At 49.5% G+C, this 57,671-nt stretch carries 49 protein-coding genes (2 of these 49 running past the window's edge); 28 read left to right on the forward strand and 21 right to left on the reverse strand.

Annotated features, from left to right (window positions below):
• The 4 genes from M0L20_RS01720 to M0L20_RS01735 form a co-directional block, all read left to right on the forward strand.
• Positions 1 to 69: the end of a DUF6582 domain-containing protein gene (locus M0L20_RS01720; protein WP_248475345.1), read on the forward strand. It extends 189 nt beyond the left edge of the window; only the last 69 of its 258 coding nucleotides appear in the window; its start codon lies off the left edge, out of view; its stop codon occupies positions 67 to 69.
• A 137-nt stretch (positions 70 to 206) separates the two neighbouring features.
• Positions 207 to 1,148 (forward strand): cation diffusion facilitator family transporter, encoded by a 942-nt coding sequence (locus M0L20_RS01725; RefSeq protein ID WP_248475346.1) that lies wholly within the window; start codon positions 207 to 209, stop codon positions 1,146 to 1,148.
• An 843-nt stretch (positions 1,149 to 1,991) separates the two neighbouring features.
• Positions 1,992 to 2,405 (forward strand): response regulator, encoded by a 414-nt coding sequence (locus tag M0L20_RS01730; protein WP_232559104.1) that lies wholly within the window; start codon positions 1,992 to 1,994, stop codon positions 2,403 to 2,405.
• Between the two features lie 164 nt (positions 2,406 to 2,569).
• Positions 2,570 to 2,770 (forward strand): hypothetical protein, encoded by a 201-nt coding sequence (locus M0L20_RS01735; protein WP_232559105.1) that lies wholly within the window; start codon positions 2,570 to 2,572, stop codon positions 2,768 to 2,770.
• A gap of 952 nt (positions 2,771 to 3,722) precedes the next feature.
• Here M0L20_RS01735 and M0L20_RS01740 read toward each other — a convergent pair.
• A complete protein-coding gene (locus M0L20_RS01740; RefSeq protein ID WP_248475347.1) occupies positions 3,723 to 4,181 on the reverse strand; it encodes a GNAT family N-acetyltransferase in 459 nt (152 codons plus the stop codon).
• Between the two features lie 520 nt (positions 4,182 to 4,701).
• Here M0L20_RS01740 and M0L20_RS01745 point away from each other — a divergent pair.
• The 3 genes from M0L20_RS01745 to M0L20_RS01755 all read left to right on the forward strand — a co-directional run bounded on the left by M0L20_RS01745 (position 4,702) and on the right by M0L20_RS01755 (position 7,947).
• Complete coding sequence (locus M0L20_RS01745) at positions 4,702 to 5,754, forward strand: phytanoyl-CoA dioxygenase family protein (RefSeq protein WP_248475348.1); 1,053 nt, start codon at positions 4,702 to 4,704, stop codon at positions 5,752 to 5,754.
• 191 nt (positions 5,755 to 5,945) lie between these two features.
• The gene (locus M0L20_RS01750) at positions 5,946 to 6,932 is read left to right on the forward strand and encodes a hypothetical protein (RefSeq protein ID WP_248475349.1); all 987 of its coding nucleotides are present in this window, start codon (positions 5,946 to 5,948) and stop codon (positions 6,930 to 6,932) included.
• Between the two features lie 10 nt (positions 6,933 to 6,942).
• Entirely contained in the window at positions 6,943 to 7,947 is a 1,005-nt protein-coding gene (locus tag M0L20_RS01755) for a glycosyltransferase family 2 protein (RefSeq protein ID WP_248475350.1), read from the forward strand.
• A 231-nt stretch (positions 7,948 to 8,178) separates the two neighbouring features.
• Here M0L20_RS01755 and M0L20_RS01760 read toward each other — a convergent pair whose 3' ends face one another.
• From M0L20_RS01760 to M0L20_RS01770, 3 genes are all read right to left on the reverse strand, one after another.
• Entirely contained in the window at positions 8,179 to 9,897 is a 1,719-nt protein-coding gene (locus tag M0L20_RS01760) for a GMC oxidoreductase (protein WP_248475351.1), read from the reverse strand.
• Between the two features lie 40 nt (positions 9,898 to 9,937).
• Complete coding sequence (locus M0L20_RS01765; protein ID WP_248475352.1) at positions 9,938 to 10,477, reverse strand: gluconate 2-dehydrogenase subunit 3 family protein; 540 nt, start codon at positions 10,475 to 10,477, stop codon at positions 9,938 to 9,940.
• A 278-nt stretch (positions 10,478 to 10,755) separates the two neighbouring features.
• Positions 10,756 to 11,010 (reverse strand): hypothetical protein, encoded by a 255-nt coding sequence (locus tag M0L20_RS01770; RefSeq protein ID WP_232559109.1) that lies wholly within the window; start codon positions 11,008 to 11,010, stop codon positions 10,756 to 10,758.
• Between the two features lie 440 nt (positions 11,011 to 11,450).
• Between M0L20_RS01770 and M0L20_RS01775 the strand changes: the two genes are divergently transcribed.
• From M0L20_RS01775 to M0L20_RS01790, 4 genes are all read left to right on the forward strand, one after another.
• Positions 11,451 to 12,239: a bestrophin-like domain gene (locus tag M0L20_RS01775; RefSeq protein ID WP_248475353.1), complete on the forward strand. Its 789-nt coding sequence runs from the start codon at positions 11,451 to 11,453 to the stop codon at positions 12,237 to 12,239.
• Between the two features lie 237 nt (positions 12,240 to 12,476).
• Positions 12,477 to 14,498, forward strand: coding sequence for a right-handed parallel beta-helix repeat-containing protein (locus M0L20_RS01780; protein ID WP_248475354.1), 2,022 nt, complete (start codon positions 12,477 to 12,479; stop codon positions 14,496 to 14,498).
• 483 nt (positions 14,499 to 14,981) lie between these two features.
• On the forward strand, positions 14,982 to 16,067 hold the full coding sequence (locus tag M0L20_RS01785) for a glycosyltransferase (RefSeq protein ID WP_248475355.1): 1,086 nt from the start codon (positions 14,982 to 14,984) through the stop codon (positions 16,065 to 16,067).
• Positions 16,057 to 17,178 (forward strand): glycosyltransferase, encoded by a 1,122-nt coding sequence (locus M0L20_RS01790; protein ID WP_248475356.1) that lies wholly within the window; start codon positions 16,057 to 16,059, stop codon positions 17,176 to 17,178. The genes M0L20_RS01785 and M0L20_RS01790 overlap by 11 nt, the downstream gene beginning before the upstream one ends.
• Here M0L20_RS01790 and M0L20_RS01795 read toward each other — a convergent pair.
• Positions 17,124 to 17,945 (reverse strand): glycosyltransferase family 2 protein, encoded by an 822-nt coding sequence (locus M0L20_RS01795; protein WP_248475357.1) that lies wholly within the window; start codon positions 17,943 to 17,945, stop codon positions 17,124 to 17,126. The two genes, M0L20_RS01790 and M0L20_RS01795, sit on opposite strands and share 55 nt — an antisense overlap.
• A gap of 1,881 nt (positions 17,946 to 19,826) precedes the next feature.
• On the opposite strand from M0L20_RS01795, the gene M0L20_RS01800 reads away from it, so the two are divergent.
• Positions 19,827 to 21,311: a T9SS type A sorting domain-containing protein gene (locus tag M0L20_RS01800; RefSeq protein ID WP_248475358.1), complete on the forward strand. Its 1,485-nt coding sequence runs from the start codon at positions 19,827 to 19,829 to the stop codon at positions 21,309 to 21,311.
• Between the two features lie 208 nt (positions 21,312 to 21,519).
• On the opposite strand, the gene M0L20_RS01805 is transcribed toward M0L20_RS01800, so the two are convergent.
• The 7 genes from M0L20_RS01805 to M0L20_RS01835 all read right to left on the reverse strand — a co-directional run bounded on the left by M0L20_RS01805 (position 21,520) and on the right by M0L20_RS01835 (position 26,321).
• Positions 21,520 to 21,705 (reverse strand): hypothetical protein, encoded by a 186-nt coding sequence (locus tag M0L20_RS01805; protein WP_248475359.1) that lies wholly within the window; start codon positions 21,703 to 21,705, stop codon positions 21,520 to 21,522.
• Positions 21,706 to 21,707: 2 nt separating this feature from the next.
• A complete protein-coding gene (locus M0L20_RS01810) occupies positions 21,708 to 21,866 on the reverse strand; it encodes a helix-turn-helix domain-containing protein (RefSeq protein ID WP_248475360.1) in 159 nt (52 codons plus the stop codon).
• Positions 21,867 to 22,021: 155 nt separating this feature from the next.
• Entirely contained in the window at positions 22,022 to 22,255 is a 234-nt protein-coding gene (locus M0L20_RS01815) for a hypothetical protein (protein ID WP_248475361.1), read from the reverse strand.
• 230 nt (positions 22,256 to 22,485) lie between these two features.
• Complete coding sequence (mnmE, locus tag M0L20_RS01820) at positions 22,486 to 23,862, reverse strand: tRNA uridine-5-carboxymethylaminomethyl(34) synthesis GTPase MnmE (protein WP_248475362.1); 1,377 nt, start codon at positions 23,860 to 23,862, stop codon at positions 22,486 to 22,488.
• 77 nt (positions 23,863 to 23,939) lie between these two features.
• Positions 23,940 to 24,971: an oxygenase MpaB family protein gene (locus M0L20_RS01825; protein WP_248475363.1), complete on the reverse strand. Its 1,032-nt coding sequence runs from the start codon at positions 24,969 to 24,971 to the stop codon at positions 23,940 to 23,942.
• Between the two features lie 89 nt (positions 24,972 to 25,060).
• Complete coding sequence (locus M0L20_RS01830) at positions 25,061 to 25,822, reverse strand: MBL fold metallo-hydrolase (protein WP_248475364.1); 762 nt, start codon at positions 25,820 to 25,822, stop codon at positions 25,061 to 25,063.
• Between the two features lie 118 nt (positions 25,823 to 25,940).
• Positions 25,941 to 26,321: a response regulator gene (locus tag M0L20_RS01835; RefSeq protein ID WP_232559118.1), complete on the reverse strand. Its 381-nt coding sequence runs from the start codon at positions 26,319 to 26,321 to the stop codon at positions 25,941 to 25,943.
• A 348-nt stretch (positions 26,322 to 26,669) separates the two neighbouring features.
• Between M0L20_RS01835 and M0L20_RS01840 the strand changes: the two genes are divergently transcribed.
• Positions 26,670 to 27,107 (forward strand): WapI family immunity protein, encoded by a 438-nt coding sequence (locus M0L20_RS01840; protein WP_232559119.1) that lies wholly within the window; start codon positions 26,670 to 26,672, stop codon positions 27,105 to 27,107.
• A gap of 70 nt (positions 27,108 to 27,177) precedes the next feature.
• Here the strand turns inward: M0L20_RS01840 and M0L20_RS01845 are convergent, their stop codons facing one another.
• A complete protein-coding gene (locus M0L20_RS01845) occupies positions 27,178 to 30,861 on the reverse strand; it encodes a PAS domain S-box protein (RefSeq protein ID WP_248475365.1) in 3,684 nt (1,227 codons plus the stop codon).
• Positions 30,862 to 31,066: 205 nt separating this feature from the next.
• Between M0L20_RS01845 and M0L20_RS01850 the strand changes: the two genes are divergently transcribed.
• From M0L20_RS01850 to M0L20_RS01860, 3 genes are read left to right on the forward strand one after another with little or no spacing between them, the layout of a single operon-like run.
• A complete protein-coding gene (locus M0L20_RS01850) occupies positions 31,067 to 31,405 on the forward strand; it encodes a PKD domain-containing protein (RefSeq protein WP_248475366.1) in 339 nt (112 codons plus the stop codon).
• Positions 31,406 to 31,407: 2 nt separating this feature from the next.
• Entirely contained in the window at positions 31,408 to 32,346 is a 939-nt protein-coding gene (locus M0L20_RS01855) for a hypothetical protein (RefSeq protein ID WP_248475367.1), read from the forward strand.
• A 12-nt stretch (positions 32,347 to 32,358) separates the two neighbouring features.
• Positions 32,359 to 33,891 carry a hypothetical protein gene (locus M0L20_RS01860; RefSeq protein WP_248475368.1) on the forward strand — a complete coding sequence of 511 codons (1,533 nt, stop codon included), beginning with the start codon at positions 32,359 to 32,361 and terminating at the stop codon, positions 33,889 to 33,891.
• Between the two features lie 4 nt (positions 33,892 to 33,895).
• On the opposite strand, the gene M0L20_RS01865 is transcribed toward M0L20_RS01860, so the two are convergent.
• From M0L20_RS01865 to M0L20_RS01890, 6 genes are all read right to left on the reverse strand, one after another.
• A complete protein-coding gene (locus M0L20_RS01865; protein WP_248475369.1) occupies positions 33,896 to 35,458 on the reverse strand; it encodes a WG repeat-containing protein in 1,563 nt (520 codons plus the stop codon).
• Positions 35,459 to 35,581: 123 nt separating this feature from the next.
• Positions 35,582 to 36,439 carry a hypothetical protein gene (locus tag M0L20_RS01870; RefSeq protein WP_248475370.1) on the reverse strand — a complete coding sequence of 286 codons (858 nt, stop codon included), beginning with the start codon at positions 36,437 to 36,439 and terminating at the stop codon, positions 35,582 to 35,584.
• 4 nt (positions 36,440 to 36,443) lie between these two features.
• Complete coding sequence (locus M0L20_RS01875; RefSeq protein ID WP_248475371.1) at positions 36,444 to 40,004, reverse strand: hypothetical protein; 3,561 nt, start codon at positions 40,002 to 40,004, stop codon at positions 36,444 to 36,446.
• A 69-nt stretch (positions 40,005 to 40,073) separates the two neighbouring features.
• Positions 40,074 to 41,555: a hypothetical protein gene (locus M0L20_RS01880; protein WP_232559127.1), complete on the reverse strand. Its 1,482-nt coding sequence runs from the start codon at positions 41,553 to 41,555 to the stop codon at positions 40,074 to 40,076.
• A 107-nt stretch (positions 41,556 to 41,662) separates the two neighbouring features.
• Positions 41,663 to 42,037 carry a hypothetical protein gene (locus M0L20_RS01885; protein WP_248475372.1) on the reverse strand — a complete coding sequence of 125 codons (375 nt, stop codon included), beginning with the start codon at positions 42,035 to 42,037 and terminating at the stop codon, positions 41,663 to 41,665.
• A gap of 9 nt (positions 42,038 to 42,046) precedes the next feature.
• Complete coding sequence (locus tag M0L20_RS01890; protein ID WP_248475373.1) at positions 42,047 to 43,345, reverse strand: hypothetical protein; 1,299 nt, start codon at positions 43,343 to 43,345, stop codon at positions 42,047 to 42,049.
• Positions 43,346 to 43,545: 200 nt separating this feature from the next.
• On the opposite strand from M0L20_RS01890, the gene M0L20_RS01895 reads away from it, so the two are divergent.
• The 8 genes from M0L20_RS01895 to M0L20_RS01930 all read left to right on the forward strand — a co-directional run bounded on the left by M0L20_RS01895 (position 43,546) and on the right by M0L20_RS01930 (position 52,642).
• Entirely contained in the window at positions 43,546 to 45,348 is a 1,803-nt protein-coding gene (locus M0L20_RS01895) for an Ig-like domain-containing domain (RefSeq protein ID WP_248475374.1), read from the forward strand.
• Positions 45,349 to 45,450: 102 nt separating this feature from the next.
• On the forward strand, positions 45,451 to 46,245 hold the full coding sequence (gene rsmA, locus M0L20_RS01900) for a 16S rRNA (adenine(1518)-N(6)/adenine(1519)-N(6))-dimethyltransferase RsmA (protein ID WP_248475375.1): 795 nt from the start codon (positions 45,451 to 45,453) through the stop codon (positions 46,243 to 46,245).
• Positions 46,246 to 46,322: 77 nt separating this feature from the next.
• Complete coding sequence (gene mgtE, locus M0L20_RS01905; RefSeq protein ID WP_232559132.1) at positions 46,323 to 47,675, forward strand: magnesium transporter; 1,353 nt, start codon at positions 46,323 to 46,325, stop codon at positions 47,673 to 47,675.
• 36 nt (positions 47,676 to 47,711) lie between these two features.
• The gene (dtd, locus tag M0L20_RS01910; RefSeq protein WP_248475376.1) at positions 47,712 to 48,164 is read left to right on the forward strand and encodes a D-aminoacyl-tRNA deacylase; all 453 of its coding nucleotides are present in this window, start codon (positions 47,712 to 47,714) and stop codon (positions 48,162 to 48,164) included.
• A gap of 205 nt (positions 48,165 to 48,369) precedes the next feature.
• On the forward strand, positions 48,370 to 49,011 hold the full coding sequence (locus M0L20_RS01915; RefSeq protein ID WP_248475377.1) for an O-methyltransferase: 642 nt from the start codon (positions 48,370 to 48,372) through the stop codon (positions 49,009 to 49,011).
• Between the two features lie 44 nt (positions 49,012 to 49,055).
• Positions 49,056 to 51,476: a LysM peptidoglycan-binding domain-containing protein gene (locus M0L20_RS01920; RefSeq protein WP_248475378.1), complete on the forward strand. Its 2,421-nt coding sequence runs from the start codon at positions 49,056 to 49,058 to the stop codon at positions 51,474 to 51,476.
• 207 nt (positions 51,477 to 51,683) lie between these two features.
• Positions 51,684 to 52,250 carry a DUF3109 family protein gene (locus M0L20_RS01925; protein ID WP_248475379.1) on the forward strand — a complete coding sequence of 189 codons (567 nt, stop codon included), beginning with the start codon at positions 51,684 to 51,686 and terminating at the stop codon, positions 52,248 to 52,250.
• 56 nt (positions 52,251 to 52,306) lie between these two features.
• Complete coding sequence (locus tag M0L20_RS01930) at positions 52,307 to 52,642, forward strand: MGMT family protein (RefSeq protein WP_232559137.1); 336 nt, start codon at positions 52,307 to 52,309, stop codon at positions 52,640 to 52,642.
• A gap of 157 nt (positions 52,643 to 52,799) precedes the next feature.
• Here the strand turns inward: M0L20_RS01930 and lgt are convergent, their stop codons facing one another.
• Entirely contained in the window at positions 52,800 to 53,648 is an 849-nt protein-coding gene (gene lgt / locus M0L20_RS01935) for a prolipoprotein diacylglyceryl transferase (RefSeq protein ID WP_232559138.1), read from the reverse strand.
• A 97-nt stretch (positions 53,649 to 53,745) separates the two neighbouring features.
• Here lgt and yidD point away from each other — a divergent pair, with 97 nt between their 5' ends.
• The 3 genes from yidD (at position 53,746) to M0L20_RS01950 (ending at position 55,312) form a co-directional block, all read left to right on the forward strand.
• Positions 53,746 to 53,955 carry a membrane protein insertion efficiency factor YidD gene (yidD, locus tag M0L20_RS01940; RefSeq protein WP_232562866.1) on the forward strand — a complete coding sequence of 70 codons (210 nt, stop codon included), beginning with the start codon at positions 53,746 to 53,748 and terminating at the stop codon, positions 53,953 to 53,955.
• Positions 53,956 to 54,428: 473 nt separating this feature from the next.
• Positions 54,429 to 54,806 (forward strand): co-chaperone GroES, encoded by a 378-nt coding sequence (locus M0L20_RS01945; RefSeq protein WP_248475380.1) that lies wholly within the window; start codon positions 54,429 to 54,431, stop codon positions 54,804 to 54,806.
• 122 nt (positions 54,807 to 54,928) lie between these two features.
• The gene (locus tag M0L20_RS01950; protein WP_232559140.1) at positions 54,929 to 55,312 is read left to right on the forward strand and encodes a DUF4174 domain-containing protein; all 384 of its coding nucleotides are present in this window, start codon (positions 54,929 to 54,931) and stop codon (positions 55,310 to 55,312) included.
• A 50-nt stretch (positions 55,313 to 55,362) separates the two neighbouring features.
• On the opposite strand, the gene M0L20_RS01955 is transcribed toward M0L20_RS01950, so the two are convergent.
• Positions 55,363 to 57,342: a sialate O-acetylesterase gene (locus M0L20_RS01955; protein ID WP_248475381.1), complete on the reverse strand. Its 1,980-nt coding sequence runs from the start codon at positions 57,340 to 57,342 to the stop codon at positions 55,363 to 55,365.
• A 171-nt stretch (positions 57,343 to 57,513) separates the two neighbouring features.
• Here M0L20_RS01955 and M0L20_RS01960 point away from each other — a divergent pair, with 171 nt between their 5' ends.
• On the forward strand, positions 57,514 to 57,671 hold the 5' end (the start) of the coding sequence (locus M0L20_RS01960) for an SDR family oxidoreductase (protein ID WP_248475382.1). 730 nt of this gene lie beyond the right edge of the window; 158 of the gene's 888 nt are visible here — the first part of the coding sequence; it begins with the start codon at positions 57,514 to 57,516; the stop codon falls past the right edge of the window.

A 57,671-nucleotide genomic window follows, 5' to 3' on the forward strand; every position in this document is an offset into this window, starting at 1 on the left:
GTAGAACAAATCAAGGAACGCATCAAAAAAGCGGCAAAAAAACACGACGTAACGATCGAGTCCGATTAGTACCGTTAAAGTGCTAGTCGCCCGAACCCGTCAAGTCTACCCGACCTGGCGGGTTCTGCATTTTTATACCGGTAACCATTCAATAGAAAAGCCGGTTTACCCATTTACCAGCCTCTTGCTAACTACTCCTGTTTATTATGCCTGCGTCCAAGACTCCGATTTACAGCGCTTTAGCCGCTAACCTAGCCATTGCCATTACCAAATTCATAGCCGCTAGCGTTACAGGTAGTTCGGCCATGATTTCGGAAGGTATTCACTCACTGGTTGATACACTGAACGAAATCCTGCTGTTGCTGGGGCTTGCTCGCAGTAAGAAACCAGCCGATGCGAACCGCCCGTTTGGCTACGGCAAGGAGCAGTATTTTTGGGCATTCATCGTATCGATCCTGATCTTTGGCGTGGGTGGTGGCGTTTCATTTTACGAAGGCATCACGCATCTTCAGCACCCGGAGCCGATTGAAAAAACGCTCTGGAACTACATTGTCCTTGGCATCGCTTTTTGCTTCGACGGAATTTCCTTTATCACGGCGTTTAAAGAATTCAACCGACAACGGGGTACACAGCCGTTCTGGTCGTCGGTAAAACGCAGCAAAGACCCATCGACGTTTGTCGTGCTATTTGAGGATGCTTCCGATTTGCTGGGGTTGATCGTAGCGTTTCTGGGCGTTTTTCTGGGCCATCAGTTCAACAATCCGTATTTCGATGGTGCCGCTTCCATCATCATTGGTTTAATTCTGACGGCAGTTTCGGTTGTTCTGGCGCGCGAAAGCCGAAGTTTGCTCATGGGCGAAAGCATTGAGCCGCAAACGTTACAAAAAATCGTTGAGTTGGTCGAACGCGACGACGCCGTAACCAGTGTGCTTCAATCACCCTCGATGTACCTTGGTCCCGAAGAAGTTATTGTTATGCTCGTTGTTGACTTCCACGATGCTTTATCTACGGCAGAACTGAATAAAGCAATCCAACGAATACGAGACGCGATTCAACAGCATTTTCCACTTGTAAAACACGTATTTATTGAACCGGGTGTTCCGAATCAACCCGTACACGCACCAAAACATGGGCACCCCGTCCGCTAGTTTTGCAGAAAAGCACCGATGGCTTTCTTAACGGTCGCTTCTTCGCAGGAAGTAGCCAGATGACAACATTCTCCGGTAAGTTCAACCAAAGATACTCGCGCGTTCTATTTATTTAGAAAGATTCAAGGTTTTATGAAACAATCGTTTCGCGTTTCGCGTACCTACTAAGGTAGGCTTACTCATTTGTTAGCTTACTGAGTAAAAAAGCATCCACTTATCCTGTTTTTGTTCAAATAAAGTGAGATGGCCAAACGCCGGATCGGATTGAGTCCGGCGTTTTTGAAACAAGCAAACCAGCAATAATTTGTCAAGTCACGCAACCAAGTCGTTCATCTCCTCGTATAGATAAAAACGACGATGTTGATTAGCTCATATCGTTGGGTAAATGTAAGTAGTGAGCAAACGCCAGGCCTGAGATGAGCCTGGCGTTTGTTTATCTGTAATGACTAATTGGTTAAACATCCATTAAAAATCGTGGGAGATGTATAACAAGTAGGGCTCTTTAAGAGTATTATAGATGTAGACAATATAGGTAATAAAAAACGCCCAGACGCATGAATTGGGCGTTTTTTCTTGTTAAAAGCAACGCCCAACTTATCTCGTCACCCCTGCTCCTATACATCGCATCTGGCTGAATTATTGATCCGCTAGCGCTGACGACTCCCTTTTACTTACACCGTATTAAAAGTCAACATAGACAAGAAACGGCGAAGGAGACCTTCGTTGACGTTAGTTTTCTTCATATATCGTTAAGTTGAGCCAAATACTACCCGAAAAGTAGACTAAACGAGGCTCGTACAATTATTTCGTGTATATTAGGTGTTTTCCGTAACTACCAACCCGATGAATCAATACGCTACTCAAGCTGTTTTTATCGCTGATGACGACGAAGATGATCGTTATTTGTTGCAGATCGCCTTTCGAGAATACTGTCCAGCGTGCCAGTTGCGATTCGCTACCGATGGTCTAAACCTTCTCGACGCATTAACACAGACGGACATCCATCCGTGCCTAATTATTCTGGACATGAATATGCCCCGGCTTAATGGCTTAGAATCGTTATCCGTTTTACGAAGCAATCCGCTTTATCAGAAAACGCCCATCATCATTCTGACGACCTCGAGTGCAGCGGGAGACCGGCAACGCGCTCATGAACTGGGCGCCAATGATTTCATTACAAAGCCATTAAGCCTGAACTTGTTCGGACCAATTATCCACAAACTTCGCGAAACCTGGCATCTCGACGGATGTATCTAGCGCCTGATAAAGTCAGCTTGCGGCACATGCACCTACAAAATTGAAGGCTCACCCTCGCCAGGGTGAGCCTTCAATTTTGTAAATGAAAATCATTAGATTATCTCACCGAGTGACTCTTTGTAGTAATTTATACAGATACGTTCCTAACCACATCCTTTCCATCCATGAATCCCATCTTTATCGCCGTTGACCGAGTAGATACAGGACTTACCTACGTAAACGTAGCTGCCATTACGGATATTCGTACACTTGGTGCGTACGTCAACATCCGAATTATTGGCGTAGAAACTGGATTTCCTGTACGCCATAGTTTAAGCGAGGTAAAAAAGATGCTGGATAACGCGGGAGTAACGATTTCTCGGTAAAACAATACATTCTACTTACATCTGTGTACAAGAACGTAACGGTTCTATACAAGCCGCAAAATAGCGTCCTTGGATAAATACTTATGCCTTTTCTTTAGCCCAATTTCAGAGCAAATAGTTTAGAAAATTTCAGGAAGTCATTCGTTGTTCAGTACAAAGCGGATCGTTACGTTGATCGCCTTGTCGCCCGTGCTCTTAACACTACACTCGATCTACTAGGTAAGCTTAGATATACTTGCCGTTATCTACATGAAGTCCCCCAATCATCCCGTATTCTTAGTCCTAACTAACGGTTGATGGCAGGTTTAACAGCGCGACGAAGTAGCTCAATCAAAGACTTGACAGCACTTTAAGAGGTCGAATTATATGATCAACGGCTGTCGCTCTGTTTGATACTGACAAATTAGTATATATAAACTTTGTTAAAGGATTATTAAACAAGTATAACCATCTAGTAAATGTTTATATTAATTGATTAATGTATTAACATATAATTTAATTAATAAACTAATTTTGCTTTAAGTATTTACATATCACCTATAACAAACCTTAAAGTGACTCATACCTCTACTATCATCTCAAGCTTTGTGAGCGTACCCATGCGCTTACTAACTGCCCCCTTATCTTTCCAGCGGTTTACGAATAAGCCTGGTTGTCCTCATTGTGGAAGCCTGCTTGACAGCGACCGGATCAGCAGGCCCTTACTGCTCAAAAATGTGTTGTTTTTTGTACCACTAAAAGCCTATCGGTGCATGAAATGTCGCAAAAAGCACATTCGCTTCTAATAGTGTATTAACTGTAATTAATATCTATCTAACTAGCCTCAAAACCCCTGACTAGTCTTAAGGTCAGCCGTTTTGGGGCTAGTCACCGTTTGTACAACCCGTGTACTTTGTTTTTAAGTGCTTAGGCTATTATAAAATCAGATCTCAACGGCTAGCATTAGGTCAATTCACTTTAAGTGAAGCTTCATCCCCTCATGGGAGTCTACAAATCCCAATGATTCATAAAACCGTTTGGCATCGGGTCTTTTCTTGTCCGTCGTCAGTTGCAATACATGAGCTCCCCGCTCCTTAGCCCGTCGAATAGCATACTGAAAAATCTGAGCGCCAATTCCTTGCCCTCGATGACTAGATTTTACGCGCACTGCTTCAATTTGAGCCCGTATACCTCCTTGATAAGTTAAATACTGGATAAAGCTTAGCTGGAAGGTGGCTACTAGTTCACCCTTGTCCTCGACCACCGTCAACTCTTGCTGTTTGTCGTCAGTAATCCGTTGAAATGCCTGTAGGTAGGATGCAGGCAGGGGAATTTCAAACTTTTCCCGGATCGTGCCTAGCTCATCATCGGAAAGCATTCGTACAATGTCAACTAGGTCTGCCGTTGTTGCTAATCGGTAAGTTAAATGCATTTTAAAAATCGGAAAATGGTCTAGTTAGCTAACGTACTATTTCAGCCGCTATAGACCAAGCTAAAGGTTTATTGTAGATCGGCTGTGAAAGTACCATTGATCCAATTAGACAAGTATACTACCGTATAAAAAAGAAGGGATCAATTCATGCCACGCTTATTGCTGAGTAAGTTGTCTCTTGCTTACTTTAGCAGCACTTATCAGCTATCCATTTCTTACCCTATATGAGACTTCTTTACCAGAGCCCTTCTCGTACACCAATGCCACTTGCGATCAATCAGCAGACACCGCTTCACTTCGTTACGTAGCAATTACTTCTTAACAAGCCTGCCCGCCCCTTTTGCATTAATAGTTCGTCACCAGCAGCCGTATGACTGGCTTACGTAACAACGCAACATATCTCTGAGACCGCTCTGCTCGTGGCTACGCAAGTATCTGTCACGTAATTTTCTTGTTCTGAAACAGATACATGGCGGCTCATTTGCTTAAGTCGGTTTTTGCTTAATGAGCAAACCTGTACATGGCTTTAGGAACAAGCCATTCGGCTTTTACCTCATTTCCAATTCTATCCATTTTCGTAGGTAACTCCTACTCAATTTTATTCAAGCCGATGGCTAACCTCTCCGTTGCTGAACGAATGAATCTGCCCTGGGTAGAATCTCCGTTTTTTGACAACCTATTAACCAAAAAGAATATATCATCTGAGCAGCAAGAACAGGCGATTCATTATAATCGTGAGGGGTTTGTTCTATTTCATCAACTGGTCGATCATACGCTCATTGACTGTACACTGCAGGAGATTGAGCATGAGTATCCCGCCCATGTGGGCGATTCCCCTAGCAGACAACAGGACTTATGGAGAAAATACAGTTCAGTACGTGAATTGGCGAGTCAACCACCAATTTTTGACGCCTTACGGTTTTTGTACGATCGGGAGCCTATTCCATTTCAAACACTAAATTTCAAATTCGGCTCCCAGCAGCGCGCCCATTCCGACTCCATTCACTTCAGCTCGACTCCTGCTCGTTTCATGTGTGGTGTATGGATTGCGATGGAAGATACAAATGCGGAAAATGGGCCTTTGTTCTACTACCCCCGCTCACACCGTCAGCAAATGATGAATTACTTTGATATTGGTCTGCAAGCAGACGGTAACTATCTGGAGTACCCAAAGTACGAAGACTTTATGGAGCAATTCATGGTTACTCAGCAGTTTGAAAAGCATGAGATTCACATGCAGAAAGGCGATGTACTTATTTGGTCAGCCAATCTGGTCCACGGCGGAATGCCGATCAAAGGTGGGAATGCAACGCGCTGGTCACAGGTCACTCATTATTTCTTTGAAGACTGTATGTATTTTTCCCCGCGTCTTTCCGATATGTTTTCTCATAACCTCAGTCTGTTGCAGGTAACCAATATTGCTACTGGCAAGGTCGTTCAACACAGTCAGAACGGAATACCAATCGAAACGATAAACACGGGCAATTTCCAGTACGCTGTCAGTCATAAATTTACGTTGCCAGTTCTGATGAAAGAAGTGATTAAGAAATTACTTGGCAAGAAGCCGTTTTAATTGAGACTTGTGCCGATTTTTTGTAACGTCAGAGGAGAACCGAGGCAGATTCGGAATAGACGCAGAAGTAACCCTATACTGAACGACCAATGAGCCGTTTCATTCCTGTACTATCTTCTCCGCTTTCGTTTGGCTGACCTTTAATTTTTCTACGCATCTGGCCCAAAAGAGCCGCCCCACCGCATCTTACTATGGACGTAGCCTTTACAATTTGTACTGCTGACTATCTTACCCATGCGTTAGCCCTAAGAGATTCGTTTATTCTGCACAATCCTGGTAGTCGATTTTTTATTTGCATTCCGGACAAATTGGACGGAGATCGAATAAAGTATTTAGACTCGATTGGTATAGACGCTTCCCAATACATCGAGGTTGCTCAGATCAGCCTGTCATCGTTTCCGGAGCTGTGTAAGCGCTATAGTTTGATCGAATTGTGCTCCGCTCTAAAGCCTTTCTTTGCTCACTATATTTTGCAGAAACTCACTGACTGCGAACGCCTGTACTACTTTGATTGCGATATTTTAATTTTCAATTCGCTAACTCATCTGAGAAACAAGCTCAAGGACTTTGATATCCTACTGACCCCTCACATTCTTAGTGAGCATTCCGCCGAAGATCGACTGATGGAAACGCAAATCTTAAATGCGGGTATTTACAACGCTGGCTTTTTTGGATTACGAAAATCGGAGAATACCGCTCAGATGCTGCTTTGGTGGCAAAATCGGGTAACGACTCATGGCTACATCAATTTCACGCGGGGAATGTATGCGGATCAACTTTGGCTGAATTTTGTGCCTCTGTTCTTTCAGCGCGTCTGCGTCGAAACCCATCCCGGCTGTAACGTAGCTTACTGGAACTTACACGAGCGGTTGATTCAGCCTAATGGTCAAGAGTTGCGGGTAAATCAGGACTATGATTTGCTGTTTTTTCACTTTAGCGGCTTTCAACTCAATCAGGCAAATTTGCTATCCCGCTACGGTAAACCCATCTTTATTGAAGCGGATAGTGCCTTAGCGTTGATCTGCGAGCAATATAGCCAGACACGGGAAAAGTACCGATACCAAATTCCGAAGGGTTCCGCCAATCCCTACATAAAGGCAAAGCCGATATGGATTGAGTTTGTCCGGGGCTGGTTGATTGTATTACTCAACAAGAGCATGGAAGTTTTAGGCTCATAAACTACTAAAAATGAGAATCTCAGTCGCGCTTTGCACTTATAACGGAGCCTTATACCTTGCGGAGCAGCTACAAAGTATAGCTGACCAGACGCAATTGCCGGACGAGTTGGTTATCTGCGACGATGGCTCAGTAGATCAAACATTAACCATTGCCCGGTCCTTCGCCATCAACGCTCCTTTTGCCGTCCATATTCACCAAAACGCTGCTACGCTGGGAGTAACACGCAACTTTGAGCAAGCTCTTACCCGATGTACCGGAGACATTATCTTCCTCTGCGACCAAGACGATGTCTGGATGACTGGGAAGATTAAGCAAACGTGCGATTTTTTACGCTTTCATCCACAAGCGAAAGCGGTTTTCTCGAACGCAATTCTACTGAATGAAACGGGTCTGAGCCTGGATAACACCATTTGGGATGTCAATTCGTTCAATCTTTCGACCCGAACAGCCTGGCAGAACGGATTCGCTTTCGATATCAATCTGTTGAGTAATCGAATACCGGGATGCACGTTAGCACTTCAGCGTAAACTGCTGGCAACCGCCCTTCCCTTTCCCCGATCAGTCAGTAAGGGTATGCACGACTGGTGGCTGGTATTAGCAGCCAGCGCATCCAACTCCTTGTTTTTTATTGAGGAATCGTTGATTGGCTATCGGCAACATGCAAATCAGGTAGTTGGAACTGGAGCCCGCCCGCCCGCTAATTCAGCTCTGGAACCAACCGAAAAACCCAGCAGACGAACTCAAAAACTAGTCGAATTGCAAGACCAAATCCAATTTTTGACGGAGGTTCATCAATATATATCCCCAATGAACGGTGTACCTGCGCTGACCCTGAGAAAAGTGAAAGCTTACCAAGCTCATACTCTGCTTCGTTATCAGTTCCGAACGACGCGCTCAGGACTCCTTTGTACGATTCTGGCCGCGTTGTGGAAGGGTCATTATCATCAGTATAAACGCCCAGGTGCCGATTGGTCAGATCCCTGGCGCACGGTAGTGAGTGATTTGACTTCGTAGCCCAGCGACCAGCTAAGCGTTTAGTCTAAACGCTAACGTTGTAGCATCGCCTGTAGTAGCTTATGCGTCCTATTGAATCGAGACGCAAGGAATTTTGCTATCAGCTACAGAAAGCGTGAAAAGAAAAATAGCCGGGCTGTCTACTTACTTACGCAAGTAGACAGCCCGGCTAAATTGTTGATCAGGAACTACGTCAAGCTATAGGTTTTCACTCTCGTTAAACCGCAGAACTTACAGCATACCCCTTTTCATTTCTTTTACGGCATGGTCGGCGGCTCGTGCCGTGATGGCCATGAACGTGAGTGATGGATTCTGGGTGGATGTCGATGTCATGCAAGCGCCATCCGTCACAAATACATTTTTGCAGTTGTGCAGCTGGTTCCATTTGTTCAACATGGAGGTTTTAGGGTCTTTTCCCATGCGCACACCGCCCATTTCGTGAATGTCGAGCCCCGGCGCTTTGTCTGGTTTGTCGTGAGTCCGGATGTTTGTAAAGCCCGACACCGTCAGCATTTCCGTCATTTGCTCATGGAAATCGGCAATCATCTTCTCGTCGTTATCATCGTACGCTACCGAAATTTTCAGTTGCGGGATACCCCAGGCATCGGTCAGGACGGAGTCGAGCGCTACGTAATTGCTTTCTTTCGGAATCGTCTCCCCCATCATGTGCGAACTGACCCGCCAATTGCCGTACTTGGGTTGCATAAGGCTTGACTTCAGATCTTCCCCCATAGCCGATGTGTCGACGCTCGTAGGGCGGCTGGAACCGAAGCCCGCTGCATAGCCCCGCAGGAAGTCGGTTTCCTGCTTGAGTACGTTGCGGAAACGAGGGATATAGCTACCGTTGGGCCGGATACCAGCGGTCGTTGAATCCTGAAACCCTTCGTGTTCGGCAGAGATGGTCGTACGGAAATTGTGGAATGCCACGTATTTACCCAACAAGCCATTGTCATTGCCAAGCCCATTAGGAAAACGGTTCGACTTTGAGTTCAGCAGGACCAGATTGGTATTCAGGCAGGCAGCATTGAGGAAAATGATTTTGGCATAATACTCAGTCATCTGCTTCGTATGGGCGTCCACAACCCGCACTCCCGATGCCTTGCCGAGCTTTTCGTCATAAATAATGGAATGCACAACCGAGTCGGGCCGGAGCGTCATTTTTCCGGTTTTAGCAGCCCAGGGTAACGTGGATGAATTGCTGCTGAAATACCCCCCGTATGGGCAACCCCGCTGGCACAACGAACGATTCTGACATTGAGCACGTCCCTGCTGGTAATGAATGGGTTGTGGCTTGGTCAGGTGTGCACAGCGACCAATGATAACTGGTCGGGTACCTTTGTATTGCTTAGCCATTTGGTCGGAAAAGTGCTTTTCCACGCAGGATTGCTCGTGAGGAGGCAGAAACTCCCCATCAGGCAAGACCGACAGACCATCCTTATTGCCCGATATACCCGCGAATTTTTCTACATAGCTGTACCAGGGAGCCAGATCAGTGTATCGAATGGGCCAGTCTACCGCAAACCCATCCCGCGCCGGCCCTTCAAAATCGTACTCCGACCAGCGTTGGGTTCCCCGCGCCCACATCAGCGATTTACCTCCTACGTGATAGCCCCGAATCCAGTCGAAGGGCTTCTCCTGTACATAAGGGTGTTCGGCATCCTGAACAAAAAAATGCGTCGCGTCTTCTCTATTGGCGTAACACCGGCTAGCTACCGGGTTAGCCTCGATATATTCTTTTGATAATTGACCAAGGTGCGCAAACTCCCAGGGCTGCATAAGCGTGGTAGGGTAATCGGTAATGTGTTTTACGTCCCGACCCCGCTCCAGTACGAGGGTTCGTAATCCTTTACCGGTCAATTCTTTGGCTGCCCAGCCACCGCTAATTCCCGAACCCACTACAATGGCGTCGAAGGTGCGGTCTTTTATCGAATCTATGGTTAAAAAAGACATGAATATCAGCAATAAGGGTAACGAAAAAAGAGATAACTCACTAGTTAGTACCGTTGACGGCTAGTTTGGGGACGGGGACGCAGCCGTGATAAAAGCCCGGTGCCATGTTGAACTTCTCAACGTTCACCAGGTAATATTCCGAATTCATATATCCCTGAATGGTCAACTTTTTTACCATGCTCACAAACGCCTGACCCGCTGGGTCTGTCAGTGCGCTCAATTTGGCAAGGAGATCCATGCGTTGAGCGGCATCACCTTCCGAAAATGGCTTACTGTACGTTTGCTGAGCCGTTTCCTCCAGGAGCGCAATTCCTTTCTGAAGCGTCGCCTGGGCCGGTTCACCGTAGCAGTCTTTAACCATACGCATAACGAACAGATGTACGTTGAGCGATTTAGCACCGGGAGTAGTAGTTGTCGGGATAAAGGTTTCTACAATATCGCCCAGAAGCGCTTCTTCGCTAATCGACAAGGTTGAAACAGTTCCTAGCGAATCGGGGGTCCAGCCGGAGGCCCAGGCAGGTAAGCTGGCCAGGCTACCAAGGGTCATTGCTAAGTTCTTTAACGCAGAACGTCTTTGCATAAGAGGTGCGTTGTAGGTTGGTTTTAAGAGTTAAACGCTCCTTAGTTCGTGAACTATAACAGGAGATAGTTTAATAAATTATTGGTTAAAGATAATACATTAAGGCTTAACAAAAAACTATTATTTCTATCGTGCTACTAGCCATAGTGGAAGCTTCACGTACTTACCTGCATATCAGGCCTATTGACGAGAATCGTTACTTTTTCTGGAAAGTCTCGAAAATAGAAACGAGACAGTTCGAGAACCGATCCTGAGCAACTAGGTAGCCTTCCACTAAGCTATGTCTCTATGCTAGAAACTTCTACTGGCTCCACATAAGGCAGCAACCGGTCGGATCTGGTGAACGAACAAATGCAGGTTAACTTATTTGTTTCTTTATCGTAGCAAGCCTCGACAAAGAAACCCTCCAGACTATAAAGTTCGCGCATCCGACACAAGTCTTCGCGTTTGGCCAGTGGGACACCCCATAATGCCAATGCCCCTTGCCGAATCAGCATCGGCTGGCGATCATAATTCTCTCGAGTAATTTTCATGGTAGGAAATGTTTATTCTTTTTTTCTGCTATCGCGTAAACATTACAACGATAGTAGCCGGATAAAAATGTCCGTACGTGTGACGGTTACCAACCAGACATTTTAGGTAACGGTAGACAATACTAACTACTAAGCTGTGCATCGAGTCCTAAAATAATCGATCAATGCACCATACGTACACAATTTTTACACCCTAGTAAGTATATAGATACTGATTCAACTATGAATGGACCCTTTCTGTCTAGCTGAAGCGACTGACTTGATGCTAAAGCAGCAAAGAGAGTACACGCATCAAACACAGGTCGCGGCCAGCAACAGGCAGGAAGTCTATTATCCTCGAACAATTGCCTGCAAAAGAAGGTCTATAGCTGCATCAGTACACTCACAACAACCGTTTGGCGTAGTTGCAACCTTAGGGCGCACATACGTTCTTCAGCCCCATGGTTTGGCTCTATAACTTCCCCTCCTGGCTATTAGCCCTAACACTTGTCCTCGTTTTTATTGCCCTTTCCTGGCTTAGCCTCCTGCTGGTTCGGCGCCCTCTTCAGCGTAGTTCTACCGCTGCGCTTATCGATAACGGCACCGTCGGATGGTTTTTCTCGGGAGTGAGTCTTCTGTATGGCCTGCTATTGGGCCTGCTGACGGTCGCCACTTGGCAGAATTACACACAGGCTTCTGGCTTGGCCTCCCGTGAAGCGGCTCAACTGTCGGTACTCTACCGTAACTTAAGTGGCTATGCACCTGTCCAACGGAAACCTTTACACGCTCAACTCCGACGCTACACGCAGCACATCGTGCAGCGCTCTTGGCCCAACCAGCGCCTGGGCATCATTGATGATGAGGAATCTACGGAATTTCTGCGGCTTCAGACGTTATTGCTAGGCTATGGACCTGACACAACGGCTCATGAACTTATCCATCAGCAAGCCCTGCAAGCCTTTAACAATTTGGCCGAGCTACGTCGTTTGCGAGCCGAAGCCATTGGTGGCGGAGTACCGGCCGTTATTTGGTGGGTAGTTCTATTAGGCGCGCTGCTGACACTGATCTTCGCGGGGTTATTTGTAGTACCCTCCTTTTGGTTTCATGGTCTGTTAAATAGTTTGTTAGCTATTATGCTGGGTCTGTTAATTTTTCTGATTGTGAGTTTGGATCATCCGTATTGGGGAGAGGTAAGCGTAAGCACGAATGCCTATGAGCTGGTGCTAAAAAAGGTGATGATTGACTTTTGACAAGTCCGTTCGCTGTTCCCTATCCGAAACGAGTAATCTCAAGCTAGCGATGATGAACGTGACGTTCATAGCTACAGCTACAACCAAATCAATAACAGAACAGCAACGCAGTACATCCACTACACCAATCGACAACTACTTAAACACTACAGCTTTTGTAGAGTTTAAACCCTGAGTATGCATTTAGTGCTAACTATTTATCAATTAATTCTATCGCCTAAATCTTTACAACAACGTATGAATTACTTCTCAAAAAGAGTCATCGCCCTATTAGGTGTGACTTTATGTCCTGCGTATTTGGTGCTATCGGCGCCTGCAAGCCTGCCCCGACCAGCGCCTTCCCTGATAGACAACCCCGCTTCATCCAAGATTGACAGTAAAGCAAACAAGCCCTCCTTTCGATCCTCCCCGATTACAAACAACGATCCTATCCGTTTCTCGATTCAGGTTCGTCAAGCAACAATCAACTTAGAAGATGAAGTAGAGTTAGTTATTACAGCCGAACTACTTGATATTACACCAGCATCCATGTTTTTCACCGAGTCGGCCAGTAGCTTTCGCATCAAACTCGTTATGCCCGAAGGCTTCCGTCAGACGGGGGGCAGTTATGTTGATTACGTTGGTGCCACACTTAGTCCCACTACGCGACCTTCGGTCTCCTATACCGTACGTGGCCGCTTCGCTTCGCTGTCTAACACGACGGCTTTTCGTTTATTACGGGGTAACGCAATTGCTAACGATCAAAGCCAGTTTGTTGAAAAGGCCATCCTCGCCGTAAATCCCATCGGTTCCCGGTCGGTTTTGCCTACAAGCAGACAAGCAGAGGCCATGTACGTAGTCACGGGCGAGACGTCACAACAGCCTGACACCCAAACGACAGCGGTAGTTACGCAACCCGTATCGGCGACGGGAGCTAATCCGCTTATCAATTTAAGTATTGGTCAGGTCAAAACCGGCAAAGCGGGCTCCGATGCCTCAGCAACGATTACGGGTAGCGCCCCTGATTTCAAGCTCAATCTGGTGATTCCTAAGGGAGAGAAAGGTGATTCTAATGCAGGGGCGAGAGCCACCGCGGCTGCGGCCCCCAACATCGTCGTTGATGGGTTTACCAATCAGGCGATTCAAACGGCGATCAATGCGGCTCCCGCAACGGGAGCCCGCATTATACTTCCCCCTGGCGAGTATACCTTCACCAGCAATATTTCCATTGACAACAAGAGCAATATTGTCCTGGATGGACAGGGGGCGGCTGTTCTTAAAACAAGTGCTATCAATGCCGCCACCATGATCTGGACCTTTCACACCTGCAACAACATCCGCTTAACCGGGCTACATCTGGTCTCACAGGTGGCAGGCAACTATGGTTACGGGATGGTCGCTACCAATGAGCAGTCAAAGCTAGACGGTTATGAGATTGACCACTGTAGCTTTACCGCACCCCTGGCCGACTTCAACGCTATTAGCATGAGTCAATACTCGGAGGGATCTAATCAGGGTGAGACTTCCCGCAACATCCGTATTCACCACAACAAGTTTTTCAACATAGGTCGGATGGGCATCGAAATCCTGTCGCACGGGTTTGATGGTGTATACCGGTTGGATGGAATCGATATTCATGACAATGAGTTTCGTAATCTAGGCATCAACAGTACGTATGGGATGAGTGTATCGCTATCGGGTCTGATGCAAAATGCTCGCATCAGCAACAACCAGACGGTAGACGCCAAGGAGATTGGGTACGAAGTGGTCAATGCCCGCTACGTAAATATAGTTAATAATGTCGCCCTGGGCGTTAATAACACCTTCGCAGGCATTGGCATCTCGGATAATAACCGGAATCTGACCCAGTACATCACTGTCTCGGGTAACACGTGCACCACCAAAGGAGCGCCCCTTCAAGCTTTTGGTACTCAATGGTTGACAGTGACGGGCAACACCTTTTATAATCCGACGACAGCCAATTCTGCCATCACCATGTGCCGTTTTTCCAGCTGTAAGTACGGCAGTTTTACCGGAAACACGGTTGTGGTTGCGGCTAACAGTGCGCTCACCCTTGATAACACAGGCTACTATGCTGTATCAGGCAATAATTTATCAAACGCGTTGAATACCAATGGGTACGAGCTGATTTATCTTTACAACACGCAGGCTACCCGCAACGTGATTGGCACAAACGTTTACATCAAAGCAGCGGGTACGGAAAATAACGGTATACCCAATGTAAGGCAAGCGGCTGGGGCAGCTAACAATACCTATTGATCGACCTATAGATACGTCTAAGGGGTTCGGTACTTTCTACCGAACTGCTACTAATAACAAAGCCTGAATCAGCGACGATTCAGGCTTTGTTGGTTGACAGATGTGTTTAGCGGAGCAGAATTTTAGCTTGTTTGCTTACATCCACTAGAAGCGTGCCCGGCGCGTTGCCCATTAGCAAACTTACGCGATTGAGGCCGCTGATCTCCCTAATGATCAGACCGCACAATAACGGTCGATTAACTCCATCGATATTGTTTAAATCCTGCCTTATGGGCTAATCTATTTTTAAGTGCTGACCAATAGGCGCTTAGAATCATATGAGTTAACCACTGATCCGTTTGTATGTCTATAATGTCCTACAGCCGAATAATCCGCTAAAACAATCTACTTCGACAAAGGATCACTTATATACTTACCTGGATGATTGTTAGGCTCATAAACGCAATTACAGCAAGCACATTATAACAAACCACTACTCAACCGATGAACATAGGAATTATTGCCCATCTCAAGCACCCTATCCGCAAGCCGTATATGGGGGGACTAGAGGCATTCACGCATGACGTTTGTCTTCGTCTGAAAAACAGAGGGCATCAGATTACCTTATATGCCAGCGAACTCTCGGACCCCGCCCTCAATGTGCGGGTTATCATGAGTGATACCGATTACGACCGGGAAACCTTTAGTCGCTTCCGGTCGCATGAACTAAGTGAAGAATTTATTTCTACCCATCACGCTTACTTGGAGCTGATGCAGGATATTGACGGGCAGGGGCATGATATAATCTTCAACAACAGCCTGAATTATGTGCCCATCACCATGGCTTCTCTGATTCAAACGCCCATGCTTACTGTCCTGCACACGCCCCCTATTTTTGAGTTGAAGCGGGCGATTCGCCATGAAAAAAAGCGGGGCCAGATCCGGTATGTAAGCGTTTCCAAACCTAATGCCGAGGCATGGCGGCCATTTGTTGGCGATTGTGAAGTAGTCTCCAATGGCGTTGACACCACGCGCTGGACCTTTGTTGACCAGCCCACGGGAGGCTACGTGTTATGGTTTGGCCGTATTCATCCCGATAAAGGCACTCACCTGGCGATTCAGGCGGCTAAAGAAGCAGGTAGAAAAATTAAGATTGCTGGCAGCATTGCGGATCGGAGCTACTTCGATATCTACGTACAACCCCTGCTGGACGATTCCGTTGAACTGGTGGGTAATTGCAGCCACGAGCAGCTGAACCACTATATTGGCAACGCCGATGTAAGCGTTATTACTCCTTGCTGGGATGAACCCTTCGGCCTGGTCGTAGCCGAAAGCCTGGCCTGCGGCACGCCGGTAGCAGGTATCGCCCGAGGGGCATTGCCATCGATTTTGTGCGAAAAGTCGGGTTGTTTGACAAGCAGTTCGTCTCCTTCCGAGCTGGCCCGCTGCATCAATCAGGCGGCTTTATTAAACCGAGCCGACTGCCGGCAGCGAGCCGAAAGCGAGTTGGATGTAGAACGGATGGTCGACGCCTACGAACAGCTTTTTGCTCAACTTATTTCTACACCGTCGTTGGTCTATGCCAATTAATATTGCGTTTTATGTTCACCATCACGGATCAGGCCATCTGATGCGGTGTCTGGCAATCAGTACGTTGTTGACTGATTGCCAGATTACCTTCTTAGGCAGTCGATTAGCGGCCTACTCATCCCTGATTCCGGACTCCATCAACTGCATTGAACTGCCGATGGATACCCCTTCTTCAGCAGACAGGCACTACGCCGAAGGCAATCCGGTCGAGGGGCTACATTATGCTCCACTGAACGTTGAGGGCCAGCGGCAACGAACGGCTTTACTAACCGAATTTTTTAATCGGGTATCGCCACTGCTGTTCGTGGTTGACGTTTCGGTCGAAGTAGCCCTGCTGGCCAGGTTGAGTGGCGTGCCAACGATTGTCATCAAGCAGCATGGCAATCGGCAGGATCTACCCCATCAACTGGCTTATCAGAGTGCTGAAGTAGTGCTTGCCCCCTTTTCACCGATGATGAAGCAGGAGGAAACGCCCTGGCTGGCCAATAAACTGGTTTATACCGGAGGCTTTTCCCGATACCCACTCCAGGTCAATAGCCGCTCGGGTGAACAAGCAAATCGGGCAGCGGTTTTAGTGGGGGCAGGCGGAACTAGCCTTGACGCAACATTTCTGATACATATTGCCCGGCAAGCCCCCGACTGGATCTTTGAAGTTGTGGGTAAGCTAGCCGGTTCAACGACGGACTGTGTACCGACCAACGTTATATGGCATGGTCAGCTTGATGATCCTCGTTTGATCCTGGAGCGGTGCGTACTGGTAATTGGCAATGCGGGCCACAACACCGTTATGGAGATGGCCGCTCTCAACAAGCGCTTTATCGTTATTCCGGAGCAACGGCCTTTCGAAGAGCAGTTGATCAAAGCGACGATACTGGATCAGCTAGCGCTAGCCTATGTTGTTCATCCCCATGAACTTTACCAGACCAATTGGCCCGCTGTACTGACCGCTACAGCAGCTCGTGAGCCACATTGGCAAGGAATTGTCGACGAGGAAGCCACGGCGCGGGCCGCTCAGCTGATCCGCCAGACGTACGGATCAATCTATAATTCTGGTGACTACTCCTTGAGTGCCGATAGCAATTCGGCGGTTGAAGGTTCGCGTAGTAACTGAATATGATCCTCCGTCCAGTGAATAAACCCCCGCTGCTGGAATTTCGCCAGCCATCCTTCCATGGGCCACACATGCCATTTCTTTTTAAAAAAGGTAGCGTTGGCTATGATATCCCGAAGGTGGTTTAGGGGTGGATCGTAACTCGTATGGTACTGGTGGTACGCCAAAGCAGGTATCATTGCTAACGGAACGGCAGCCTGGCGTGCACTGAAAGCAAAGTCGGTATCTTCGGCCCCGTAGCCGCCGTAGCCCTCGTCAAAGCGGCCTATCTGATCGAAGGTTTGTTTGCTACAGCCAAAGTTCAAGGACCAGAACAAATGATACGGTAAGCATTCGGAGCTGGTACGAATCGGATCGGCTTTACTTAATTCGTCCAACCGATGCCAGAAATCGGCTTCTTCGACCGCGTTTTGGTGCAGATACCGAACTTGTCCTGACCAGAGCTTGCTATCCTGTTCAAAGGCATTGGCATAATGTCCGAGCATGCTGCGGTGAGGAATGCAATCGACGTCCAAAAAAACCAGATCATCGTAGGATGCAGCCTCTACGGCTCTGTTCCTGGCTTGAGCCAAAGGCAGATGATTGCTGTGGTGAATGGGTTGCTCGACAAGCGGAAACGATGTTTTAGGTACTGTATAAGGCTTTTCATTCATGTAGATGAGTACCAGCTCAGCGGGCATGAGATGACTTTGATTGAGTCCGTCGATTAGATTAACTAACGCCTTCTCCCGATTATGGACAATGGTTAATACCGATATTTTCTTCATTAAACAGGTTTATTCGATTACGCCAGCCGACATCTCTTTACAGGCTCACCGATGAACGGCTTTAGAAAAGGCTTATGCTCAACCAATTTCTTTTAGACTGATTAATCAGTGAGTCTAGCTTTTAACTAAAAGAGAAGATCGAACCATTATGTTATGAAGAATTATAGCTTTGATCGGTAACGTATTGTGGCAAAAAAGCAGCTCAAACTACTAGGCAGTCAGAGACGTAATTCATGTAGTTGTCTACAGCAGCGGATTGTAAAACCATTGGAAATACCTCACTTTCAGTCAAGTCGGGAGTTTGCACAACTAACGTATTTACGCCATTATGGCTAGACGTTGGCTTTGTATGTTGTGTAATTTACTGCCTCAGCACATGAGTTTACTTATTACCTTATCATCGCTGATGAATACAAATAAGCCCGAACGCACGACGCCCATGCTTACTAAATCCAACCTGTTTAATAGTACTAGCTTAACACGCTGCACAAAGAAGTAGGATTTATAATGAGAATGTGGTCCAAATAAGATCGAACACAGGGGCAGACGAGCTTACTGAAAGACAATTAACAATTCATTCTGGTGTCTGCTTAACCAGTACTTTCTGTACGTAAGTAGCTATGACTGGTCCAGTGAGGAAGCAGCACAAATAAACCCGGACATATCGTATCCGGGTTTATTGAACCCATACTTATTAAACTTATTCCGCTTAACAACCTGCTATGAGAACCATAATTTATTGTGAGAATACGGCGCAAATAAGCACAGACACATTACGCAAGAGACTAACGAATCTAACCAAGGATAATTAGGTTTTAAAGTTTTATATGCTGTCGCAATAAGCGCTATCAATAAAAAAGTTTGCTTTCAGTACGAGTTGAGCTTTTCGTTTTTTTCTTTTAAAAACATATAAATGATCCTTGATAAGGTTTACTTCAAATTACGTTTATATATCTCATTGTATTTATCAGGCTTCGCATGTAATTATTTATATATTTTTTTATACGGTATTAGGATTATTAGGAGAGTGTTTATAGACGTGATAGTCTAGAGACACACTTTTTTACACATTAAAAAGATACTAGATACGCTCAATTATAAATAAATCAATATCACTTGCGACTATTAAATCATCTGTAGTACTTAGCAACTACACCAACTACGTACTCTTATGAAAAATAGTTTAGTCACTTCCCTAATGGCCTTTGGCTTATTAGTCGTTTTTCAGTCCAGTTGTAGCAACGAACGCGATGTCGCTACTTAGCTTAACAAAAAGGGTAGCGCGAGGGCATCTGTAGTCAGTATTATAGTTAGCGGTATACTGGTAACGGTTTTTATATCTACCCTAATAAAGTATTAGATTTACAGGTGTTTGCAACGGTTCTACTATTAGAGTTTCTTTCTCGCCCGAAGATGTACCGGATCGATTTGTATCCGTGATGATTTAGGTAACACGGTTGCTTAGTCAGTCCAACAACTCTGGACGAGTGGACACAATGGCTTTATCAGCACAACTAGCAATATGGGTCTCTGGGTCGCCGTTTATTACAGCCGGAGCCGAAAACGTTTCGTTTATCTACACAACACAGCCAGAACCTACACAGTAATTGTAGAAACTGCTACGCAGGGAACAAGCGACAGCTGGTCAGTACAGAAACAATGTAATTAATGGTAAAGCAAGAAAAGGTATAAAGCCCGTCTTCAACACGAGTCAGGCTTTATGGTTTTTTTAAAGGGACAGGCACCTTATAGATAAATACTCTTCCAATATTTGCCTCTAGACATAACGTTTTTCTAAGCCCAAACAAAACCCTATTTCATTTTCTAAGAATACATTTTGATTAGAACTAAAACCTATACATCATCTATAAAAAATGATCTATGAAACATAAATCTATTACCTTACATAGTACTTGGTTAATCAGCCTCCTTGCGTTGATTATTTCATGTTCTTTAAGGGCACAATCCCCGCTTCAACTCGTTGAACCCACCTACGATTGCTATTCAGGATTTATTACCTTTAATATTGCGGGTGGCGACGAGTCGCTAATAACCTTTGTTGCTACAGGAGCCAGCCTTACTTCGGCTGGTAGCAATACGGGAATTGTTGATGAGAAATGGCGTATTGATCCAAGTACTGGCCCAATTCTTATTAGAGCAACGCAAAGTGGAATTACAGTTAACTATTCGTTTGACGTACAAGCTCAATGTACCTCCCCTTCATTCATTAAAAGTCTTATACCAGTCGTAATAAGTCCAATTTCTGATTTAACAGCAGTCGTTGGTGAATCACTAATACCCATTGATATTGATGACCACTTTACCACCCGCAGTCATGGCTATGATTACCGTACTCGTTTTAGTTACACAGCCTACGGACTACCACCCGGTATGGTTCTTTCAACTGTGCCGGGTCTTCCTCCCGGTTATGCTTACGTGACCGGTACACCTACTACAGAGGGAATTTACAATGTACTAATTGTAGCGACTAGTGAACAGGGGTTCAATGGGGCTTATTCAGTTGGGGACCTCTTTCAGATTACAGTCAAGGATAATCAGCTCCCAGTCAGACCGCTTGCTTTCGCACCACCCACATACGACTGTCAAACCGGTGCTTTCCAATTCATAACAACTGGTGGAGATGGATCACCTATTGAGTATTACGCTGTACCAGGCATTACCGGCTGGACAACGAACCCTAATCAATTCGTCGATCGAGAGACACGTACCGCGGCTGATGCGCAACCTATTACCTTGCGGGCACGGCAAAGTAATCAGGAGGTTTCGTATGTGTGGGATATACGGGCACAGTGTCCAACTGGGAATCTTGGCAATTTGCGCTTGATCGCACCCGAGTATGATTGCGCGAGTGGAGCGTTTACGTTTCAGACAACAGGCGGAGAGGGTTCACCGGTTGAATTTATGGCCATTGGTATTACTGGCTGGACAATGAATCCACATCAATTTGTTGATAAAGAAACGCGTACCGCGGCTGATGCACCATTCATTGTTTTAAGAGCGCGGCAAAATGGTCGAGAGTTTAGCTACGAATGGAATATCAGAGCTGTATGTCCACTGGGTAGCTATCGCCAGGGGGCGGGGTCAGAGCTTCATTCTGAGCTGGAGGTACGTGTTCTAGGAAATCCAACTAGTAGCGAAACGGTACAGGCTGAAGTAAGGGGTGCTATGAATCAAGCACTTCATGTGAAAATAATTGACGAACAGGGACGCTTGGTAAGCCAAAAAGTAGTCAGTCAAGCAAGCGCCCAAGAACGCATTGCACTGCCAACAGGAACATCGGCAGGTATCTATCTGTTACAAGTAACTACACCTACTCAACAACAAACGGTAAAAGTAATTAAGTAACTGTACTTATATTAATAAACACTTATTTTAACATATTTACTGATTTGACTTCTCTAAATTCAATTTGCATCTTACCAGATACATAACGCTTAGCCTGATCAAGACTCTTGGCATAAATCTGAGTCATTTTCTCGGTGGATAAAGCTGCAACATAGCGAAGGTGTGTCGAAAAGAGTAAAATGTGGTTAGCTTAGTAATTCCGCATCCTTCACCCACTACTTGAGCACTTTATTTTGTCGGCGGGCGTTTTAGGCCGATTAAACAGATACATTCCTAAAAACTCGCGTCGGGTTGGTTTACCCGTATCAGGGTGAGGGATAGCCGGATAATAGTCAAGATAAAGACTTGTTCGACCGTCGGTAATGTGTTTCTTTCTAAGTTTGACTTTGATCATATTTATTCTGAGGTCATGGATAGTAGTTCGTTAATCCGGCTCTTTGGCACATAAGCGTAGATACCGCTATACTGCTTGGGTATTCCATTACGCTGAATAAGCTCATACAAGGCTTTTTCAGAAATGCCGTATTCTGCCGTATCTCCTTCATAGTGTAGCATTCGGACAGCGGCACCGGTACGGATCTGGCTTTTTCCAGAAGCTCGGCAGGTCGATCAAACAAGCGGTCAATGTCAGCGCGCCTGATAACTGTCCGACGGTCAAGCTTACAGAATGGTAACTCCCCCCTTCATTGAGTCAGTATAGGCCATGACGGCTAATCCGAATGGGTCGGCTCATTGACGGTCAGAAACTGCTGCTCTTTCATATCGTCAATAGGGTTCACGATCCTTTGTCGAACCTGCTCATTACTGGCCTGTACGGTTCTTTTGCGAACCTTGTAGGCTTTCTTGGCGCAAGCATCACTACCCGTTTTTGAGGTTATCTTGCGCGCTTCGAACTCTTTACCGCACTGCTCGTAAATATGGTTGATGCGTATGTTTGAATTCATTGGCCAGAGTTTGTCAGTACTACGGCACAACAAGACTCAGCGTGTCAGTTTGTAGCATTAATGCCCCGAAAAACGGGCCACCACGAAACGCTTGTTCTAGAGGTACAACTATTCACTCAACAAACAATTACTATCACTGAATAAACGTACAGTAACAACCACAAATAAAGCCCTCTAACGGGCTTTCTGTACTGTTTGTTGGTATGTCGATATAAGGTTATTAATTACGGTTACTTTCCGATACAGAATTTACTAAAAATAGAATCAAGTAAGTCATCGGTTGTTATTTCTCCCGTTAATTCTCCCAAGTGTTGCAAAGCGACTCGTAAATCCATAGCCAGCCAATCGGGGGTGACGCTTGCATCAAGTCCATTAATCGCCCGAGCGAGTGCATTATCCGTCCCGATAAGGTGTTCATAATGGCGCGCGTTCGTTACAACCGCGCTACCTGTCTGCACAGCGGCATCCGTTCGGACCCGCGCTGATAAAGCCGCCTTTAATTCTTCCAGATGCGTGTGCGTAGCCGCTGAGATCCAGATAATGGGTTCGGCAGCAATGGTTTCGAGATCCTGTTTTTTTTCGTCGGTCAGTACGTCCATTTTATTGCCAACCAACAGGTATGGCTTGCCCGACGTTCGAACTTCTGCGATAGCCGTTTGTAGCTCTGCTGGCTCGATATTTTTGCCATCGAAAAGATAAACGACCATAGCCGCATCGCGCATTTTCTGTTGCGTTCGTTCAATGCCGATGGCTTCAATCTGATCCGTAGCCTGCCGCAGACCAGCCGTATCGATCAACCGAAAACGGATGCCATCAATAAATAATTCGTCCTCAATTACATCGCGCGTTGTACCAGGAATATCCGACACAATGGCTTTCTCCTCGTTTAACAAAGCATTGAGCAACGTTGATTTTCCCGCGTTAGGCTTACCCACGATGACCGTAGGAACACCATTTTTAATTGCATTTCCCGTCGAAAACGAATCAAGCAACGGATGAAGTACCCGCCGAATAGCAAGCATCAGTTGCCGAAGTTGATCGCGGTGAGCAAATTCAACGTCTTCCTCGCCAAAATCAAGTTCCAGCTCGACCAAGGCAACAAAGTCGATCAATTGCTGACGCAACGCTTTGAGTTGTTTGGAAAACCCACCGCGCAGCTGGCTTAGTGCGGCTCGATGGCTGGCGTCGGAATCGGATGCAATCAGGTCGGCTACGGCTTCGGCCTGAACCAGATCAAACTGACCATTGAGGAAAGCCCGCTGCGTAAACTCACCCGGACGAGCCAGTCTAACCCCTTCCCCACTCAGCCGACGCAGAATCTGCTGAATAATAAACTCGGAACCGTGGCACGAAATCTCGACAACATCCTCTTTAGTGAAGGACTTTGGCGCACGAAAAACCGTAACGAGTACTTCATCGATAATGCTGCCATCCGTATTTCGCAAAGTGCCGAAATGAGCCGTATGAGACGCCTGTTGGGTAAGATCTTTTCCGTTAAACAAGCGGTCGGTTATATCGACCGCCCCTTCGCCCGAAACGCGAATGATGGCAATGGCACCAATGCCCGGCGCAGTAGCCAAAGCAGCAATAGGATCTAGCTGAAACAAGTGTATTGTGTATAAGTTAGAGTCTGACGTTCATGCTCTGTGAGTACATCGGCCTGATATCCTCACAAAGACGTAAACTAAAGACCAGGTAGTTGACCCGAAAAAACAGGCAATCGACTCGTTATGCCTACCAGCCGTTTTTCAAGAGCGGCCTTTGGAATAGCAAGCCAGTCGGCATATTGATCGCCGAGAAAGAAACGCATTTGCCCCGCAGCGAGGTTCCTTATCGTTTCGGGTCGTTTTTCCGCTGATTGGCTCGCCGTGTCGCTTACCTGCTGAACAATGGCGTTGAGTAACGAACGGGTCAGTCCTTCGCCCGCTTCTGACGGCTTAAAATGACGCTGAGCGATGGAACGGCCCAGCAGATAAGCTTCCCGAAGATTTTGCGGCAACAACTCTTCGCTGACCCCATTCAGGTATCCAACAACATTGATGTGATGCAGGTAGCTTTCTTCCTCCTGTTCCGTGGACAGTACGCCCACTTTACGCAGGCCCAGCAGCACAATGTACGAAAAAGCCAGGTTGGTACCGGCCATATCCTCCTGGTTTACCGGAGTTCCCCAGTTCATATTCCACCGTCCTGAGTGCGTTGAAAACCAGCGCGCTCCGGCATGAATCAGTCGTACTTTAAGCGTTCGATTTACGGCTTTTTCACTTACCCATTCCTTAGGGTCGTTGATACCAAACACCCACTCACCGGTTTCCTGCAACCGCCGAACCGTATCGTTTTTAATCCGTTCCGTTAACCATAGAACTTGAGCGCCATCGGCCCCTAAGTAGCAGTAGGGCAATGAGAAACAACCCAGAATCAGCCCGATCTGACCCGCGTTTTTTTTAAAGAACCGCATGCCTTCGGCCATCTGTTTGGCATCCGCCCAGGCTGGCAATCGATTGTACGTAGCAAAAAAAGTGCGTACCGCTTCCGGCTGCCCATCCGTCGCAAAGTTATGGTTATCGGCCAGCCATGTCATTAGCTGACGAAGTGCGTCACGGCCATTCTCCTCGACAACGGTTGCTATTACCGCATCGGCGGCTGGGTCGCCCTGCTGCCGACAGCGTTGCAACAGCTCGTTCGAAAATAGTCGCGAGGGTTTAATTAAGGTTGGCATCGGATGGCTACTGGTTTCAACTCAGTAACGTCGTGCGTAAGAAATTGGTTTGGAGCGAATCTTGTCAGAAGGACACTCATTACTCAGCACTATACCCTGATCCGCAAGCCGTCGTAACCGAGCCGGATATGCGTCGGTAACTCGTTCTCGACCTCCCGATGTAAGCCAAGTCGATGGCTGATGTGCGTAAAATAGGTCTGATCGGCGCCGATACGATTTGCCAGGTCAACAGCCTGGTCAAGCGTAAAATGCGAAATGTGTGGTTGCCGCTGGAGTGCATCAAGCACCAAAACTTTGGTACCATACACTTTACGTAGCTCCCCTTCCTCAATGTAGTTGAGGTCGGTCAGATACGTAAAGTCGCCGATGCGAAACCCGAAAACGGGTAATTTATGATGCAGTACTTCGATGGGTATGACCGTCACTCCTTCTACGTCGAACGGTTCATTTTGAATTTCGTGAACACGAATCTGTGGAATGCCGGGGTACTTGTGTTCGGAAAATATGTACGAAAACTCCCGTTCCAGCTGATTGAGAACCGTCGAACGGGCGTAGATGGGCATGTCCCGGCCCGACCGGAAATTAAAAGCACGAACCTCGTCCAGACCTGCGGTATGGTCTTTGTGTTCGTGCGTAAACAAAACAGCGTCGAGTTGTTTGAGATCAAGACGCAGCATCTGCTGACGGAAATCCGGCCCTGTATCGACAACGAAACTCCGCCCGTCTACCGCAATATGAATAGACGAGCGGAGCCGTTTATCGCGAAAATCTACGGATCGGCACACATCGCACTCGCATCCAATCAACGGCACTCCCGACGATGTTCCTGTTCCCAGCAGTGTTATAATCATACGTAGTGAATGAGTGCCCAAGGCACGTTAGATGACCGGGCTGGCGATTCTGCAAACTAGCAAACAGTCGATCACTGAAACACCAGCTTCATTAATCACCAATCCGCACATTCACTAATTATTTATCTGTCAATTGGTTCACAACTTCGACCAACCGATCAAAATTGAGTGGCTTAACCAGAACGTCGTTAAAGCCCGCCGTTTTGAATTCTTCTTCGGTGTAATTTTTAGCGTTACCCGTGATGGCAACGATTGGAACGGCGGCTTTCTCTTTTTCGGGTAAGGCCCGAACGCGCCGAACGCACTCCATACCATCCATGATAGGCATGTTGATATCTAACAGCAGGATACTAAAATCTTCTTTCTCAAGAATCTGCAATACCTGTTCGCCGTTTTTTACAGCCGTAATATCGTAATTCTGGAACTCAAGAATTTTACGAGCCAGATTCTGGATAACAGAGCTATCTTCGGCAATCAGGACGCGTTTGGAAGCTGACATAGGGCTTGGGGAATCGTGTTATGTTTTAGCGAGGTGAAATTAGCATTTTATCCGCAAACGCAAAAAAGGGCGTTAAGGGTCCGAAATCATAATTTCATTGGTTTATAAGTAGGTAAGCTTTTTCCTGCACTGATACAAACCAATTTTTATAAAAAAAATACACTTGAGTAGTACATCAATCCAATTTTATTCGTAAGTTTATTTCTCCTATCCACTAACTACTATAGAGTTACTGTTCTTTACTCTGCGCTGACGGCTCCGTACCGTCTGTTAGTGACTGCCACTGCCTGCCACACTACGTTGTTAATGTAGCTTCTTGTGTGTTAAACCTTCTTGCTAACCTACTCTATGAAACTGACCGGACCTGAAGGCTCTTTTGAGCTGAACATTCTTGATTATGAATGCAGTGACTCGCCTTACTTTATGGACCGCAACTGGCTTATTGTCAGTCTAAAAACGTCTTACCAAGCGCACAATTACGTCCGCACGGCATCTATCTTATCAACCTGGGAAATGGAATTACTCCTGAAGTGGATGCGCTCCATGGAGGATGGTCAGGAATTATGTTCCAAGCTAAGTTTTGTTGACCCGGCGCTGGGATTTAGTCATGTTTCAATTGGGAAAGGTGACTACCGGTTCCGGATTAAGCTTAGTTCAGACGCTTTGCCCAACTGGAAGCGCGACAGAATCCCTTTTTATCTGCCGGTCACTCCCGACAAGCGGGAACTTCAAGGAGCTATTCAGGATCTGGAACGGCAGCTCAAGCGGTTTCCTGTAAGAGACTAATCAACGGATCGATAAACAACGGCCCGTTTATAACTTACGCGGGGGCTGCTCAAACAGCCCCCGCGTTTTTTTATTTTGTCCACTCTGCCAAAAACTCGGAGAACGCAGCTTCTAATGCCTGCAAAGCCTCGGCCAGTCCGCTCGTATCGTTCACCTTGAGCTTACCCTCGGCTGTACGGGAAATATCCGCGACACGGGATACACCAATCGTTCCGGCACTGCCTTTAAGCGTATGCAGGTGACTTTTGACGGTGGGAATATCGCCGAGTTTGTAAGCTTCAACCGCGCCGTTGACCAGTTCGGTAGCTTCCGTCACAAATTCCTCCATGATGCTATCAACCAATTCCTGTCCACCGATGTCGCGAAGTTGACTGACAATGTCTTCGTCGATGATGGGCAGCGCAGGTTCCACGACAACCGCGCTTACCTTTGGTGATTGGACAGGAATCGCCTGCTGCCTGGCCCGGTTGGCATCCGTAATTTCTTTCACCTTCGCTATCAGGCTCTGCGCACGGATAGGCTTAGCAATATAATCGTCAAGCCCCTGACTGATAAATCGCTCCCGGTCTTCCCGCATGGAATAAGCCGTCATGGCCACTACTTTCGGAAGCTGCTTGCCAAACTGCTCGCGCAGGTTACGCGTCGTTTCAACCCCGTCCATATCCGGCATCTGAATGTCCATGAAAATAACGTCGAAGGCGTCACCCTGAACTTTATCGATTCGCGTTTCGACTTCCCGGATGGCAGCCGGACCACTATCAGCCGTAACGACGACACAACCCGCTTTGCGCAGAATTTCGCTGGCGACTTTCCGATTGACGGCGTTATCATCAACGAGTAGCACGTTGGGGTGGTAATCGCTGAAGAAATTCGCTAACGCAACTTCGGCGACTTCGGTATTTTGTGGGGTTGGGCTGATGGCCGTTTCTTTCAGTTCAATCGTAAACCAGAATGTACTGCCCTTGCCCACCTCCGATTCTACGCCAACATCCCCTTTCATCAGACTGGCCAACTCTTTGGAGATAGCCAAGCCAAGACCGGTTCCTCCGAATGACTTCCGTGACGACGTATCGACCTGACTGAATGAGTTGAACAGCAGGTTAATATTCTCCGGTGAGATCCCGATACCCGAATCGTTTACATTGATCCGAATTCGGTTGAATTTACCGCGCTTGCTGATCAGCGAGGCTTCCACGCGCACGGTGCCGTTCTCCGTGAACTTGATCGCATTGGAGGTTAGGTTCGACAGGATTTGTAACAGCCGGGTCTGGTCAGCAATGACATAAACTGGCAAGTCAGGACTGATGTGGTACGTCAGTTCGTTGTTTTTAGAACTGGCCTGCTGCCCAAAAAGCGCGATGAGTTTATCGAAAATTTCCCGGAAGGCGACCGGTGACTCGTGCAGCGCCATTTTACCAGCCTCAATCTTGGAGAGATCCAGAATGTCGTTCAGGATATTGAGCAACGTTTCTGACGACCGCTTGATGGTTTTCACGTAGCTACGCTGCTCATCGTCAAGCCGGGTGTCGTTCAGCAGGTCGATCATGCCAATAACCCCGTTCATCGGCGTCCGGATTTCGTGGCTCATGTTGGCGAGGAACCGTTCTTTTACTTTTAACGAACGTTCGGCTTCTTCTTTGGCTTTGACCAGCTCAGCCGACTGCCGTTTGAGTTCTGTAATGTCACGGGCCAGCACGGCCACCACCGAGTAATCGCCCTGCTCGTCCTTCAAAAGCAGCATATTGAACATAAACTGCCGCTCGGTACCGTCTTTTCGACGCATACTTACTTCAAAGTTGCGCAGGCTGTGATTACGACCCAACTTAATCATGGCCCGGTGAATCACACTCTTGTCAACGAAATACTGCGTGGCATCCTGTCCCAGCACTTCTTCGGGCGTGTATCCCATGCGTTTGAAGACCGATGGGCTAATCATGGTAATCCGCCCTTTGCGATCCACCCGAACGTAAATATCCTGTAGGTTTTCGAAAATTCCCCGGAATTTTTCTTCGCTTTGCCGGGTCGCAATTTCGGCTCGTTTGCGGTTGGTGATATCCCGGGCGATACCCGATACTTCATCAATGACGCCCCCGGCCAGCAGGATCGGATTCAGGTGAAATTCCAGGTAGGTTTCTCCCCGAACGGTTTCGAAATACAGCTCGAAGTTTTGCGGAAAGCCCCGGAACGCCTGCCGGTACTTTTCTTCCAGCATTTTCCGGTTTTCTTCCCCGATCATCCGCCAGCCCAGCTTGGGCGCACTCGACTGAATCATCGGTGACTCGTCCAGTTGGTACTCGATCAGGCGCGTGTAGTTTTTGTTGAACGACGTCAGCTTCAGCGCTTTATTGACCGACCAGATCAGATACGTGCTGCTGTCAAAAATGGCATTGAGTCGGGCGTTCTGCTTGTCCAGTACAGCCTCCGACTGCTTGCGGGCAATCGCCAGCGCGACCTGCCCCGAAATAAACTCCAGTAATTCCAGATCGCGGGGACCGTATATTTGGGCGTCATCGTACGATTTAACGCCAATAATCCCCGTGATTTCGTCACCAATCCGCAGGGGGGCCGTTAGCATCACCTGCGGTTGGAGCTGCCCGTACAAGTCGATCTGATGCTGTTCGGCCAGCTGCCGAATGTCTTTTTCGTACAGAAACAAGGGCTTGTTTGCCCGAATCGTGTATTCGGTAAGGCCGTTGCCCAGCTTCCGTTTGGTAAACCGCATGTTGCCCCCGAAATACTCATCGACGTAGTACGGAAACGACAGGTAGGTTTTACTGGAATCGTAGAGGGCAATGAAAAAGTTGCGCGCATCGATGATGTTGCCCAATTCCTCATGAATCTTGTGATACAGCTCGTTTAGATTGGGCGTATTGATCGTCCAGTTGGCGATGCTATAGTACAGCTTCTGCGATTTTTCCGCCCGAATCTTACCGGTTATATCGTGCAGGATGCAACGGAACGCCGTCGGACGACCGTTATCGAACCGGCAGTTGACACTACCCGACAGAAAAAGCGTTTTGCCGGATCGACTGCGAAAAACCGTTTCAAAATAAGGCAACTTATCGCCGTTCTGAATACGACTGAGCATCGCCAGCGTACTATCGGTATAGTCAGGATGCAGCACGTCGCGCAGGTTAAGCGCTGCGATTTCGTCCGAACTGTAGCCGAGCATCTCACGCCAGGCTTTATTGACAAAAATAAACTTACCGTCCAGTGTCAGAAGCTGAATCAGATCCGACGTATTATCGACCAGATCCTGCAACTGCGCGTTGGTATTCGATAAGGCCGACGCTACGCGCCGTTTATTGGTAACGTCTTCGCCGATCAGCGTAAACGACGTTGCCTTAAGATCATCGGCGGGATTGATGATAAACGAGTTGAGCCGTACGTTTCGGACCGCTCCGCTACGGGCCAGCAGACTAACTTCTTTCTGTTCAGGATTGACGCGTTTAGTAAGCGCTTCTTGAAATTCCAGTTCGAGCCGAGCCCGGTCAGCCGCCGGAATAAAAACGTCAAAGAAGTTTTTCCCAACAACCTCATCCGGTTGCCAGGCTGTTACGCGATACGTGTAGGGATTGACATACAGTAAGGTTCCTTCCTGATCGACGGTAACGCCGATTAAATTAAGCTGATCGAGCGTCTGACGAACATCCGTATAGGGCGTTCCATCCGCCAGCGCTACCCCATCGCGTTCATGATGAAGCCGTTGAATCTCGGCGACTAATTCATCTTTTGTTTTGGCAGACCATTGCATAGTTAACCGTCAGTGAGTAGGTAATTATAGAAGTAACTTGACTGTCAGTGATAACGTATACCTTTATTGACTCACTGATTAAATGTAAAAAAAATATCAATTTCCCACAAAGCATCCCGCTCGGATGGCAGGGATCATTTTTATTCGAAAGCCGTTAATTCGTTGACATAATATTGCGAAATTTGCCCTGAATGATCCTACAACTATGCGAACGTGGTTTATTATCGGTTTTCTTTCGCTTACGCTACTAAGTTGCGAACCTTTTGATTTAAAACGAAAAACCTTTCCTACCTGCGCCAAACCCTCCGCCACGATTGGCTTCACCGCCGACCGACTGGACGTAACTTTGTTTGCGGAAAACCCTCAGGGCGACATTGGCCTGATAGGCTGGGATTTTGGCGACAACAAAGGCGTGAACCGCGTCGGAACACGCGTGGCGTACAATTACGAAAAAGCCGGGACCTACATAGTAACCATGACAATAGCCAATACCTGTGACGATATCTTCACCACGACCTACCGAATAACCGTCCGTAACCAATGATCATGCGATTGCTCTTTCTTGTTAGTTTGTACTTGCTCATAAACTCTCCGGCCTGGGCTCAGGAACGCGTGCGCAACATTCGCCTGCGCGTACTGGACTCAACGCAACTGGAAATTCGCTATGATCTGGTTAACGCCCGCCCCGGCGACTCTGTTTATTTTGATGTACGCAGTCGTCAGCGCGGCCTTCTAACCGTTCTCCCCCAGTTTGTACGGGGTGATATAGGCACTCGAATTACAGCGGGCTCCGACCGGCGCATTGTTTGGAACGCCTTAGCGAATGGCTATGCGCTCAATGAAGAAATTCAGGCCGTTGTCCGGATCAAAACGAGCCCGATACGGGAGTCCTCTCCGCTGGCGAACGCCCCCGCACCCCGCCCGGATGCCGTTACCGCACCCGCCCCAACGACACCCACTGGCGCAGCACCATCCAGTGAGCAGCCATCCCAATCCAACACGGAGCAACCCAGTCAGGATAGACCCGGTCAGGAACGACCCGGTCACAGACCCCGCCAGGATCGCTACGCCGGACCGGCCTGGGCTCTGCTATCGGCGGTGGCACCGGGTGTCGGCAATATTTTTGTGCAGTGGCCTAAGCCAAAACTCGGTCTGCGTCCGTTAATAACAATAGGATGTTACGGCTTAGCGGCCTACGGTATCATCGAGCGCCAAAAGTCGAGGGATAATTTTGCTATCTACGAACAGCAGAAAAATGCCCAGGCTGGCGAACCGTACTATGCCCTTGCCAACGATCACCATCACCGGTATTACGTGGCAACGAGGGTAGCTATTGCCGTAGCGGCAACCGATGTGGTGCTGACACTATTGAGGGGACTGCGAAACAGCCAGTTAAAGAAAGAAGCCCGTCGGATTCGGTCTTTCTCGGCTTATCCGGGCCTTCAGGCTGGCCAGCCAACGGCGGGCATCCGGTATTCATTCTAAGCAAAAATGACCATGCGCCTGATTTTCTTCGTTATCGCATTTGTTTCGCTAACGAAATACAGCGTTGGGCAATCGACGACAACCCGAGAGTCCAAACCATTTATTTATTCGGCATCGAGCGAGTGGCAGAAAGTCACGATCCATCCCACGTCGCCAACGCAGCCAACTACCGGTCAATCCGCTTCGTCGGCACCACTGCGTAGCGCTACTTCCAGAGCGAACCGGACAAATTCCGCTCCAGCGACAACCTCCGGCTTCCGCCCTGCCTTTACCGGTGACTTCGCAACCAACCGCAACGGCTGGAAAGCCGGAATCCAGGGTGATTACCACTACCAGATTGGGATGGGCCGCTACAGTATTCTCAAACGGAACAGTAGTACGAGGCAGGCAGCGTTTAGTTATGTGCCGTTGCCAACAGACATCAACCTGAACGTAGCGGACCAGTTTACCATCAAAATTGACGTATTGGCCGATTCGGGACGCGTACCCAGTGGTGGCATTCTGTTCGGCGTTCGCGACTCTCTGAATTATAACGCCTTTACGCTGAACGGTCAGGGAGAAGTTTCAATCGTTCGAATGGTAAACGGCCAGACAACCAGCGATTACATGTCCGGCGATTTCTTTAAACCCGGTATTCCCGTGGAATCCAATCGCAACCGGCTCACCATTCGGCGGAAAGGGTATTCGCTCCACTTTTATATTAATGACCAGGAAATTCGTACCAGTCCTTACCGGTTCAGGATGCTACCGGGTAATGGGATCGGTATGATTTCCTCCGCTTACTGGACGGCTTTTCAGAAGCTGAGCGTTACGCTCGGCGCGTCCGGTCCGGAGCCGCTACCTTCGTATACCAGCTCCGTAACCCAGCCAGCCACAACTAATACGACCCCGGCCCCGGTTGCAGATAATACGACAGCATCCATCGCTACAGAGTCCGTACCGAAGACCGAAGCGCCCAAACCCGTTAGTACAGGCCCGGTCTCCTTCACTGAATCATTTACCGACAATCAGAATCATTGGCTGGTTGGGCGAAAAAATGGCTATGAACTGGAAATGAGCCTCGGCAATTATTACATCCGTAAAACGTCTCCCGCAACGGCTAATCCTGCTCATAGTTATATCCGTCTGCCGCAAGCAGTGGATCTTAACAAAGCAAAGACCTTTACCATAACCGTTGATATGATTGTGCCGCCGGGTGTCCAGCCCGATGGTGGTCTACTGGTCGGGGTGAAAGATGTTACTACGTTTTGTCAATTTCGGCTTATGGGCGCTAACCGCGTATCGATCAAATCGATTACCAACGGTAGCACGTTTGCCAATTACATGCCCGGCAATCCTGTTTCGCCAAAAGTCCCCGTTAACCGCGAGCGCAACACGCTGACCATCAAGAAGGAACTGAATCAACTTCACTTTTACATCAATGGGCAGGAAGTAGAAGACAGTCCGCACGTTTTTCGACCGTTCAAAGGAAATGGTATCGGCTTCATTGCGGCCTCGCCAACCGTTAAGTTTCAACATTTGGCCGTGCAGACCGGCACCGAATAGAAGGCTAGTTCCGAACCTGCGCTCCTGATCGATCAATGGTCATGAGCTGCCCGTTGAGAAAAACAGAAGCGGTATTTCCACGGAAAGGTGTCGTCGCTTCAAACTGGGGATGGATCACCCATTCGTCGTATTCGTTGACATAGCCCCAGCGTTTACCTTTTCGGGCCATGCGCCAGCCCTGCTCATCAATGCGATTATCTACTTTGTCGTAAGGCTTATCGGCAGGTTCGGAGTATTGTGGTTTCGCGGTTTGCGATGACGACCGGCTTGGAGAAGGCTCGCTGCTAGCCGGTGCGGAGGCAGTCCGAACGGGAGCCTCCTCCTTCTGCACACTGACCTTTGGAGCAGGTTCATCGCTGGCAACGGTTTCTACCGGGTTTTTGACCGGTTTCTCAGCTACTTCTTCTACCGCCTTACGCTTTTTTTTAGGCAGACGAGAGGAACGACTCGTTGCATGCTTAGTCGCTTTTTCCGTTCGCGACTTGCGGGGTGGTTCGGGCTGCTGTGAACTCGTATTTTTGATAAACCAGTAAATCAAGGCCAGCAACGCCAGCGCGAACAACACGCCATATACGCCACTTCGGTCGCGGGGAATAACCTCTACCCGAACCGTACTCAACGGATTATTATTGGCGTCGAAAAGGGTATAGTCGGTGGTTTTTGTCGGCTTGACCCAACCCCTGTTTTGCGGAGAAAGGCCCGTACCCAGATCGTCAATTGTAACGGCCAACAAATTGTCTACCTCCCAGGATAAGGTTACAGCCTCGCCTTTGTGTACACGGGCGGGCTGGGCGGTAAACGAACGGACAACGGGCTGTGGTTCGGGAACGCGCGTCGGTTCTGGACGATAAGGCTCCGTCTTTACAACGGGCGCAGGCTTCGACTCGGACTTGTACAGCACATTTTCCCAATCGGCAGATACCAGTCGTTCGCGCAGTGAATTACCCTGCGGTTCGCGAGCGGCTTTAAAGAAATTACTGACCAGATACGAGAAGACTTCTTCGGTTACGACCGATTCGTCGGCGTCGATGCTGCTGAGCAAATCCCGCAACACCCAGGATTGAATCGTTTGTTGTGATTTGTATAAGTCGAGTTTGGCCGCAATCCGCTTCCGTACCTCCTCCCGGCTTATACTCGTTGGAGTGGCCTGAGGTATCGACGGAGCCGAAGGAACGGGTTGTGGAGGGGGTGCCGTTACTGGCTCTGATTTAGGCGGATCAGGAATGGTAGCCAGAATAGCCGGAAGCCAGCGATCCGTTACGAACGACCGCGATAAGGTCAATCGCTCTGCTTCGGTAATGATCTCTTCAAGGTGCAGGGGTAATAGTTTTTTTTTATCGGTCCGCGCGTACGTTTCAGCCGTCGATTTCAACGAGTTGATGCGGGGGAACAACCCGCCGACCTGGTAGCTCACGTCATTGACCAGCCGCATAAATTCAGCGGACGCAATACCATCCTGCTCGGCTTCGGTTAGCAGACCATTTCTGCGCCACTGCCATTCTTTCAAGTCGCCTTCGTGCAGGACGACCTCTTCTTTTATTCGCTCTTTTAATTCGGTAAGCGTCATCGTGACAGCCTAAATGCTGGATTGGGTAAGTAGAATTGGCAAACAAGGTAGTCCTAATGAGTGGTGTCAGATTCTCAAATCTGACACCACTCATTAGGACTACCCCACTACACACCTAACACATTAGGCATAGAAACTAATTTCCGCTTTTTCAATAATATGCCATTTTTCACCTTGCAATTGCAATTTTCCGTCGGAAATCATGTGAATACGGCTGTTTGCTTCGGGTCGGGACTGGTAATTGCAGGCGTCGCTCAGGTACGAATAGGGATCACTAAGCGCTAGCCGCTGGGCTTCCGGATCGTCGGTCACGCGGAAGGTAGCCTGTGCTGGTCCCGTTGGCGTAATCACAAAGACCATTGGCCGGTTGGGCGTTTCGACCAAGCTGCTTACGCTAAAACCACCGGGTACATCGGCCGTGCGGGCGTACAGTTTTGACGGAAGCGTCTTGACCGGGGCAGACCGCTGCGATTGTGACGGCATTGGTGCAGCAGGGCGTTGAACAGGTTCGCTGGTAGCAACTACCGGTTGAGCGGGCGCGGGTCGCGGGGAAGGCGGTGGTGTCGATGCGACAGCGGGCTGTGCGGGGGCTGGCCGATGATCGACCCGAGCCGTTTGCTGTTCGCGAAGCTGCGCTAATTGGACTTCCAGAGCTTTCAACTTCGTAACCAATGCCCTATTATCCTGTTCTAGCGAAGTAACGCGTCCACTTACTTCGCGCATACTATCGGTGCTACCACTTGGGGATCGTCGCTCCGCATTAATTTTACTCCACGCCAACCGACTTTGCCACCAGAGCAGGACCAGACCAATGGTAGCGACAAGCGCAAGAATTAAAGCCAGATAGGTGTAGACGCTTGGTTTCGACGCTGCGCCTGCATCTTGAGTTTGCGCGACTACTGTGTCTTGAGCCTGCGCGACTACGCTGGCTGTCAGTCCGAGAACCAACAGCCAGCCTTTTTTGAATCGTTGCGTCATCATTCGGTTACGACTGATTTTTGGCAATGTATTTCGACAGTTCGTAGAGCGCGTTCTTTAGCGGCAGGAAAAAGAACGTTTCCGACAGCCGCGCATCGGCATCGCGTTCGATGGGCAGTTTAGCCAGCATGTAGCTATCGTGCAGTACGCTACTCCGGGTTACGTCCGAGCCAACCAGGAAGTCGTAGTAGTCCTGTGTCCGGCGAATACCAAAGTCACCGAGGAAAGCCGACACCGAGCTATTTTTTAACGTCTTTTCCAGGAAATCGCGCACATTTCGAAGTACGGAGTCGTGGAAATCGTTTTCGCCACCCACCACGTCCACGGTCGTTTCGTTGTAAGCGAACGAAATTGGGTGCGTTGGCTCGTTACCCCAATAGGCCGTTGTCTGGTTGCCCCGATACTGATCGCGGTCAGTAGCCGTCTGGTACAGAACCGCGCCGTTTGCCGTCGTCTCTTTCGGATTGTCGGTCAGCAGAATCTGGAAATTGGCGGGCACCGGCTTGGTCGTGTAAGCGGCAAACAACCGTTTAGTGTAATCGATCAGATCGCCCCGCGTACCGAGCAGGTTCAGGTACTGGCTACCCCGACCGGTGAACGTCAGGAAGCGCGGCAGATCGAGCGGTACACCGGCTTCCTGCTTTTCCTGCGATTCGATCAGCTGCACCAAGTGGTATATGATCGACGCGTAATGCAGGTACAGCACAATCAACAACGCGGGCTGCTGGTTCTGAATCGCTTTTGTAAACTGGAAATGATCGTCGTATTTGAACAGCAAGCTCACCACGTCTTCGGGCGACATCCGACGTTTAGGGTCCAGGAAAGCGTCCAGCGTCTGATCGGCTCCTGTTTTCTGACTTGATGGGTTGTTGCTCCGGTACGTCAGGAAGTTGGATACGAAGCCGTTATCCATCCGCCCCGACGGTGCCCCCGTTTCATCGAGCCCTCCACCCCAGATATCGTTGGCTGCAAACCGGAACGAGGTGTTGAAATACCGGCGCTGGCTCTGCGCAAAAAACATCAAATCCGACGTGCCCCCTCCGATATCGACGTTGACCGCATTGGCCGTCGGCAGAACGCCCTGCCGTTGCAGATAGAAGTACGGTGCCAGCGATTCCAGAATAGGTTCATCCTGAAAATAAGCCGTAGTACCAAATACCTCCTGCATCGCTTTGTTCCACTCGGCGGTCAGTCGGTTGCGCGTACGCCGGGTCATGCTCGACGGAGCCAGCCAGACGATTTTCGTCAGGGCCACATCGCCTTTGTTCTGCACAACCTTATGGCGAATCAAGAGCAGAAGCGTCTCGAAAAACGCCCGCACCCGCAAATCGTTCAGCGTATCGTTTGGCTTATTCTCGAATAACCATTTCAGTGTCGATACATAGCGGTTGTTCTCGCCCACCGTAACCTGTTCAAGGTCGATGTTGAAGCCGAGGTTCAGTTTCGTAAACAGGTAGTCGCCCCCCTGCGTAAGTCCCTCCCGCTCGTAAATGGTCGTCCGCAACGGAAAGGCAAAGGGTGTGCCCAATCTCGGATTTCGGCCAATGAGGGGTGGCACAAACTCGCGCCGGACCAGCGGCTCTAATTGCTCGAACGCTCCAAAGCTGCTCCGGACGCTGTACCGGTCATAATCCTTGCTAATTCCCGGTCCCGAATACGGCTTGTTGAGCAACACCATTTGCAGGTCATCTTCGGTAACGGTCAGTGCTTCTGGATCAGGTTTAGAACCGCCCTGATCCTTAACCAGGTAAGCTACGTGCGTATTCGACGTTCCAAAGTCAATCGCAAATGTAAACTCTTCGTAGCCCCGATTCGAAACCGTGATAAACTCCGGCAACACCATGCCCCGGTACGGAATGTCGTTGTTGGACAGCTGAATTTCGACCAGATCGAACGCTTCGTTGATCTTGTAATAATACGATGCGGGTCGTTCGCCTACTTTCGGACTGCGGGGCTGGGGTTTGCCACTCGTCAGCGCATGTTGGCTGACAACATCCTGGAACCGGTAGAAATTTGCCTGCGTTGCCTGCGACGTTGTACCGTCGGCCAGCAGAACCGTGTACCGATTCAGCGTTTGCTGGTCGGGAATCGTCAGTCGATAGAACGGGAAGAAACCCATGCCGACCGGTAGGTCGAGGACTTTTTCGGGTTCGTTCAGTTCGTACGTCTTCCGGAAGTCTACAAATCGTACGCTTTGCCCACGCACGGGTACTTTGAGCGTAACCGTAACGCGCTGGTCGCTGATGTCCAGCGTCAGGTAATTGCGCAGATCGTCGAGGGTAAAGAAATTGAAATATTCTTTTCGAACCGGCAGCAGAAAATCGCAATCCGCGCGGTTTGCCGTTCCGGTAAAGAACCGTTCGCTGTTGATTTTGAACGGCATCCGAATCAAAAAATCCTCCAGGAAATCGTCGGTCGAGACGAATGGATACTGCACGTTATCGACGCCCGGCAACCGACGGTCGGCCAGCAATCCGCCCGCGCTCAGATCGTTCAGCAGCGACGACGGAATAACGGTACGGGAATCCCAGTCAGTATTTTTGACGTATCGTCCGCGCACATCCATCCGCGAAGCCAGTGCCAAGGGAGGCCGCACGTTTGTTTTGACGCCGTTCTTGTTGGTTTCTTCTTTGTAGTAACCAACCGTTGGCAGCATCACAAAATCGCTGTTGCTTTCCACCTCCCGCAACACGTCGTCGGCCCGAACGCTGTAGAGCGGTAAGCCCGTCACGACCTGAAGCGTACTGAACCCTTCGATGTTGGTGCTGATCGGAATAAAATCATTGAGCGTTTTTCCGGCATCAACGGGTAGAGGATACGGATTGTCGCGGAACAGTTTGTCCAGAAATTTCATCAGACCACTGTTTTCCGGCAGCAGGTTTTTGTATTGCTCGAACAACCGGCTCAGGTACGTCACGAACGCCCGGTCACGATTTTCGAGGGGTACGTATTCTTGCTGAAACAACACCCGGCCCGTACTGCTCTTGGGTGGATCGAGAAACTTGTTCTGGCGTTCCTGCTCCCAGTTGGGCGACGTAAATACCAACGTCAGCGGTGATGTGCCGCCCAGCAACGCGCCTTTGTAGTAAATCAGCGTGAAGGTTTGCAGGTTAGCCAGATCGTGGCGCATGTCCAGTTCCAGCGCCTTCGCCAGTACCCGGTGCGGATGCCGCCGATTCGGCGCGTTGGGCAACGGTGCTTTTTGGTTCAACGCACCAAGCCGATCCGCGCGATTCCAGACCCGGTACGTCAGGTCAGGGCTGGCCCCGGCCTGGAACAACAGTTCGAGCAGATCAAGGCAGTGCGATACCAGCACATGGTACATGTTCGGCTGAGCCGGACGCAGGTCATTCATCACCAGCCGGAAAGCAGCATCAAACAGATACAACCGGGCAAACGGCGACGGAATGGAGGTACCCGCTTTGGCGGCCAGTCCTGCCTGATTCAGCAGGGTATCGGGGATGTGTTCAATGCGATTACCGACCAGCCCAACGGTTCCGCCCGTCCAGCCGAGGTGATTTTGTTCGACCACGTTCGGGTCGTTGTCAATGCGAAGGATATGGGGCATACTAAACTTTTCAGTTTACAAAATCCGGCCTACAGCCTTAGCGAGCTAGCGGTAGGCCAAACATTAGGTTTAAACAAGCTGCCGGTTGAGGTCACCGAGTTTTTGCATACACTTATCGGCGACGACCATCAATAGGTGCATCAGGCGCGTTTCGGGCTGCGGGTACTGGGCCAGGAGTTTTGGCTCGGCGTCGCCTGCTTCGTTCAGCAGGAAGCTTTCGTTGATTCCTTTGTCGCCGAAGCCCATGAAGGTTTTAGGCTCAATTTGTTTGGCACGGACCATTCCGTTGAAATCCGTCTGGAAATTGAACGGGTCGAATTTGCGGTCGTTATCAGCCATTTCAGACAGCCATTTCCGGAAATATTCACCCATAAACTTGGTCAGCGCCACGAAGTAGGTCCCACTGCCCAATTGCTGCTGCAAGCCCAGACTTTTGGCAAAAGACTCCCGCAGGTTCGCAGGTATGTACTCGGTGTAGAACTTACTGGCGTACGCAAACCGGATCATCGGCTGCATCACGTTGCGGTAGGTCGAGTCGGCGAAGTGAACGAAATCCAGTTGACGGTCGTCGCGCCGGAGGCCGTATTCGTAGTACGTTTTGGCACCAGCAAATTCACCCGCTCCACGGTTCGCAAAATCCAGGACCGTTTCAGCGGCCAGCAGTTCTACGATATGCGCGTTGTTGGCTTGTTTGACGCCACCTTCCACGTTCGCGTAAAGCTTAGCACCGGGTTTGTCACCGATGTAATACAGTGAGTCGAGGTGAATCTGATTCTGGTAGTACGACAGGGCCGCCTTCGTTTTTGAGTTGAAGCGGTTCTGGTCGATGGCGCTCTGCCCGTTTTCTTCCAGCGCGAAATACGGCATCACCGTAACGGCTCCTTTGCGGGCATTGCGAATCGGCATTTTCTGGCTCGGCTCCTGCAACAGCTTCACCAACTGCGGAAAGCCCGACGAACCGGTACCACCGAAGATCGAACTAATGATAAAAATCCGGTCCGTTTCGTTGTTGAACGCGCCGACGAAGTATTTGTAGAGGGCCGAATCTTCGAGGGCGTTGAATACGACGCTACCAATGTTCGGATTGCCTTTGAAACCAACCGACAGATCGAGCTTCAGCTCCGCGCTGGTGGGCCGGGCCGAATTGTCGTACAGCACTTTCAGCAATTCCCGGTCGATGTCGTCCATCGTGCTGACGTTCAAAAACTCCTCGAACGTACCCTGGTGCTCGGTTAATTGGGGTAGAAACGAATCGCCGATGCGTTCCTGCGTGGTTTCGCTCTGGAGCGTGCCCAGCGACTGGATTGGCGCGGCAAAGAAGGCCTGACTGTTCGGCGCGGCTCCGTTCGGATAAGCCGCATTGCGGATGGTCCGGTACAGTTCGACACCGTTGAGCGCACGGGCCGTATCGCCGTTCTGCATATCCATATCCAGCAGAATCGGGATGATTGTCAGATTATCGGGCACTTTGGCCCCGGCTGCCAGCATCATCGTTAGCGAACGTAATACCCGCGCACCTGTCCCGCCGATAGCAAAAACAAAAAGCTTCATCTTTTTACATGTTCAGCTTCCAGCTTTTTGTTTTCAGGCCGCGAAGCGATCATTCCCGTTTACGCCAGCCTGAAAACCAAACCCTGAAAACTAGTGTCAACTACGATTTAAAACGGGGTGTACCGGGCAAACTTTGAACCGCGCCGGAAGAGTAGCGAAAAACCGAAAAACAACAGCCCCGCCAGAATTAAGTTAACTCCACCGAAACCAAGCATATAGCTGTCCGCTTCAGGCTCGCCGGTTGCATCTTTCGCGTAACTGACAGCCAGCGAAAAGGCGATAATCAGAGCGACAACCAGCGTAATGATCCAATGACTGGTTCGGTGAAAAACGGCCTGCCAACGGCCAAGTAACAGATAGAAGGTGGCCGCTAACGCCAGCATAATCACCACTGTCAGTAAGCCGACAGGCGTAAAAACAGTGTTGCGATACGTTGGGTCAGGGTTTTTGCCGATCAGCAATTCGTACAAAGCAGTGAACATGGGGCTTGTTTATTGTTCGAGGGTAAGATTCAGTTGAAGAAACGATTTATCATTGCCGGAACGGGTTTCGTACGCATCGCGGACGCCATTCATCAGGTGTTCAAGCGCAAATGTTTTCCCTTCCCGACCGGCTGCGGTACGGTCGTCCATCGTCGATTGATTCAAGTACCACGTATCGTACCGAACGGGCAGTTTGATCGTAACGGGCGTTTTTGGCTCAAACAGCTGCGTTACCCGAAACGTCAGCACGTGCGTGGCTTCGCTCAGCATTTTCGCTTCGTTCGTTTTTAGCTTTTCCGTGTCTTTGACAGCATCCTTGGGTTCGATCCGGAGTAGTTTCACCCCCGCATTACCCGCCGACACGTTTAGATTTTTGGTCAGGTAGGCTTCAGTCTGGGCGTAGGAAGGCAAGCCGCTCAGGTTAACGCCGATGGCAAATTCTGCTGACCGGTCCGTTCGCACACCCTTAAGATTGGTGATACGCGGCTCATCGGCGTTCCAGTTTTCGCCTTTCCGGTTTAGGGTGTAAAACAGATCGTAGTCCGTAATCGTACCGGTTCCGCCAAAGTCAAGCTGCTTATCGGGCTTTGTAGTCAGCGTGGCCTGTAGTTTCTGATTGAACAGGTTCAGAACGCGCTGTTTGCCGATCACCCAGATATAAAACGGTCGCGATTCGCCGTTTAGCTTCTGCTTTTTGTTCTGGTAATCGTAGTACGTCCCGTTGAAAGCCGACGAAAAGGCGTAGACCGTCGCGTTGATCGTATCTTTGCTCAACTGAGCGAACTGCCGGTTGATTTCGTTTTTCAGCACGCTCGATGCGTCCGTGGCGTTGATCTGCGGATTTTTCTTGATGTCTTCGTCGGGAAACGATAGAATACAATCCGACACCAGCAAGGCGACGCTGTTGTTACGCGCTTTTTCGCCTACCTGCCGGAAAATCGTGTGCAATTCGGAACTACGGGCGTTTGCCAGCGGAACCGTCGCCAGACTCGTCACGAATTTATCAACGTCGCCGGGATACGCCTGCGCTTCGGTGCTGATGGTATAAAGGGCGAGGGGTTTACGAACCGGCTCGATCTGGCTGAGCTTGTTCGCAAATTCGGAAACGATATTTTTGAACTCGGTACTACCGTTTAGATAGCCACCCATACTAGCCGACGTTTCCAGAAAAAAATTAATCTGGTTAATGGTATCGGCTTTGACAGTAGGCGTTTCCTCTTCTTTTGGAGCCAGATTACAGCTCTGCAAAAAGGTGGCCAGCCCTACGCCCAACAGCAGGTTATACCAGCCTATTCGTGTGCGGATCATGAATAATTTTTTCGTCATTACGAGAATGTGTGCGGGGCAAAAGTACCAAACAGCCCCGTTCTCTACCCTCCGTTCTGGCGGAGAGCTTTAATTTTTCTTAAAATTCTACTTAAGGTAACGAAGCACACAGCCATTTTATGTCAGCCGGTACAGTTTAACGATGAACGGACGTTTACCTTTGTAGTCTGATTGCATTTGATATGACGCTCCGCCATTTTGTAATACTTTTTTTACTGTCGCTTCCGATTCTTCTCCAAAATTGTGCTCAGGTTGCTCAGCCACCCGGTGGCAAGAAAGATACCCTTGCGCCCACGCTGGTGAGCAGTATGCCTGCCGCCCGTCAACTGAACTACACCGGCAAGTCGGTCGAACTGGAATTTGACGAGTACGTCAACACCGAAAATATCCAGCAGAAAATTACGATCACCCCGCAGGACAGCAACACATTCGTCGTGAAAGTGCTGCCCAAAGGGTTACGCCTGAACTTCAACCGACCGTTTCAGCCAAACACAACCTACACCATTAACTTTTCTGACGGCATAAAGGATATCACCGAACGAAATATTGCGAAAGATGCGAAGATTGTGTTCAGCACCGGTCCGGCTATCGACTCGCTGTATCTGAGCGGTAACGTTGTAGACGACGAAAGCCGATTACCCATTCTGAACTTCGTAGTGGGTCTGTTTGCGCCAACCGACACCCTACCGATCAACCGCAAGCGCCCCGCCTATTACGCCCGAACGGACAGCAGCGGAAACTACCGCATCGAAAACGTGAAAGCCGGTCAGTACAAGGTGTACGGCTTCGACGATAAAGATTTGAATCTGGTCAACAATACCCCCGGTGAGCGGGTCGCTTTCCGCGATAGTGTAGTGAATCTGAATCGCAACTATACCGACGTTAACATGATCGCTTTTCGGGGCTACGGTAAGCCCCGCATCAGCCGACGCGAACGCACCGACGAAACGTTGGGTCTGGAATTAAGCAGCGGTATTGCCAGCTACAAGCTACTGTTCGGGAAAATGGTACCAGTAACATCAGCCACATCCACGGCGGCCACATCCACGGCGGCTTCGACTTCTGCCACATCGACGACCGCAGCACCCAAATCTACGTCGGCCGTCTCCACGGCGGCTTTTTCCACGACGGCCACATCCACGTCGGCCACATCCACGTCGGCGGTATCAATGACCTTCGTGCCGTCTGGCGATACGCTTGTGTCGTTTCTGGAAAGCCCCAAGATGATCCGGTTGTTTCGTCCGGCCAACCGGGCGGCCAACGATACGATCAATATGGTGGTCATGGCCCAAGATTCGGTTGGCAACATCACGGAATTGAGGGAACGGGTGTATTTTTCGCCGATCAAGTCACGCGCTAAAGACCGCCGACCCCTCACGGTTCAGGTGTCGCCCCAGGCCAGCGACCCCATCGACAACAACCTGGATTTTAAGCTTCAGTTCTCTAAACCGGTTTTTCGGTATTTCACCGAACTTATCGTCATTGGCCCTGATAGTACCAAGCCGTACAAATTTACGCCGGAAGAACTGGTATGGAGTAACAGTTTCAGTCAACTGGAAATCAAACGAAAAACAAACCTTAAGGATACGCTTATTTTCAGGCTCCAGAAAGGCTCATTCATTAGTGTGCAGGGCGATACACTCGCCCGCTACAACGCCCGCTACCGAATTGCGGAGGAAGATAGCTACGGCCTGATTGCGGGCCGCGTCAATCGACCCGATAAAAATTTCATCGTTGAGCTTCTGGACGAAAAATACACGGTTGTTCGAACGGCGTATGGAGCAACCAATTACAGCTTTCCACGGCTTAAACCGGGGCGCTACCGGGTCCGGCTGATCATCGACGCCAACGGCAACCGAAAGCGCGACATCGGCAATGTGCAGAAAGGAATTCAGCCCGAAACGATTATTTACCATCCCGGTGCCGAAGAAGGTGGTATTATTCCCCTCAAACAGAACTTCGAGCTAACGGATATTGATTTCTGAGTGCCGGGCATTCAGACAAGCGTTGCCGGATTTCGAGCGCGGCCCCGTACCTTTGCACTGCTTTGCTCCGGTGAAGCATAAACCGCATTACTTTACAGCATCGTGTACGTTAAGCCTAAAAAAGAACTCGGTCAGCATTTTTTGAAAGATCTCAGCATTGCCCAGCGCATTGCTGAACTGCTGTCTGGACACGGAAATTACACAAAAGCCCTCGAAATCGGGCCGGGCATGGGTGTACTGACGCAGTATCTTTTGACCGACACCCGATTTGAGACGTACGTTATTGAAATCGACCGCGAATCCGTCGATTACCTGAAACAGCATTTCCCGAAGCTGGAAGGGCATATTCTGGCATCCGATTTTCTGAATATCCGTCCCGATCTGCTTCCTACCAAGCAACCGGACAATACAGAACCGTTTGCGGTGATCGGCAATTTCCCGTACAATATCTCAACGCAGATTCTCTTCAAAGTACTCGACATGCGCAACCGCGTGCCGGAGCTGGTGGGTATGTTCCAGCGCGAAGTGGCTCAGCGGGTGGCGTCGGGACCGGGCAACAAAGACTACGGGATTCTGAGCGTATTGCTTCAGGCCTGGTACGACATTAAGTACGAATTTACGGTTGCACCGGATGTGTTCAATCCGCCACCCAAAGTGCATTCGGGCGTTATTTCGCTTCGACGCAATGACAAAACGGATCTCGGCTGCGACGAACGTAAATTCGTTCAGGTTGTCAAACACGGGTTCAGCCAGCGCCGAAAAACTCTCCGCAATGCCCTCAAACCACTCAACCCGACCGAAGCGGCCCTTTCCAGTTCGTTTATGGACAAGCGTGCTGAGCAGTTGAGTGTAGCCGATTTTATCCAGCTGACCCAGTTAATGATGACGACGGAGTGATAAATGATGAATTGACGAAAACAAGGTGGTCAGATTCACCATTCATACGTTATCATTCATGATTCATCGACGGAGCCGTGACTTTCGAACTTACCAAAGATTATCTTGATCATATCCAATCAGCGATTGAAGCGGGCGACGACACACTGCTTCGTACTGAGATGGAAGAACTGTTTCCCGCCGATATTTCGGGAATCCTGTACGAACTAGAACCGGAACCGGCCCATTACCTGCTCAGCCTGCTCGACAAACCCGTTGGCGCGGAGATTCTGGCGAATCTCGACCCAACGGATCGTACGAACCTGCTCAAAACGTTTACCTCCGAAGAGCTGGCTCCGTTCATTAACCAGATGGACTCCGATGATGCCGTTGACCTACTCAACGAGCAGCCTATTCAGGTACGCGAAGAAGTAATCGGTCTGCTGGAAGACCGGGAGCAAGCCCGTTTTATTCTGGATCTGCTGCACTACGACGACAGCGTAGCGGGCGGCCTAATGCAGAAAGAGTTGATCAAAATAAACGTCAACCTGACAGTCAATGCCTGCATTGAAGAAATTCGCCAGCAAGCAGAAGACGTTGAAAATGTGTATGCTGTGTACGTCGTCGACGATGTTGGCAAACTACTGGGGCTGGTTTCGTTAAAAAAAATCGTGCTCGCGCGCAAGACCACGAGAATCGACGATATCTACGATGATGACGTTGTATTCGTGGAGACCTACCGCCCCGTTACGGAAGTGGCCGAAGTGATGCGGAAATACGACTTAGACGCCATTCCGGTGGTGAACATCCAGCAGCGCTTACTGGGCCGGATTACGATTGACGATGTGGTTGACGTAATTACCGAACAGGCCGAAGAAGACATTCAGGTTATTTCGGGTCTTTCGGGGGAAGTCGAGGAAGACGACAACATCTGGCAGCGCTCAAAAATTCAGTTGCCCTGGCTTGTAGCGGGCGCCGTCGGTAGTTTGCTGGCAGCCACGGTTATCAACGGCTTTCAAAGCGAACTGGGCAAGGTTTCGGCCCTGGCGGCTTTTATTCCGATCATTGGCTCGACGGGCGGTAACGTTGGCATTCAAACCTCATCGCTGATTTTACAAAGCCTGGCCGACACATCGGGACTGAGCACAACCATCGCCAAACGGCTCCTGCGAACCTTACTGGTAGCCATCATCAATGGGTTGGTAGTTGGCTTGATCGCCGGAACGTACACCTTTCTCATTGGTGAACCCCGCCTGTTTTTTGTCGTCGCCACGTCCTTGCTGGCCGTTGTATTGCTGGCTTCCTTCATGGGTACGATAACGCCATTGCTTCTCAACCGAATCGGTATCAATCCGGCAGTAGCTTCGGGACCATTCATCACGACCGCAAATGACCTGATTGGGATCGGCGTTTACTTCATGATTGCCCAGTGGCTGCTCACCGAAGTTTAGTATCCATATTCCTTTTACGCAATCCTCTTTTTCCCTATGCTTGCCGTTATTCAGCGCGTTTCCCAGGCATCCGTTACCATTGACAATACCGTTAAAGGTCAGATCGGAACCGGTTTTCTGATTTTGCTTGGCATCACTCACACCGACTCTCGTGAGGATGTGGAGTGGCTTAGTAAGAAGATTGTTGGGATGCGCATCTTCAACGATGCCGATGATAAAATGAATCTCGACCTGACGACCGTTGGCGGAGACATTCTACTCATCAGTCAGTTTACGCTTCACGCCAGCACCAAAAAAGGCAATCGTCCTAGTTTCATCGAAGCCGCCCGGCCTAAAGTAGCCATACCACTTTATGAAGCCATGATTAGCCAGTTGACGACAGACCTCGGAAAGCCGATTCAGACGGGCGAATTTGGAGCGGACATGAAAGTATCGTTGCTCAACGACGGTCCGGTTACGATTGTGATCGACTCTAAAAACAGGATTTAACTTGGCGCTATCGTCAATAAACCGTCTCCCGTTGTCGGGTTCAGCCTGACAGCGAACGATGTAACTGCCGGTGTTTTCCTATCGCTAAATTTTAGGTACTACGAAACCAAATTCGACGTTCGTTTCCTAAAAACAATTACTTTTACTTAAACAGCCCATTGTTCATGCCACTCACTTTCCGTGAAGGCATAGCCATGTCAGCCGAATGGATTTTCTACCCTCTGACCTTACTGCCTATGCCGAAGCGCACACGTCGCCCGAAAGCGATTTGCTGCGCCAGCTTAACCGAAACACCCGTGCCCATGTCATGGCCCCCCGAATGTTGTCGGGGCATGTGCAGGGGCGATTCCTGTCGATGATTTCCTGGATGATCCGGCCCCGGCGTATTCTCGAAATCGGTACATACACGGGTTATTCAGCGCTGTGTCTTGCGGAAGGGCTGACCGACGACGGTAAACTAATCACCATCGACCATAACGAAGAGCTTGAGGATTTTGCCCGTTCCTACTGGCAGCAATCGCCGTTGAGCGCTAAAATCGACTTTTATCTGGGGCAGGCTTCGGCTATTATTCCAACCCTCGACGAAACCTTCGATCTGGTTTTTATTGACGCCGACAAGCGCAACAATGCGCTGTATTTTGATCTGATTATCGACAAACTTCGACCGGGCGGTTTTATTTTGGCGGACAATGTCTTGTGGAGTGGCAAGGTTGTTGAGCCCATAAAACTGTCTGATCGCGATACCCCTCTTGTCCTGGCTTTTAACCAAAAGGTTCAGGACGACCCGCGCGTCGAAAACGTGCTGTTGCCCGTCCGCGACGGGATTATGCTGATCCGCAAACGCTGACTTACGATTGACCAAACAAACCGCCGAAGCGGTACGCAGACTTTATGAGAACATTGACGTATTCCTTCACCCTTCTATTCACGCTAATTAGCCTGATTGCAACGGCTCAAACATCAACATCGATACCGGTTGTACCCGAACAGGTAACGTTTGCTGACATTTCGGTCCGGTTCGATCCCGATGCCCGACGCATCATCCAGCAGGATGTCAACGCGCTGCTCTCTAACCGACAATACTGGACCGCCAAACTGGACCGGATAGCGTTGTATTTTCCGATGATCGAAGCAATTCTGATCGACGAGGACGTACCAACGGACTTCAAATACCTGGCCGTTCAGGAAAGCTCACTTATACCCGACGCCGTGTCAACATCGATGGCGGTTGGCTACTGGCAGTTCAAGCGCGAAACCGCAACCGACCACGGATTGCGCGTGGACGACGAGATTGATGAACGGAAAAGCATTACGGCTTCGACCCACGGTGCCGCAAAATATTTGAAGCGAAGCAATACACAGTTCAACAACTGGGTCGCTTCGCTGTACTCTTATTACCTCGGCACCGGCGGTATTTCCAAATTGATTCCTCCCGATTGGTCCTACGCCCGCGAAGTGGCGCTCGATGGCCGTACGGACCGCTACATCCTACGCTTCTTCGCCCACAAACTTGCGATTGAAAATGCCCTGAAATTTCACCAGGCTGGCAATCAGTTCGCCTTGATCGAATACGGTAACGGCGGGGGCAAAACACTGAAATCCATTGCCGAAGAGCTGGGAGTCGATGAATTTGAATTGCGAAAATACAACCGTTGGGTACAGGGCGAAAGCGTCCCAACCGACAAAGCCTACGTGATGGCAATCCCCGTTGCCAACAACCAGATTAATGACATCCGCCAGAAAATTGTCAACGTCGGCGACAAAAAACGACCTGATTTTGTCCAGAACGACGTTGGATTTCCGGTGTTGCGTCGGGTAACAACCGGTCGGACTAGCAAAAGCGATCCAATTCTGTACGAAATCAACGGTTTACCCGGTATTCAGGCCCAGGCCGGAGACAACAGTGCGTCATTGGCGCGCAAGGCTAAAATCAGCCTGTCGAGCTTCCTGCGCTACAATGATATGAACGAACAGGACCCGATCATTGTCAACGACGTGTATTACTTGGCGAAGAAGATGAAAAAGGCACTGGTTCCTTTCCATACCGTTCGTCAGGATGAAACCTCACGCAGTATTTCGCAACGCTACGGTATCCGGCTTAAGAAACTGATGCGTTATAACCGGCTCGACCGCCTTCAGAAGCTGACGGTAGGTCGGGTGATGTGGCTTCGCGAGCGCCGGCCCGCCAACAAACCCGTTGAGATTATCAATACCCCAACACCACCGGTTTACGATCAGACACCTACCCCCCCTACCCGAACCGAGGCAACGGTAGCCGACCGCGCGCCAGCAGAAAGAACCAACCCGAATCGGTCGGTAGATGGACTGGGAAATGTTCCCCGGAACGCGTCGGAGCGCAAAATGTACCAGCCAAAACTGGTTGGTGGCGGTGTCACGCCGAATGATGGAACGTCGGAACCGGCCACAGCCCCCCGGCCCGAACCTACGCGCACAGTGACGAGTCCATCGTTCGAAAGCCCAGCCCCCAGCAGTCAGCCCGCGTCAACTCAACCCAATCGGTCAACGAACAACGAAGGCTCGCAACGTGTAGTAATCGTTCGTACGCCCGACTCCTCCGAACCACCACGCACGGTTCCGGTTGCAACCACTCCAGAGCGCGAACAACCGGCTGCACCCGTTGCGGAGCGCGCTACAGATTCGCCCGTTGCAGCGCCCAAGGCGACAAAGTCGTCGGATACGTATGCCAGCAATCGTCCGGTCAGAACAGCCCCAGCGCCGGAACCCGAACGGGGTTCTTACGAAGGTCCGCGCGAACAGCAGGCCGATGGCTCATTGACCATTCCATCGACTCCGCCCGCCCGCTCTGGTTCACCAGCCGTGGTGAAGAACGAAACCCGCTCGACTCCGCCCGCCGAGAAGCCACTCCCCGAACCCGTAAAGCCGTCGGCATCGGTCATGAATCGTCCAGCGACACCAGCGGCTACAAGCACCAATCGGACGGCTTCGACGCACACGGTAGAACCCGGTCAGACCTATTACAGTATTTCAAAACTCTATGGTCTCACGGTTGATCAATTATTGACCCTAAATGACCTGACAGCCAACGACGGACTGAGAGTTGGTCAACAGTTGGTCGTCAAAAAAGCAGCGGGTAGCCCGGTCGCGTCGGCACCAACCAAATCGGCAGCGACGGCATCCCAGGGAACCGCTACCTACCATACCGTTGCAAAAGGTGAAACAATGTTCCGCATTTCGAAACAGTACGGCGTCAGCATCGAACAGATTCAGGAGTGGAATAACCTAACGGATAACACCGTTAAGGAAGGCCAACGGATCAAAATAGTGAAGTAGCCCAACGGAACGTCATCAAATCAACAGAGCCGCCCTTATGGTTAGGGGCGGCTTTGTCGTTTATCGTGTGTATCTTTACGTAAGAAAACAATCGTTCGGGAGCAGATACCAGTAAGGGTCGTTCAATCCTTTTCCTGAGCTATTTAACGAGCGCGGTCTAAAAGCCGCGTCTGATTCAATACAGCGGTTTTGAGCCGCGTCATAGTTATGATTCTGATTGATAATACGTGCATCAGCGACGACGTTGCCGAAAAGTTTTTTGTCTGCAACTTAGATAAATGCAAAGGAGCCTGCTGCGTTGAGGGCGACATGGGCGCTCCACTCGAAGGCGACGAACCGGCTATTCTGGACCGGATTTTTAATGATGTAAAACCGTATCTGTCGCCGGAAGGCATACGGGAAATAGAGCTGCGCGGGGGATACGAATCCGACGGCGACGGCGGTTTTGTCACGAACACCGTGGGTGGTCGGGAGTGCGTATACGCCACCTGGAACGAACGGGGTATTTTGAAATGCGGTATTGAGGAAGCTTACAACGACGGAAAAGTTGATTGGAAGAAGCCCATATCCTGCCACCTGTATCCAATTCGCGTTACCAAATACGAATCGTTCCATGCGCTCAACTACGACCGCTGGCCGATTTGTAGTCCAGCCTGTGGTTTCGGCGAACAGCTAAACGTTCCTATTTACAAGTTTGTCCGTGAAGCCCTGGTCCGAGCTTACGGCGAGGAATGGTACGGTCAGCTAACGAAAGCCATTGAGGAAAAAGAATAGTGTATGTGATCTGTTGGCTGATCGGCCTAGTCGTTAGCCAACAGGTTTCTGTCTATATGCCTGAACAGCGCAACTATTTTGAGGAAGTGTACGAAGTCGTGCGGCTGGTTCCGAAAGGACGCGTAACGACGTACGGCGCTATTGCTCGTTATCTGAGTTTACGGGCCGGTGCCCGCATGGTTGGCTGGGCCATGAACGGCAGCCACAACTATCCGAATGTACCGGCACACCGGGTTGTCAATAGCGTCGGCGTGCTGTCGGGTAAGCATTTTTTCGGTGGTCCAACCATTATGCAGCAACTGCTGGAAGATGAAGGCGTAGCGGTAGTTGACGACCGGGTAGTCGATTTTGAAAAGCGGCTTTGGGACCCTTCTCTAGAACTGACCCTCTAGCCAGCACTTCGCCGTTGGGTCAAACTCACCCGGTTTCTCACATGAATTTAAAACAGGCTTGCGCCCGTTATTCTTTTCAGTGAACGGGCCGAACAAGCCAGACACCAAAAAAGGGACCTCAATGGTCCCTTTTTTGGTAAAACGAACGATGGCCTTGTCAGGACCGCACTTTCTTTGGCGTATCGTCCGGCTCCGCCAATACAACCGGGGTTCGGTAGCTGCGTACCAGAAAATAAATGCCCATCAACACCGCCGGGATGCTCAGTAACTGACCTACGTTTAGCGGTAGGCTATCTTCGAAAGGCACTTGGTTTTCTTTCAGGTATTCATAGAAGAACCGAAGGCCAAACACCCAGATCAGGAAGATACCTAACATGCTGCCGCGTGGTGTGCGCTCTTTATAGTGATTCCAGAACCACAGCAAAACAAAAAATATAACTAGACAGGATAGCGACTCATAAAGCTGTGCCGGGTGACGCGGAATCTTGGCGTATTCGCTGTTATTCATAAACACAAACGCCCAGGGGACGTCCGTTGGTCGACCGACAATCTCCGAGTTCATCAGGTTACCCAGGCGAATACTGGCACCACCCAATGCTACAACAATGACAATTCGGTCGGTCACCCAAAGAAACGACTGGTTCGTCAGGCGGCTTTCTTTCCGGCGCGAATACAGCCATAAGCTCGTCAGGATACCAACAGTAGCGCCGTGGCTGGCCAGCCCCCGGTACGGCGGCAGAATCACTTCGAGTGGATTTTTAAACAGAACTTCGGGTTCGTAGAACAGAAAGTGACCAATGCGAGCGCCCAAAATTGTGGCCACCACCATGTAAATCAGAAGGGTGTCGGTATCAGCAACGGGTTTGTTTTCTTTCTTGAAGATGTAGGTCATAATCTGCATCCCGATCAGAAAACCCAGTGCAAACAACAGTCCGTACCAGCGCACTGAAAACGAACCAATGTGAAAAATTTCGGGATTAACGTCCCAAATCACGTATTGCAGCATAATGAATCAGAGTCAACGCCGATTAGTAACGAGCGACGGCGGGCAAAGATACGGATTGCGGGAAAGTTTTCCGTTGTTTTCGTGTTATAGGCGCATGATGAAATCAATTCTGATTGGGCTGGTCAGGATTTATCAGGCCGCGATCTCTCCTTATTTTCCTAATGCCTGCCGGTACACCCCCACCTGCTCGCAATACACCATTGAAGCCATTCAGAAACACGGTCCCATACGGGGCGGCTGGCTAGGCATGAAACGGATTGGTCGCTGCCATCCGTGGGGCGGGCAGGGATACGACCCCGTTCCGTGATCAACGGGGCAGCCTACCACTGAGAGCCGCTTAAGCGATTGACTGTAGGCTACGCGGACTCAGGGAAACCGTTTTTTGTAAGCAATGTAAATCACGATTTGAATGACAAAGCTTACAAAGAGTAAAGCGTTAGCGTAGTCCGGTCTCGAAAACGATAACCAGAAAAAGCTTAACGAAACGACTAACGCCAACAGGGCTGAAATAACGCGCCAAACGACGGCCTGATTTAGTTTCATGTGTGACGTGTATCTGTTTTGCTTCGCTAAACTATTGCTGTTCATTCAAGTATTGTACCAACGGCTGTTGAAGCAGATGCAAAATAGCTCAACTATCACTCAAAAAATTGGCTTTTGCTGTAGTCAACCGCTGGGCGGCAAACGATGAACGAAATAACTGTCAATTTGTCGGTTCACGTCGCTTTTGCCTTAAAGTTGCTGTTGGCCTTTACAATTACTTATTGATTACTAACTGACATGGTTAACATTACCCCAGACAATAAACTGAAACGCCTGATCGTGGTAGGCGACCGGGTGCTTATAAAGCCCAAAGATCCAACGGATCGGACAGTCAGCGGCTTATACCTGCCCCCGACGGTGCAGGAGCGCGAACAAGTTCAGTCGGGTTATGTTATTAAGGTGGGACCGGGCTACCCTATTCCTTCCCCCACTGACGACGAGCCGTGGAAAGAAACTGAAGAGAAAGTTAAGTACATGCCACTTCAGGCGCAGGAAGGCGATGTAGCGCTTTATCTGCAACGAAACGCCATCGAATTGCAGTACGAAGGCGAGCAGTACGTCATTGTGCCGCAGTCGTCGATACTGATGCTGGAACGGTCGGAAGATTTGTTGTAAGGCGGCTGGCTGGCCGTAGTATTTTTCGCTTTATGCGGTCTGGCAACCGCCTTACCTGAAACACTATGCGCTACCGTTGGTTGATACTTCTGATTCTTCTATTAATCGGACTCATCCCAAGTATGGAAAGTACAGCAAATCAGCAGAAGTCGCTCAGGGCGATTTTAAGCGAAAAGAAAGACCACCGGCGCGTGTTGCTCCTCTATGGCCGCGACGATGTTCAGCACTACCTTATCGAACAACAGGAAGCCCTCAATGAAGTAAGAGATGGCCTCGATGAGCGGGATCTCGATGTGATCGTCATTGTTGCTTCCCTCCTACAGGAACCCGACCGCCAGTTTTTGATGCATGACTACAAGCTGGTTCCTTCCGAAGATTTTATCGGCTGGCTCATCGGCAAAGACGGTGGGGTCAAACAAACATACATGAAGCCCGTTTCGCCAAAGGACCTGTTCGATACAATCGACAGTATGCCCATGCGGAAGCAGGAACAGAAACACGAGTAACGTTCAGGAGGCTAACATAGCCTCCTGAACCCTAGTTACCGCCTGCGCAATCATTGATCGCCAAATTTGGTTGCTTCGGTCACTCCTTTCCAGGTGTCTGTACGGAACGGCACCGCTGGAAACGACTCTTTATTGTACAAATTCACATCACCGTTGTCATCAGCCCAGCCGTACCGGACAGCAACCGGTGCCGTTACTGAATCGGCGTGGACAATAATCGTATTTCCTTGAAGGTCGGCTTTGGCGTAGTAGAATTTTTGGTCCGCTCCCGCGACCTCAAAGCCTCTTAAGTAGCCGTATTTATCCTTTACCAGCAAGCCACTGCCCACATTCCGAAACGTCAGTACCGCCCGATTTCCGTCCACGCGCATAGCATCGAACATGGGGCCGCGCGAAGCGTCACCTACTGAATTTTCTCCTTTGGCAGCTCCGCTGTAGGCTACCCGCATCGCTTCGGCAGCCAACCGTTTGCCAACGTCCTGTTTGTTTTTCGGGTGAATATCGTTCGACTCACCAATGTCCGACGTTACGGCCATGCCCGTATTCGGTAATTGAAGCGTCATCGTTTGTGCTTCCCGGAGTTCGGCCCAACCACTGCCACGCTGACTGTTACCGTTGGATGCATTGTAGCTAGCCAGTTGCACGAACAGAAAAGGAAAATCGTTACCCCAGCGCTGCCGCCAATCCTGAATCATGAGCGGAAAAGCTTTTCGGTATTGATAGGAACGACCCGCGTTTGATTCGCCCTGGTACCAGATAACACCCTCCATCGCGTACGGAATTAACGGATTGAGCATGGCATTGAACAACTGTGTGGCGTAAGTGTTCGGGCCAGGTTTAAACGACGACGGAAACACAGCCGCTACCCGATACTTCCACGGCCCGGCCAGCGGAATAGTTAGATTGTCACCGGTAAGCTGCATTTGCTCAGGTTTCCCGGCAAAGCCACCCGCACCGCTTTCATCGGTAACGCGAACGGCAATAACATTTCGACCCGGTTTTAGCAACCCGTCAGGTATAATGTACGAACGCGGCTGGCCCCATTTTGCTCCCCCGACGAACTGCCCATTGACGAACGTAGAATCCTTATCATCAACAGAGCCGAACTGAAGCGTTACGTTTTTAAGCGTAGCCTCTTCCGGTATGGTTATCTCCCGCCGGAACCACACCACGCCGTCGAGGGTGGGTAAACCGCCCCACTCCCAGTCACTGGGTTGATTCATGGATTTCCACTGGTCGGTATTCAGGGTAGGATCTGCCCATTTTTTTTCTTCGGCAGCAGTCGGCAATCCGCCCTGCTGCTTTTCCAGCAGCAAGCGAATTCGTTCTTTACCGCTCTGGATTACTTCGTCGTCTGTGGCAGGAAGCTTATTGGCGACAAGACGAAGTTCGTCGTTCTGGTTGAGCGCTTCCCGACTAGTCCACGTCTCGGAATGAGTTCCTCCCCACGTCGTATTGATCAGGCCGATCGGTACGTTCAGTTCCTTCTGCAACTGCCGGGCGAAGAAATAACCAACGGCGGTAAATCCTGGTGCCGTTTTGGGACTACACACCGCCCACTCACCCTCGATGTCATCTTTCGGCGTCAGGCTAACAGCTTTCTTCACCGACAACTGGCGAATAGTTGGATAGTTGGCCTCTTTTGCTTCTTCTTTACCATTCGTAGCGGCCTGCAATGGCCATTCCATGTTCGACTGGCCCGAACAAACCCATACTTCGCCCAACAGCACATCATCGAAGGAGACCGCATTCGTTTTGCCTTTTACCGTCAGTTGATAAGGTCCACCAGCTTCCATCGGATCAAGCAGTACCTTCCATTTTCCTTCCTTTCCTGCCTTGACCGTTTTTGTCTGGTTGTTGAAAGTAACGGTTACTTTCTCTCCTGCATCGGCCCACCCCCACACGGGTACTGGTTTTCGACGTTGCAACACCATGTGCGAACCAAACACACGGGGCAATCGAACATCGGCCCAGGCAGTGTCCAAGCCCAGAAGGCTTACCAATAAGACAGTCCATTTAAAACCTTTCATTCATATACAGGATTTAGTTGATTATTCGTCGGCTAATTTACATCGACCATGAAACATTGGACACCGGGTACCTGATAAAGCTAATCGAGCGCTCATTGAGCGTGGTACTGTACGTACTAAAGCCTAAAAGTGGCTTTTTTCCTTATTTATCCAGTTTTTTTCTCAACGAACGTGGCAGACGAACGCATCCTGATTACCGGCGCAACGGGAAATGTAGGCGGAGAAACGCTACTCGCGCTGAGAAAAGATACCACTGGATCATCTGTCGAGTTAATAGCTGCTGTGCGCGACCCGGCGAACGCAGAAGCCCTAATGCAGATTCTGCCGGA

This window comes from Spirosoma liriopis (assembly GCF_023196085.1).
Lineage (GTDB): Bacteria > Bacteroidota > Bacteroidia > Cytophagales > Spirosomataceae > Spirosoma > Spirosoma oryzicola.

Coding starts and splice junctions, on each gene's coding strand:
- M0L20_RS01725 (WP_248475346.1), top strand. CDS start 207: ATGCCTGCGTCCAAGACTCCGATTTACAGCGCTTTAGCCGCTAACCTA.
- M0L20_RS01730 (WP_232559104.1), top strand. CDS start 1,992: ATGAATCAATACGCTACTCAAGCTGTTTTTATCGCTGATGACGACGAA.
- M0L20_RS01735 (WP_232559105.1), top strand. CDS start 2,570: ATGAATCCCATCTTTATCGCCGTTGACCGAGTAGATACAGGACTTACC.
- M0L20_RS01740 (WP_248475347.1), bottom strand. CDS start 4,181: ATGCATTTAACTTACCGATTAGCAACAACGGCAGACCTAGTTGACATT.
- M0L20_RS01745 (WP_248475348.1), top strand. CDS start 4,702: ATGGCTTTAGGAACAAGCCATTCGGCTTTTACCTCATTTCCAATTCTA.
- M0L20_RS01750 (WP_248475349.1), top strand. CDS start 5,946: ATGGACGTAGCCTTTACAATTTGTACTGCTGACTATCTTACCCATGCG.
- M0L20_RS01755 (WP_248475350.1), top strand. CDS start 6,943: ATGAGAATCTCAGTCGCGCTTTGCACTTATAACGGAGCCTTATACCTT.
- M0L20_RS01760 (WP_248475351.1), bottom strand. CDS start 9,897: ATGTCTTTTTTAACCATAGATTCGATAAAAGACCGCACCTTCGACGCC.
- M0L20_RS01765 (WP_248475352.1), bottom strand. CDS start 10,477: ATGCAAAGACGTTCTGCGTTAAAGAACTTAGCAATGACCCTTGGTAGC.
- M0L20_RS01770 (WP_232559109.1), bottom strand. CDS start 11,010: ATGAAAATTACTCGAGAGAATTATGATCGCCAGCCGATGCTGATTCGG.
- M0L20_RS01775 (WP_248475353.1), top strand. CDS start 11,451: ATGGTTTGGCTCTATAACTTCCCCTCCTGGCTATTAGCCCTAACACTT.
- M0L20_RS01780 (WP_248475354.1), top strand. CDS start 12,477: ATGAATTACTTCTCAAAAAGAGTCATCGCCCTATTAGGTGTGACTTTA.
- M0L20_RS01785 (WP_248475355.1), top strand. CDS start 14,982: ATGAACATAGGAATTATTGCCCATCTCAAGCACCCTATCCGCAAGCCG.
- M0L20_RS01790 (WP_248475356.1), top strand. CDS start 16,057: ATGCCAATTAATATTGCGTTTTATGTTCACCATCACGGATCAGGCCAT.
- M0L20_RS01795 (WP_248475357.1), bottom strand. CDS start 17,945: ATGAAGAAAATATCGGTATTAACCATTGTCCATAATCGGGAGAAGGCG.
- M0L20_RS01800 (WP_248475358.1), top strand. CDS start 19,827: ATGAAACATAAATCTATTACCTTACATAGTACTTGGTTAATCAGCCTC.
- M0L20_RS01805 (WP_248475359.1), bottom strand. CDS start 21,705: ATGATCAAAGTCAAACTTAGAAAGAAACACATTACCGACGGTCGAACA.
- M0L20_RS01810 (WP_248475360.1), bottom strand. CDS start 21,866: ATGCTACACTATGAAGGAGATACGGCAGAATACGGCATTTCTGAAAAA.
- M0L20_RS01815 (WP_248475361.1), bottom strand. CDS start 22,255: ATGAATTCAAACATACGCATCAACCATATTTACGAGCAGTGCGGTAAA.
- M0L20_RS01825 (WP_248475363.1), bottom strand. CDS start 24,971: ATGCCAACCTTAATTAAACCCTCGCGACTATTTTCGAACGAGCTGTTG.
- M0L20_RS01830 (WP_248475364.1), bottom strand. CDS start 25,822: ATGATTATAACACTGCTGGGAACAGGAACATCGTCGGGAGTGCCGTTG.
- M0L20_RS01835 (WP_232559118.1), bottom strand. CDS start 26,321: ATGTCAGCTTCCAAACGCGTCCTGATTGCCGAAGATAGCTCTGTTATC.
- M0L20_RS01840 (WP_232559119.1), top strand. CDS start 26,670: ATGAAACTGACCGGACCTGAAGGCTCTTTTGAGCTGAACATTCTTGAT.
- M0L20_RS01845 (WP_248475365.1), bottom strand. CDS start 30,861: ATGCAATGGTCTGCCAAAACAAAAGATGAATTAGTCGCCGAGATTCAA.
- M0L20_RS01850 (WP_248475366.1), top strand. CDS start 31,067: ATGCGAACGTGGTTTATTATCGGTTTTCTTTCGCTTACGCTACTAAGT.
- M0L20_RS01855 (WP_248475367.1), top strand. CDS start 31,408: ATGCGATTGCTCTTTCTTGTTAGTTTGTACTTGCTCATAAACTCTCCG.
- M0L20_RS01860 (WP_248475368.1), top strand. CDS start 32,359: ATGCGCCTGATTTTCTTCGTTATCGCATTTGTTTCGCTAACGAAATAC.
- M0L20_RS01865 (WP_248475369.1), bottom strand. CDS start 35,458: ATGACGCTTACCGAATTAAAAGAGCGAATAAAAGAAGAGGTCGTCCTG.
- M0L20_RS01870 (WP_248475370.1), bottom strand. CDS start 36,439: ATGATGACGCAACGATTCAAAAAAGGCTGGCTGTTGGTTCTCGGACTG.
- M0L20_RS01875 (WP_248475371.1), bottom strand. CDS start 40,004: ATGCCCCATATCCTTCGCATTGACAACGACCCGAACGTGGTCGAACAA.
- M0L20_RS01880 (WP_232559127.1), bottom strand. CDS start 41,555: ATGAAGCTTTTTGTTTTTGCTATCGGCGGGACAGGTGCGCGGGTATTA.
- M0L20_RS01885 (WP_248475372.1), bottom strand. CDS start 42,037: ATGTTCACTGCTTTGTACGAATTGCTGATCGGCAAAAACCCTGACCCA.
- M0L20_RS01890 (WP_248475373.1), bottom strand. CDS start 43,345: ATGATCCGCACACGAATAGGCTGGTATAACCTGCTGTTGGGCGTAGGG.
- M0L20_RS01895 (WP_248475374.1), top strand. CDS start 43,546: ATGACGCTCCGCCATTTTGTAATACTTTTTTTACTGTCGCTTCCGATT.
- dtd (WP_248475376.1), top strand. CDS start 47,712: ATGCTTGCCGTTATTCAGCGCGTTTCCCAGGCATCCGTTACCATTGAC.
- M0L20_RS01915 (WP_248475377.1), top strand. CDS start 48,370: ATGGATTTTCTACCCTCTGACCTTACTGCCTATGCCGAAGCGCACACG.
- M0L20_RS01920 (WP_248475378.1), top strand. CDS start 49,056: ATGAGAACATTGACGTATTCCTTCACCCTTCTATTCACGCTAATTAGC.
- M0L20_RS01925 (WP_248475379.1), top strand. CDS start 51,684: ATGATTCTGATTGATAATACGTGCATCAGCGACGACGTTGCCGAAAAG.
- M0L20_RS01930 (WP_232559137.1), top strand. CDS start 52,307: ATGCCTGAACAGCGCAACTATTTTGAGGAAGTGTACGAAGTCGTGCGG.
- lgt (WP_232559138.1), bottom strand. CDS start 53,648: ATGCTGCAATACGTGATTTGGGACGTTAATCCCGAAATTTTTCACATT.
- yidD (WP_232562866.1), top strand. CDS start 53,746: ATGAAATCAATTCTGATTGGGCTGGTCAGGATTTATCAGGCCGCGATC.
- M0L20_RS01945 (WP_248475380.1), top strand. CDS start 54,429: ATGGTTAACATTACCCCAGACAATAAACTGAAACGCCTGATCGTGGTA.
- M0L20_RS01950 (WP_232559140.1), top strand. CDS start 54,929: ATGGAAAGTACAGCAAATCAGCAGAAGTCGCTCAGGGCGATTTTAAGC.
- M0L20_RS01955 (WP_248475381.1), bottom strand. CDS start 57,342: ATGAAAGGTTTTAAATGGACTGTCTTATTGGTAAGCCTTCTGGGCTTG.